Raw genomic sequence first — 45,428 nt, 5'->3', positions numbered from 1 at the left:
AAGACCCCAAGCCGTTCGTCTGGACGAAGACCGCGGACCAAATCCTCGAATCACTGGCCTCATACTGCCGACGAATTACCGACTCAGAACACTAGAGCGGGGCCCGCCAGATCACCGCCGTACCCCCGCCGCCCTCGCCCAGCCCCGGCCCGACCTCGCTCGACCCGCCCAGCGACTCGGCGCGCCGCCGCAGATTGCGCAGGCCGCTGCGCCGGCCGCCCTCCGGGATGCCCACGCCGTCGTCGGCGACCGTCAGCCGTACGGCGCGGGTGCCGTCGGGCAGTTCGGCGTCGGCGTCGACTGTGACCTCGATACGTGAGGCCCGTGCGTGCCGGAAAGTGTTGGAGAGGGCTTCGCGGAGGGCCGCGATGAGGTTCTTGCCGGTGAGTTCGCCGACGGCCGAGTCGATCGCGCCGACGAAGCGGTGGGTGGGCCTGAAGCCGAGGGGCACGGCGGCCATGTTGATCTCGCGCAGTACGCGGGTGCGCAGCCCGGACGGCTCCTCGGCCGGGCCCTGTTGCAGCGCGAAGATGGCCGTACGGATCTCCTGGATGGTGACGTCCAGTTCGTCGACCGCCTTGCCGACCCCCGTACGAACCTCGGGCACGTCCGACCGCCGCTGCGCGGTCTCCAGCATCATCCCGGCGGCGAACAGGCGCTGGATGACCAGGTCGTGGAGATCGCGGGCGATCCGGTCGCGGTCCTCGAAGACGGCGATACGTTCCCGGTCGCGCTGCGCCTCGGCCATCATCAGCGCGAGGGCCGCCTGCGAGGCGAACCGGGTGGCCAGCGAGCGCTCCGACTCGGTGAAGGGGCGGGCGCCGATGTCGCGCGGCAACGCGAGTACGCCGAGTACCCGGCCGTCGCTGTGCAGGGGCAGCAGCATGCTCGGGCCGTACTTGGCGGAGAGCGGGGAGATCAGGCGCGGGTCGGTGCTGGAGTCCTCCACGTGGATGGCGTCGCCGGCCAGGAGTCTGGCGATGACGGGGCTCTTGGCCGGGAGCCGGGTGCCGATGGGCGCGACCGGGGTGTCGGACGAGACGGCGACGATCTCCAGTCCTCCGTCGGACGTCGGGAGCAGGACGACTCCGGCCGCCGAGCCGGCGAGCCTGCGGGCCTGTTCGGCGACGACGGTGAGGGCGTGGTCGGGGTGATCCGTGTGGTCGGGGTGATCCGTGTGGTCGGGGTGGGTGGCGTCCTCGCCGGAGAGCAGCGCGGTCGTGACCGCGACCGACCCGTCGATCCAGCGCTCGCGCTGCCGGGCCGCCTCGTACAGCCGCGCGTTGCCGATGGCGAGGCCCGCCTCGGTCGCGAGCACCCGCACCATGTGCTGGTCGTGGTCGGTGAATTCGGCGCCGTCGTGCTTCTCGGCGAGATAGAGGTTCCCGAGGATCTCGCTCTGGACGCGGATGGGTACGCCGAGGAACGTCCGCATCGGCGGGTGGTGCGGCGGAAACCCGACCGAGCGCGGATCGGCGGTGAGGTCCGCGAGCCGGATGGGGTCGGGGTGCCGCATCAGCTCACCGAGCAGTCCGCTGTGGCCGTCCGGGCGGCGGCCGATCCGCCGCGCGACGTCCGGTTCCACGCCGTAGGTGACGAAGTCGGCGAGTCCGCCGCCCGCCTCGTCGGCGACGCCGAGCGCGGCGTAGCGGGCGCCGACGAGACGGGCCGCCGTCTCGCAGATCCGGTCGAGGGTGGCGTGCAGTTCGAGGCCGGTGCCGACGGAGCGCATGGCTTCGAGCAGTTGCGGGACGCGGGCGGTCAGCTCGGTGGACAGGCCCTGGAGACGGCGGGCCGCATCGGCGTCGTCCGCTGCGAAGTTCTGAGGCTCGGGCACTGTCATACCCTTGACCCTAGTTAGTCCTATTTAGAGAGGAAAGTCGGCTGACCGATCAGGCCGACCGGTCCCCTCTCCCGCTCCAACATCCTCCTCAGCGGCCCTTCCACCGCGGCCAGCTCGGCGTACGGCCCCCGCTGAACGGCACGCCCGTCGTCGAGCACGATCACCTCGTCGACCGCGTCGAGCCCCTGAAGTCGATGGGTGATGAGCAGCGTCGTACGCCCCTCCGTCGCCGTCAGCAGGTCCGCCGTCAGCGCGTCGGCGGTCGGCAGGTCGAGGTGTTCGGCGGGCTCGTCCAGCACGAGAACGGGGAAGTCGGCGAGGAGCGCGCGGGCCAGCGCGAGACGCTGCCGCTGGCCCCCGGAGAGCTGAGCGCCGTGCTCGCCGACGAGCGTGTCGAGGCCCGAGGGCAGCCCGTCGACCCAGTCCAGCAGGCGGGCGCGGCGCAGGGCGTCGCGGAGGTCGTCCTCGGTCGCGTCCCGGCGGGCGAGGGCGAGGTTCTCGCGTACGGAGCTGTCGAAGAGGTGCGCGTCCTGCGCGCACAGCCCGACGAAGCGCCGCACGGTGTCACCGTCCAGCGCCGCCGCGTCCGTGCCGCCGAGCCGTACGCCGCCCTCGCGCACATCCAGGAAGCGCAGCAGCACCTGCGCGAGCGTCGTCTTGCCCGCGCCGGACGGCCCCACGACGGCCACCCGCTTCCCGGCGGTCAGGGTCAGATCGACGCCGGTGAGCGCGTCGCGCTCCTGCCCCGCGTACCGGGCCGAGAGCCCCCGTACCTCCAGCGGGAACGGCGTCGCGGGAGCGGCGGCAGGACGCTCGGGCTCCCGTACGGGAACGGGCGCGTCCAGCACCTCGCACACCCGCTCGGCGCTGCGCGCGGCCCGCTGCCGGTACTGCACGGCGAGCGGCAGACCGGCGACCGCCTCGAACGCGGCGAGCGGCGTCAGTACGACGACGGCCAGCGCGACCCCCGGAAGCCGCCCATCGTGAACGGCGCCCACCCCGGCGTACGCGGCGCCCGCCACCGTCAGCCCGCAGATCAGCGCGGACAGTCCGCCGCCGAGCGCGGTGGCGGTCGCGCCACGCGAGGCGATGGCCGTCAGCGTCGCGTCGGCGTCACGGGCGGCGCGGATACGGCTCCCGAGGGCGCCCGCGACGGCCAGTTCGGCGCAGCCGTCGAGGAGTTCGGCGACTCGGGTCGCCAGCAGGCCGCGCGCGGGGGCGAGTCGCCGCTCGGCGCGGCGCGCGCGGGCGCCGCTCACCAGCGGCACGCCGACGCCCGCGGCGAGCAGCCCGACGGCCAGTACGGCGCCCGCCTCGGGCAGCAGCCAGCCGGTGAACCCGACGGCGCCCGCGCCGACGAGCACGGCGGAGCCGACCGGCAGCAGCCAGCGGAGCCAGTAGTCCTGGAGTTCGTCGACGTCGGCGACGAGACGGGAGAGCAGATCACCGCGCCGGGTCTCGCGCAGGCCGGCGGGGGCGAGGCGTTCGAGCCGCCGGTAGACGGAGACCCGGAGGTCGGCGAGCATCCGCAGCACGGCGTCGTGGGAGACGAGCCGCTCGGCGTACCGGAAGACGGCCCGCCCGATCCCGAAGGCGCGGGTCGCGGTCACGGCGACCATCAGATACAGCACGGGCGGCTGCTCGAACGCCCGCGAAATGAGCCACCCGGACACGGCCATGAGCCCGACGGCGGACCCGAGAGCCAGACTCCCGAGCACCAACGCCAGCACGAACCGCCCCCGCAGGGCCCCGACGGCGGCGCGCATACGGGAGAGGGGGTGGGCCCCTGACCGGGCACCGGGGAAGTGAGCCCCGGCCTCGACGCCGCCGCCGTCGGCGGCCGTAGTCCGGGTGGGCACATGCCCGGAGGGCGTCTCGGCTCCGGTGCCCGGCCCAGCCGCCGAGGTTGCCGACGGCGGAGTCCGACCAGCGCCCAACGGCCAGGTGCGTGCCACGCCCGATCCGTCGGTCGCACCGTCCGCACCCGCCGTCCGATCCACGGGGAACGGCCCGAGGGGCCGTCCGTCAGCGCCGGCACCCGACCGCGACGCACCCGCGCTGTCGGAACCGCCGGCCGCGTCGCCTCCGGCCGACGCGATGGCGCCGCCAGGCACCACGCCATCCGCCCCGCCAGGAGCCGTCGTGCCGCCCCCCAGTTCGATCACCCGGTCCGCCACCGGCAGCAGGGCCGGGCGGTGGATGACCAGGATGACCGTGCGGCCCACCGCCAGTCGGCCGATCGCGTCGGCGAGGCCCGACTCCGTCTCGCCGTCCAGCGCCGCCGTGGGCTCGTCCAGCAGGAGCAGTGGGCGGTCCGCGAGGAACGCCCGTGCCAGGGCGAGGCGTTGGCGTTGGCCGGCCGACAGGCCCGTGCCGTCCTCGCCCAGCAGGGTGTCCGGGCCCTGGGGGAGTGCGGTCACGAAGTCGTACGCCCCCGCGTCGCGCAGCGCGTTCCGTACGGCGTCCGCATCCGCGTCCGGGCGGGCCAGGGTCACGTTCTCGGTGATCGTCCCCGCGAAGAGGTAAGGGTGCTGCGGCACCCAGGCGATCTGTTCGCGCCAGCGGTCCAGGTCCAGGGCCGACAGGTCGGTGCCGCCCACCCGTACGCGGCCCTCCGTCGGCGCCGTGAAACCGAGCAGCACGTTGAGCAGCGTCGTCTTCCCGGCCCCGCTCGGCCCGACCAGGGCGACCGTCTCCCCCGGCTCGACCACCAGCGTGGTCGCGGCCAACGACGGTTCCGTACGGCCTTCGTGGCGGACCGTCACCCCCTCCAGCTCCAGCCGCGGCGAGCCCGGCACATCCGCACCGCCGCCCGAACCCGAGCCCGAGCCCGCACCCGTACCAGAGGTCCCCGTCTCCAGCACCGCGAAGATCTCCTCCGCCGCCGCCAGCCCCTCCGCCGCCGCGTGGTACTGCGCCCCCACCTGCCGCAGCGGCAGATACGCCTCCGGCGCCAGGATCAGCACCACCAGGCCCGTGTAGAGGTCCAGGTCCCCGTGCACCAGCCGCATCCCGATCCCCACGGCCACCAGCGCCACCGACAGCGTCGACAGCAGCTCCAGCGCGAAGGACGACAGGAAGGCGATCCGCAGCGTGCGGAGCGTGGCCCGCCGGTACTCCGAGGTGATCCGCCGCACCGACTCCGCCTGCGCCTTCGCCCGCCCGAAGACCTTCAGCGTCGGCAGCCCGGCCACCACGTCGAGGAAGTGCCCCGACAGCCGTGACAGCAACTGCCACTGACGGTCCATCCGGGACTGGGTGGCCCACCCGATGAGCACCATGAACAGCGGAATCAGCGGCAGGGTCAGCACGATGACACCGGCCGACACCCAGTCGTCGGTGACGATCCGCGCCAGTACGGCGACCGGCACCACCACCGCGAGACCGAGCTGCGGCAGATAGCGCGCGAAGTAGTCGTCGAGCGCGTCCACGCCACGGGTCGCCAGCGCCACGAGCGAGCCGGTGCGCTGCCCGCTCAGCCACCCCGGCCCCAGCTCGGCGGCCCGCTCCAGCAGCCGCCGCCGCAGCTCGGACTTGACCGCCGCGCTCGCCCGGTGCGCCGCCAGCTCCGTCAGCCACGCGACCAGTGCGCGCCCGACGGCGACCGCGCCCAGCAGGAGCAGCGGCGTACGGAGCCCCGCGGCATCCAGTCCGCCCTCGAACGCCCCCACCACCACCTCGGCGATGATCACCGCCTGGGCCACGACCAGCCCGGCACCGGCCAGTCCCAGGACCACAACCGCCACCAGGAAGCGCCGGGTGGCCCGTGCGTACCGCAGCAGACGCGGATCGATCGGTTTCACGTGAAACACCCGTCCAGCAGTTCGAGGCACATGGTTCTAGTGCGCGTCCGCGATGTGATGCGTACCGATGCGCTTACGGAAGACCCAGTACGTCCACCCCTGGTACAGCAGCACCACCGGCGTCGCGATCCCCGCGCACCAGGTCATGATCTTCAGGGTGTACGGCGTCGAGGACGCGTTCGTCACCGTCAGGCTCCACTGCTCGTTGAGCGAGGACGGCATGACGTCCGGGAAAAGCGTCAGGAAGAGCATCGCGACGACGGCCACGATCGTGATCCCGGACAGCGCGAACGACCACCCCTCGCGGCCTGCCCTGATCGCCACGACCGCACCGGCCAGCGCCACCACGGCGACGGCCATCGCGCCCAGGCTCGCCCCGTCCCCGCCGTCGGCCTGGGTCCAGCTCAGGAACCCGAGCGCCAGCACGGCCGTGAGCAGCCCCAGGCTGAACGCCAGCTTCCGTGCCCGCATCCGGATGTCCCCCACCGTCTTGAGCGCGGCGAACACCGCGCCGTGGAAGGTGAAGAGGGTCAGCGTCACCAGCCCCCCGAGGAGCGCGTAGGGGTTGAGCAGGTCGGCCAGGTTGCCCACGTACTCCATGTCCGCGTCGATCTTCACGCCGCGCACGATGTTCCCGAACGCCACACCCCACAGCACCGCCGGCAGCAGCGAGGTCCAGAAGATCGCGTGCTCCCAGTTGCGCTGCCAGCGCTCCTCGGGCCGCTTGGCGCGGTACTCGAAGGCGACACCGCGCACGATCAGACAGACCAGGATGATCAGCAGCGGCAGATAGAAGCCGGAGAAGAGGGTGGCGTACCACTCGGGGAACGCCGCGAAGGTCGCGCCGCCCGCCGACAGCAGCCACACCTCGTTGCCGTCCCAGACGGGCCCGATGGTGTTGATGAGGACCCTGCGTTCCTTGCGGTTCCGGGCGAGCAACTTCGTCAGGACACCGATCCCGAAGTCGAAGCCCTCAAGGAAGAAGTAGCCGGTCCACAGGACGGCGATCAGCACGAACCAGACGTCGTGGAGTTCCATGACTCAGATCAACTCCTCAAGTCCTCAGTACGAGAAGGCCATCGGGCGGTCGGCGTCCTCGGAGTCGTGGCCGCCGATCTTCTTGGGTGGGTTGAGGTCGTCGTCCGTGAGGTCCGGCGGTCCCGCCTTGACGTATTTCACGAGCAGCTTGACCTCGATGACGGCGAGCACCGCGTAGAGCAGGGTGAAGACGATCATCGAGGTCAGCACCTCGCCCTGGGACGTGCCGGGGGAGACGGCGTCGGCGGTGCGCAGCACCCCGTACACCACCCAGGGCTGCCGCCCGGTCTCGGTGAAGATCCAGCCCCAGGAGTTGGCGATCAGCGGGAAGAGCATCGTCCACAGGGCGACGAGCCAGTACATGTGGGCGAAGCGCGGGCTGAGCGCCTTGTTGCGCAGGAGTACGAGATTCGGCACCTCGTCCTCGCCGGTCCGCAGCGCCTTCGGCAGCAGGAACTTCCGGCGGGTCAGCCAGAGTCCGAGGAGGCCGATGCCCAGCGACGCCATACCGAAGCCGATCATCCAGCGGAAGCCCCAGTACGCGACGGGGATGTTGGGCCGGTAGTCGCCGGGCCCGTACTTCTCCTGCTCGGCCTTCTGGACGTCGTTGATGCCGGGGACGAAGGAGTCGAAGTCGCTGTGGGCGAGGAAGGACAGCAGGCCGGGGACCTCCAGGGCGACCTTGTTGTGGCCCTTTTCCACGTCCCCGTAGGCGAAGAGGGAGAACGGCGCGGGCGCCTCGCCGTCCCACAGTGCCTCGGCGGCTGCCATCTTCATCGGCTGCTGCTCGTACATGATCTTGCCGAGGGTGTCGCCGCTGACAGCGGTGAGCAGGCCTGCCGTCACCAGGGTGACCAGCCCGAGCCGCAGCGAGGTCCGCATCACCGGGATGTTCTCGCGGTGCCCCTTGCGCCCCCGGCGCGCGAGGTGGAAGGCGGAGATGCCGACCATGAACGCGCCGCCGACCATGAAGGCCGCCGTCATGGTGTGGAAGAACTGGGCGAGCGCGGTGTTCTGGCTCAGCACGGCCCAGAAGTCGGTCAGCTCGGCCCGGCCGCGCTCCTCGTTGATCCGGTAGCCGACCGGGTGCTGCATCCAGGAGTTGGCCGCCAGGATGAAGTAGGCGGAGAGGATCGTGCCGATCGAGACCATCCACATACAGGCCAGATGGATCTTCTTGGGCAGCTTGTCCCAGCCGAAGATCCACAGGCCGATGAAGGTGGATTCGAAGAAGAAGGCGATCAGCGCCTCGAAGGCGAGCGGGGCGCCGAAGACGTCGCCCACGAAGCGGGAGTAGTCCGACCAGTTCATGCCGAACTGAAACTCCTGCACGATGCCGGTGACGACCCCCATCGCGATGTTGATCAGGAAGAGCTTGCCCCAGAACTTCGTCGCCTTGAGGTACTTCGGGTTCGACGTCCGCACCCAGGCGGTCTCCAGGCCGGCGGTCAGCGCGGCGAGCGAGATCGTCAGGGGGACGAAGAGGAAGTGGTAGACGGTGGTGATGCCGAACTGCCATCGCGCGAGAGTCTCGGGGGCCAGTGCGATGTCCACGTCATCTCTCTCCTTCTCCTTACGGGCCCCTTGCCGGGGGCAGCAGCTTGCCCTGAAGCTCCCGGTAGGAATGGGAGGAACCAGTAGAACCAGGGAACAAAAGCCGCGCTTGTGAACGCGTTCACATTCACAAGCAAAAGTATGGCGCACGGCCCGACCGGATCTTCAAGGGGGGTCCCCTTCGAACATCCCGCCGTGACCGCGCGCCGGAAACGGCCCGCCGAGCGCCCGCTCAGATCTCCTTGCGGAACGACTCCGCCGTGTGCAGGAACAGGTCGTTCGCCTCGTACTCGCCGATCGTGACCCGTACCCCCTCGCCCGCGAACGGCCGGATCGTCACACCGGCCCGCTCGCACGCCGCCGCGAAGTCGGTCGTACGGTCCCCCAGCCGCAGCCACACGAAGTTGGCCTGCGTCTCGGGCACGGTCCAGCCCTGCTCGCGCAGCGCGTCGTACACCCGCGTGCGCTCACCGACCAGCGACCCCACCCGCCCCAGCAGCTCGTCCTCGGCGCGCAGCGAGGCGACCGCCGCGTCCTGCGCGATCTGGCTCACACCGAAGGGCACCGCGGTCTTGCGCAGCGCGGCGGCCACCGGCTCGTGGGCGATGGCGAAGCCGACCCGCAGACCGGCGAGGCCGTACGCCTTGGAGAAGGTCCGCAGCACGGCCACGTTGGGCCGCTCCCGGTAGATCTCGACGCCGTCGGGGACACCCCCTCCTCCACCTGCGGCGGCACGGATGAACTCGCGGTACGCCTCGTCCAGCACCACCAGCACATCGCCGGGCACCCGGTCGAGGAACCGCTCCAGCGCGGCCCGGCGCACCACGGTGCCGGTGGGGTTGTTGGGGTTGCAGACGAAGATCATCCGAGTCCGCTCGGTGATCGCGTCCGCCATCGCGTCCAGGTCGTGCGTCTCGTCCGCGTCCAGCGGGACCTTCACCGACGTGGCACCGGAGATCTGCGTGATGATCGGGTACGCCTCGAAGGAGCGCCACGCGTAGATCACCTCGTCGCCGGGGCCCGAGGTGGCCTGAAGCAGTTGCTGGGCGACACCCACGGAGCCGGTACCCGTCGCGAGATGCGAGACGGGCACCCCGAAGCGGTCGGCCAGCTCGCTCATCAGCCCGGTGCACGCCATGTCGGGGTAGCGGTTGAACGCACCGGCCGAGGCCAGAACGGTCTCCATCACGCCCGGCAGTGGCGGGTAGGGGTTCTCGTTGGACGACAGCTTGTACGCGACGGGCCCGCCGGCCGCCGCCGGCCTGCCCGGCTTGTACGTGGGAATGCCGTCCAGCTCGGCGCGCAGCTTGGGGCTGGTCTCGCTCACCGCGGGTCCTCCTCGGGCGTCTGGGCGTTCTGGGGCGTTCTGGGGGCCGTACGCATGACCGGCTCACCTCATACGGATGCACCAATACTGCTCACCTTAAGAGGATTGCCGGGCCCTGCGAACAGCGGTCGCCGAACCGGCCTCCGCGACAGCGTCCGGAGGAGCCTCCGAGGGCGCCGTCGAGGCGCCGAAAAGCGGGCCATGACAGGGGGAGCGCCAGCGAACCTGGCGCGCGCCGGTGGCTCGCTCCGTGGCGCGCATCCCCCGTGGGGGTGAGTTGAGACCTCTTCGAGACATCGGACACTCGCCAGGCCTATCCAGCTCAACGCTTGACAGACAACAACCGAATCGCTCAACGACCTGCATTTCCATGCCTATTGAGCGTTGTTGATCATGCAGAAACGTGACTCTTGGGAGGTGAATCTGCGACCGGCTTTACCACCTTGATGAGCCCTACTATCGGCTCGCCATGACACCAGCAGGGAAACACCAGGTGAGCCGGACGGACACATCCCGCCGGGGCAGCCGGCAAGGTCGGGCGGGCATCCGGGACGTGGCCGCCGCAGCCGGTGTCTCCATCACGACCGTCTCCGACGCGCTCAACGGCAAGGGACGGTTACCCGACGCCACACGCCGCCATGTCCGAGAGGTCGCCGAGCGGTTGGGCTACCGCCCGTCCGCCGCGGCCCGAACCCTCCGTACCGGCAAGTCGGGACTGATCGGCCTGACCGTCACCACGTACGGGGATGAACCTTTCACCTTCACCGAATTTGCCTACTTCGCCGAGATGGCACGGGCCGCGACCTCCGCGGCACTCGCCCGCGGCTACGCCCTCGTCATCCTCCCCGCCACCTCCCGACACGACGTCTGGTCGAACGTCGCACTCGACGGCACCGTCGTCGTCGACCCCTCCGACCACGACCCGGTCGTCACCGAACTCGTCCGCCAGGGCCTGCCCGTCGTCTCCGACGGCCGCCCGGCCGGCACCCTCCCCGTCACCGCCTGGGTCGACAACGACCACGAGGCCGCCGTACTCGATCTGCTCGACCATCTCGCCGCGGCCGGCGCCCGCCGGATCGGGCTGCTCACCGGGACCACCACCGACACCTACACGCGCCTCTCCACCACCGCGTATCTGCGCTGGTGCGAGCGCGTCGGACAGGACCCGGTCTACGAGTCCTACCCCGCGCACGACCCCTGCGCCGGGGCCGTCGCCGCCGACCGGCTGCTCGCCCGGCCCGACCGCCCCGACGCCGTGTACGGCCTCTTCGACCCCAACGGCACCGACCTGCTCGCCGCCGCCCGGCGGTACGGCCTGCGGGTGCCCGAGGACCTGCTGCTGGTCTGCTGCAGCGAGTCCACCGTGTACGCGACCACCGAACCGCCCATCACGACGCTCTCGCTCAAGCCGCGCCGTATCGGCACCGCCGTCGTACAACTCCTCATCGACGCCATCGAGGGAATCGACACCGGGCGCCCCGTCGAGCAGGTGATACCGACGGAGCTGATCGTCCGGACCTCGTCCCAACGGCGCCCGCCCCGCACCACGGTCAGCGCTCCAAGGTCTCCCGCGAGAGACTGACACGGGCGGGATCCGGAACACGCAATTCGGGCGATCCGCGTGAAAACAGCCGGTGAAACGTGGGTGGAATCGGATTGACCACCCCTGGTGCGTCACACAGGGGTGGCCGCATTCCTATGATGGGCGCACGACACCGCGGACCTTCCCCTACCTCCGGTGGGGATGTCCCGCCCGATCAGGCGGGCCCGAGAGGTGTACGCCAGGCGCGACGGTGGTGGAGGGGTCGATGACGCAGGGGGCCGGGACCGGTCAGGGACCCGTGGTGCGGACGGCGACGTTGCGCGATTTCCGGGTGCCGCCGTACACGCAGGTTCCCGTGCAGGAGGAGCGGCCCGCGCCGCCCGAACAGCCGGTGCGGAGCGGTGAGATGACCGACGGGGAGCCGATGGCCGTCACGCCCGTGGCGCCTGTGGCGCCCGTGACCGTGGCGTTCGAGACGCCCGGCGCGGTGGGCGAGCCGGGCAGCGGGCCCCGGACCAATCCGCAGAGGGTCACGAACGCCCCTGACGCCTCGTCACGCCCCGATCCGCGCAGCCTGGTCGGTACGCTTCCGGGCGTCCCGGCCACGGCCGTGACACCGCCGGCGCCGCCCGCCGCACCCGCCGCCGCGCCTACCGCCGAAACCGCCCCTTCCGGCCACCCCGGCAACGCCGTCCCGCACGACGAGGTCCCCGAGGGCTACACCCCCACCGAGCGCGACCTCCCCGTCATCAACCGCGGCGACACCGTGCGCGTACTGCGCCCCGAGACAACGGCCGAGAGCCCCGCCGACCCGGACACCCTCGGCCCCCTCTTCGTCGTCGGCGACGTTCACGGCTATCTCGACGAACTCGTCGCCGCCCTCGCCGAACAGGGCCTCATCGACGACGAGGGCAGCTGGGCCGCCGGCAACACCCGCCTCTGGTTCCTCGGCGACTTCACCGACCGGGGACCCGACGGCGTCGGCGTCATCGACCTCGTCATGCGGCTCTCCGCCGAGGCCGCCGCCGCCGGCGGCTACTGCAAGGCCCTGATGGGCAATCACGAACTGCTGCTGCTCGGCGCCCGGCGGTTCGGCGACACCCCCGTCAACTCCGGTGCCGGCACCGCCACCTTCCAGGCCGCCTGGTTGCTGAACGGCGGTCAGAAGACGGACATGGAGCGCCTCCAGGACGTCCATCTCCAGTGGATGTCCCGGCTCGACGCCCTGGTCGAGGAGGACGGGCATCTGCTGATGCACTCCGACACGACCGCGTATCTCGACTACGGCACCACCATCGAGGACGTCAACGACAACGTCCGCGCCATCCTCACCCGCAACGACGCGGACGAGTGCTGGGACATCTTCCGCAAGCTCACCAAGCGCTTCGCGTTCCGCGACAGCGGTGGCCCGGAGGCGGCCAGGGAGCTGATGGCGGCGTACGGCGGACGGCGAATCGTCCACGGCCACAGCCCGATTCCTTATCTGCTCGGCGAAGTCGGCACCGAGGACGCGTCGGACGGCGAGGACAGCTCCGGGCCCGTGGTCGACGGACCGCATGTGTACGCGGACGGGCTCGCCATCGCCATGGACGGCGGCGTGACCATGGCCGGAAAGCTTCTGGTCGTACGGCTCCCGTTGCATAACTGAACAGAGTGGGGGCAGGTGTTTTCGGTGAACCCCCTGTCACCCCGTGCCTTAACCGCTCTACCATCGGCTCATCCGTAGCAGGCTCTCCTCCGTTTTCGCCAATTGGCCGTTCACAGCGGGCAATCCGGCCCTACGGAGCATCGGGGGATGCACATGAACAGCGCTCCGCATCTGCTGACCGAGGATCGCGCCGATTTCGAGCGGATTCTCGACGAGACGCTGCGCCATGCGCACGACCGTCCGGATCTGGCCGATGTCGGACAGCGGCTCAATACCGAACAACTGCGCACCATGGCTCTCAACGCGACGTCTCTGATAACCGCCACCGCGGCGACGGAGTACGAGCACTACGCGAAGGTCCGCGAGGAATTCCGTGCCCCGGCCGCCACACCGGCGGGCAACTCGGTTCTCAGTCCGGCGATGCACGGGACCGCCGAGACCGGCGCGGGTCTCGCCGCCGTCGTCGCCGTCCTGGTGCCGGTCCTGGCGGGCGCCGCGGCCCTCGTCTTCCTGCTCGTCGGCTACAGCCTGAGAATGCTCAGCCCGGTGCCCGCCTTCTCCGGCACGCTGCTGACCGTCGGCTGGTTCTTCGGCGCCGTCGCGGCCCTCGGCCTGGCCGTCGCCGGGGCCGGGCTGCTGATCACGGCCCTGCGCAACGCCGCGACGCAGGTCCCGGCCGGTGAGACGGAAGGCGACTGGCCCGACGAGGTGTCACGGGCCCGCGAGGCATGGCGCGTCGCCGTACTGGAACGGGGCATTCTGCCGTTCCTGCGGGAGGCGCTGGCCGCGCCCGACGTCGAGCCGGCGCCGAAGGCCCGCCCGGCGCAGCATCTGCCGAAGATGGGCTACAGCCGCCCGGACTTCTCCAGCCCCGGCGACGGCGCGACGGCGGGCCAGCGCCCGACGTTCTCCAGCCCGGACTTCTCCAGTCCCGACTACGGCGGGCCCGAGCACCAGCCGGAGTGAGCCCGCGGTGCGAAGGCCCCCGACCGGTCACGTCGGGGGCCTCCCACCGTCACTGCCGAAGGTCAGTCCGCAAGGGGCAGATAGACCCGGTTGCCGTTCGCCGCGAACTCCTTCGACTTGGCCGCCATGCCCGCCTCGATCTCGTCCTGCGAACCGCCGTGATCACGCCGGATATCGTGGGAAATCTTCATCGAACAGAATTTCGGTCCGCACATCGAGCAGAAATGCGCGGTCTTCGCCGGCTCGGCGGGCAGCGTCTCGTCGTGGAACTCCCGTGCCGTGTCCGGGTCGAGCGCCAGATTGAACTGGTCCTCCCAGCGGAATTCGAACCGCGCGTCCGACAGCGCGTCGTCCCACTCCTGCGCCCCCGGATGCCCCTTGGCCAGATCCGCCGCGTGCGCCGCGATCTTGTACGTGATGACTCCGGTCTTCACGTCGTCGCGGTTCGGCAGGCCCAGATGCTCCTTGGGCGTCACGTAGCAGAGCATCGCCGTACCCCACCAGGCGATCATCGCGGCGCCGATGCCGGAGGTGATGTGGTCGTACGCCGGGGCGACATCCGTCGTCAGCGGGCCGAGCGTGTAGAACGGCGCCTCCTCGCAGATCTCCTGCTGAAGGTCAATGTTCTCCTTGATCTTGTGCATCGGGACATGGCCCGGACCCTCGATCATGGTCTGTACGTGGTGCCGCTTGGCGATGGTGTTCAGCTCGCCCAGCGTCCGCAGCTCAGCGAACTGCGCCTCGTCGTTGGCGTCGGCGATCGAGCCGGGGCGAAGACCGTCACCGAGGGAGTACGTCACGTCGTACGTCGCGAGGATGTCGCACAGCTCCTCGAAGTTCTCGTACAGGAACGACTCCTGGTGGTGCGCCAGGCACCACGCCGCCATGATCGAGCCGCCGCGCGAGACGATGCCGGTCTTGCGGCGGGCCGTCAGCGGTACGTACCGCAGCAGCACGCCCGCGTGGACGGTCATGTAGTCGACGCCCTGCTCGGCCTGTTCGATCACCGTGTCCTTGTAGATCTCCCAGGTCAGCTCCTCGGCCTTGCCGTCGACCTTCTCCAGCGCCTGGTAGAGCGGCACGGTGCCGATGGGGACGGGGGAGTTGCGCAGCACCCACTCACGGGTGGTGTGGATGTTACGGCCGGTGGAGAGGTCCATGACCGTGTCGGCGCCCCACTTGGTCGCCCAGGTCATCTTGTCCACCTCCTCCTCGATGGAGGAAGTGACCGCGGAGTTGCCGATGTTGGCGTTGACCTTCACCAGGAACCGCTTGCCGATGATCATCGGCTCGATCTCCGGGTGGTTGACGTTGGCCGGCAGTACGGCGCGGCCCGCGGCGATCTCGTCGCGTACGACCTCGGGCGGGACGTTCTCCCGGATGGCGACGTACTCCATCTCCGGGGTGATGTCGCCCCGCCGGGCGTACGCGAGTTGGGTCACCGCCTGCCCCTCGCGGCCCCGGCGCGGCTGGCGCGGGCGGCCGGGGAAGACCGCGTCGAGATTGCGTAGCCCGCCGCGTGGCGAGGTGTGTTTGAGGCCGTCGTCCTCGGGGCGGACGGGGCGGCCCGCGTACTCCTCGGTGTCGCCGCGGCCGATGATCCAGTTCTCCCGGAGCGGTGCGAGCCCGCGCCGTACGTCGGTGTCAACGGTGGGATCGGTGTACGGCCCCGACGTGTCGTACAGCGTCACGTCGTCGCCGGTGGTGAGGTGCACCTGACGGACGGGCACCCGGAGGTCGGGGCGTGAACCCTCCACATATCCCTTGTGCCAGCCGATGGACGTGCGTGTGTCCTGAACGGTCATATGAGACCTACTCCCTACGCCGGCATTACCCGGTAACAGGTTCGGCGGTCGACGCAGCTCAGGGATCCGGGGAGACCCCGGAACTCCACAGTCAGCGTCCTCTCAGCCCGGTGCTCCGAGCTCCCGCGTGTGTAAAGGCACCACCACGCTAACGCGATGTCGGGCGTGCTGAACAGAGGGCCCCCGTCGTTCTTGCGATGATCGGTCGGTGACCTCATCCCAGCAGACACCCGATACGCACGGCCACGGGCACGGCCACTCGCACAGCCATGGTCCGGCCGCGCCGGTCTCCAAGCACCTGCGCAAGGTCATCGCCGCGGTGCTGATTCCCTTCGCGACGGCCGTCGTTGTCGGGCTCGTCGTGCTCTGGCCCGGCGGTGCCCCTGCGCACGAACGCACCGGTGTCGGCTTCGACCGGCAGACCGAGCAGGGCGAGGTGGTGAAAATCGAGAAGATCGACTGCAAGGACGTCAACGCCGGCCAGGTCCCGTCGACGGGCGACACGTCGACGCCGGAGGGCCGGGAGGCGGAGCAGCGCCAGTCCGGGGACTGTGTCAAGGCGACGGTCGAGGTGACGACCGGGAAGAACAAGGGGCGTACGTTCGTCGAGATCGTCCAGCCGGACGCACCGCGGCAGTTTCACGTGAAACAGGGCGTTGTGGTGGCTTACGCCCCCGACGCTCCGCGTGATCTCCAGTACTCGGTCACGGACGTGAACCGTACGACGCCGATGGCGCTGCTGGCCGGGCTCTTCGCGCTCGCGGTGGTCGTGGTGGGGCGGCTGCGCGGGCTGATGGCACTGGTCGCGCTCGTCATCTCGTTCGCCGTACTGACCCTGTTCATCCTGCCTGCGATTCTCCAGGGCTCGAATCCGCTGATCGTGGCGGTGGTCGGGTCGAGCGCGATCATGCTGATCGCGCTGTATCTGTGCCACGGTCTGACGGCCCGTACGTCGGTGGCCGTGCTCGGCACGCTGATCTCACTGCTGCTGATCGGGCTGCTGGGCTCGCTGTTCATCGGCTGGGCGAGCCTGACGGGCAACACGGACGACAACACCGGGCTGATCCACGGGCTGTATCCGGAGATCGACATGAGCGGTCTGCTGCTGGCGGGCGTCATCATCGGATCGCTCGGTGTGCTGGACGATGTGACGGTCACCCAGACGTCGGCGGTGTGGGAGTTGCGGCAGGCGGACCCGGACATGGGCCCCCGCGCTCTGTACCGGGCGGGGCTCCGGATCGGCCGCGACCACATCGCGTCGGTGGTCAACACGCTCGTACTGGCCTACGCGGGTGCGGCGTTGCCGCTGCTGCTGCTCTTCTCGATCGCGGAGTCGAGTGTGGCGACGGTGGCCACCAGTGAGCTGGTGGCCCAGGAGATCGTACGGACTCTGGTGGGCTCGATCGGGCTGGTCGCCTCGGTGCCGGTGACCACGGCGCTGGCCGCGCTGGTGGTGTCGGCGGACCGTCCGGGGGCGTCGGGACCGTCCATGGAAGCGGGGTCGACGAGGGCGCCGGGGGCGTCTGGGCCGGGCGGACTGGCTGGCTTGGCCGGGTTGCGCGGTGGCGGCGGGCGGCGCCGTAAGGCATAACTCTCGTTCAGGGAGCCTCAGCCCGCGTTCTCCTCGGCGAGGATGCGGCCGAGGGTCTCCTCCAGGTCCCTCTCGAAGTCCCCGAGCGTCATCTCATGGCCGAGCGGGACCAGCCGGTCCGTCCGGTCGAGGAAGGCGACCAGCGGCGGCGCGCTGACCCGGAACAGGGCGTGCTCGGTGCCGACCTGGAGTCTGATGTGGACGTCGGAGAGTTCATCGGGCTGGGTCGGCGAGATGTACACATCGCCGTCGCCGCTGGGCTCGTTGATGCCGTCGACCAGCAGTTCGCGGCCGAAGGCCCAGGTGACCGGGGCGTCGCCGGGCAGATGGAACGTCATCCGTACCGCGTAGGGGTCAGCCGTCTCGTAACGGAGTTCCACGGGAATGCGGAATGACAGCTCTTCGGAGACGAGGAAACTCATCTGGACTTCGGCCTGGACCGACTCGCGCATCAGGTGCCCCGCAGTGGATGACGGAAAGTTACGGAGAGTAAGAAATAAGAGGGATTTCGGAGGTTTAAGGTGTGAAACGTCCGATACTGATGCCCCTTGATCCTCTTCTTTATCGTCCAGCACGCGGTAACAGATCACAAGGAGTGATATTTCAGATACTGATAGAGAATTCCAGCGAGCCGATCAGGTTTCCGCCCGCTGCGGGGCGGGGCTGTTGACCAGCCGGTCCACCGCGTCCCCGAGCAGGAACAGCCCCTTCTCCCGGCGGAGATAGCCCTCGTGGGTCAGGGTGCGCAACAGGTGATAGGTGGTGGCGAGGGGGATACCGGCCTCGCGCGCGAGTTGTTTCGCCGTGGCGCCGTTCGGATGGGCGCCGGCCGACTCCAGCAGGCGCAGCGCACGCCGCACCGAACCGATCAAGGTAGGAGCAGCTGAGGTGGTCGCTGTGGCCAAAGGTCACCCCCAGGCGTACTGACGGGCGTGCGCCCGCTCGCGGGGGCCGCCCCCGCGCCCGCCGCACCCTGGGGGCCTCGGACAGAGTCTGAGGCCCGGCGCCGAGAACTCGTACAAAGCGTTGGCCAGAGTGACCTTCGACGCTCTTTTCGCAGGATGCGGAAGAGGCTTGCCACTCTAATGGCAGCTTCTGAGGAGGGAGCGGTTTCGTCTACGCCGTTCCCCCGCGCGGGCTAACGGCGCGGGCGCGGGGGCCGCCCCGGCGGGGGCGGCGAGGGCGGGGGCGGCGGCGCGGCCTACCAGCCGCCGCGCGAGGACGACGACGTGAACTTCCGCACGGCGAAGACGAGCCCGCCGACCAGGGCCACCAGGATCAGCACCTTGAAGAGCAGCCCGATTACAAACCCGACCACGCTCGCGATCAGCCCGCCGAACACGACGAGAACGACCACGGGCAGCGCGATCCACTTCACCCACCAGGGCATTCCCGAAACAATCTCCCGTACCGCCATCGTCCCTACCTCGTTCCGTGAGTGCCTGAAGCATGAAGGAGCGTGAATACGTGAGCTACGTTCCCGCTGCCTTCGATGCTAGAGCGGCGCGGGCCGGAGCGGAGGTCCCGGAGCCCTGGAACTCCCCTGATCCGACCCTGACGAAAGTGATGAGGGTCCCCGGTCGCCACTCACACCCTGAGCCGCACCCGGCCTCATCCCTCCGGCGGCGAGAAGACGACCATGACCCGCAGGTCCTCGCTGATGTGGTGGAACTTGTGCGGCTGACCGGCCGGGACATAGACGACGCTGCCGCGCCCGACCTGCGTCGTCTCCATGCCCACGGTGATCGACGCCCGCCCGCTCACGACGAAGTAGACCTCGTCCTGGCGGTGCGGCTGCTGCGGGTCCGTGGCGCCGGCATCCAGTGCGTACAGGCCGACGGACATGGACCGTTCCCGCACAAACTGCAGATATGCCCCATCGTTGGCGGCACGTTCCGCCTCCAGCTCGTCAAGTCGGAATGCCTTCATGCCACGATCTCATCATGAAGAATTTCGTAGTCAAGACGATCGCCAACGCCGGTGCCCTGGCCGTGGCGATCTGGCTGATCAATGACATCACGCTGACCGGTGACAGCACCGGCAAGAAGGCTCTCGCGCTGGTCGTCGTCGCGCTGATCTTCGGTTTGGTGAATTTCGTCGTCAAACCGATAGTCCAGCTCCTCACGCTGCCGCTGTTCATCGTCACCCTGGGCCTGTTCACCCTGGTCGTGAACGCGCTGATGCTCATGCTCACCTCCTGGCTCGCCGACAAGCTCGACCTGAGCTTCCATGTCGAGGGCTTCTGGACGGCCGTGCTCGGCGGCCTCATCATCTCGATCGTGTCGTGGGCGCTGAACGTCGTGCTCCCCGACGACAAGGACTGACCCCCATGGCAAGCGGGACAGCCGCCCCCGGTCCGGACCACGCGGTGGGGGACGGCACACGCGTCGTACGGGCCGGGCTGCCCGAACCGGTGAAGTACGAACCGACCATGCCGGGACCGGTGTTCGCCGCCCACTTCCATCTGCCGGGCGAGCCGACCGGCCCGTACACCTACGGCCGCGACACCAACCCCACCTGGACCCATCTGGAACGGGCCATCGGCGAGCTGGAGGCCCCCGGCCGGGCCGTCGAGACGGTCGCCTTCGCCTCCGGGATGGCCGCGATCTCGGCGGTCCTCTTCTCCCAGCTGCGCACCGGCGACGCGGTCGTGCTGCCGGACGACGGCTATCAGGCGCTGCCGCTGCTGCGGGAGCAGCTCACGGCGTACGGCATCGAGGTACGGACCGCGCCCACCGGCGGTGACGCGCAGCTCGACGTGCTGGCCGGTGCCCGGCTGCTGTGGATCGAGACCCCGTCCAACCCCGGACTCGACGTCTGCGACATCCGCCGCCTCGTCCGGGCGGCGCACGAACAGGGCGCCCTCGTCGCCGTCGACAACACCCTCGCCACCCCGCTCGGCCAGCGCCCCCTGGAACTCGGCGCGGACTTCTCCGTGGCCAGCGACACCAAGGGCATGACAGGCCACGGCGACATCCTCCTGGGGCATGTGACCTGCGAGAATCCCGAACTGGCCGCCGGTGTACGGCGCTGGCGCAAGATCGCCGGTGCCATCCCCGGACCGATGGAGGCCTGGCTCGCCCACCGCTCACTGGCCACTCTCCAACTGCGCCTCGACCGGCAGTGCGCGAGCGCGCTGCTGCTCGCGCGGGCGCTGGGCGGGCACGCCGACGTGAGCGGGCTGCGCTACCCCGGACTGACCGACGATCCCTCGCACGCCGTCGCGTCCACGCAGATGCGCCGCTTCGGGTGCGTGGTGTCGTTCGTCCTGCCCGACCGTGAGCACGCCGATCGCTTCCTGGACGGGCTGCGGCTGGTGGACGACGCGACGAGCTTCGGCGGACTGCGGTCGACCGCGGAACGGCGGGGACGGTGGGGCGGCGACGCCGTACCGGAGGGCTTCATCCGGTTCTCCGTGGGCGCCGAGGACCCCGACGACCTCATCGCGGACGTGCTGCGCGCGCTGACCGAAGCCGCACCCTGAGGACCTGCCGGACCCTCGAAGCGGAACGGGCGGTCCGAGCCTCCCCCCTCGTGGCTCGGGCCGCCCCCGGGTTCCACGCGCGAAGAACCACGTTCACAAGGCTAATTGACTCTGCGTCAGTGTCCAATCACCGTAGCGACAGCGGCCTATCGACTTATTTATAGTTGGACGCTCCGGCGACGGGCCCCCGGGGCGGGTTCGCATGAGGCCGGAAGTTGAGGAGGGCTGTCATGGATCTGGCCCTGCTGCGTACCTTCGTGACCGTCCACCGAGCCGGCTCCTTCACCCGCGCCGCCGCCCTGCTCGGGCTCTCGCAGCCCGCGGTCACCGGCCAGATACGCACCCTGGAGCGGCAGTTGGGCCGGCCGCTGTTCCTGCGCCAGGCCCGTGGCGTCACGCCCACCACCATGGGTGACGAACTCGCCCACCGCGCCGCGCCCCACCTCGACGCCCTGGTCGAGATCACCGAGACCGGGCTCGACGACGAGTCGGGCGTCCGGACACTGCATCTCGCGGGGCCGCCGGAGTTCACCTCCGTACGCGCCCTGCCCGCGCTCACCTCGCTGACCGGCCAGGGCCTCGCGCTCCGCGCCTCCTTCTTCGCCAACGCCGAGGAGACCCTGGACGGCCTCGCCGCCGGACACCACGACCTCGCCATCGCCACTGCCCGGCCGCGCGGCGGACTGCTCACCGCGACCCCGCTCTGCGACGAGGAGCACGTCCTGGTCGCCTCTCCGCGCTGGGCGGCGCGGCTGGGCCACAACGTGCTGCGCAAGGGCCATGTCGTACTGGAACAGCTGCCCGTGGTGGAGGTCCACGAGTCCCTGCCGCTCGTCTCCCGCTACTGGGCGTCGGTCTTCGACTCCCGGCCGGCCGCCGCCGGCGCCGTCATCGCACCCGACCTGCGCGCCGTCCTGGAGAGCACGGCGGCGGGCGCCGGACTGGCCGTACTGCCCCGCTATCTCTGCGAAGCCGCGCTGGAACGCGGCGAGATAGTCGCCCTCTACGATCCGCCGGTGCCCCCGCTGCGCACGTACTTCCTCGTCGTACGCACCGGCACGCTCGCCCTGCCGCATATCGCGCGGGCGCACGAATGGCTGCTGCGCGCTTCGGTCGACTGGTGACCGGGCGCCGCGTGGGAGTTTCGACGCGGCCGTATCGGGCCACGCTCTTCCCATGACCGAACGGCCCGTGGTCAAGCGCACCGCACGCGCCATCCTGCTCGACGGCGACCATCTCGTCCTCATCAAGCGCACGAAGCCCGGCGTGGATCCGTACTGGCTGACTCCGGGCGGCGGGGTCGAGCCGGACGACGCGACCGTCGTGGACGCGCTCCACCGCGAGGTGGACGAGGAGCTGGGCGCCAAGATCACCGATGTCGTGCCGTGCTTCGTCGACACCGTCGAGCACATCACGGACGGTGGCACCGCCGGTGTGAAGGTGCAGCACTTCTTCGTCTGCCGGCTCGAATCGATGGACCCGTCGCTGCGGCACGGGCCGGAGATCGACGCGCCATGCGGGGAGTACGAGATCGTACGGGTGCCGTTCAGCCGGGTCGGGATCGCCGCCGTCCATCTCGTACCGCTGTCGCTGCGGCACTATCTGGACGGCAACATCGAGGGAGTACGGGCGATGCACGCGCCCGACCTGGGCTGACAGCGGCGGGAGTGCCCTCCGGCTCACGGCAGGGACTGTCCGCGTACGCCGAGGTCGGTACGGACGGTTACTCCCTGCGTCAGACGCCCTTCGAGGCTGATCACGGCACCGTGTTTCACGTGAAACCACTCAAGCGGCCCGCCCGCCGGGCACTCCTCGTCGTCCATGTCGCCGTCTCCGTGAGCTGGCTGGGCCTCACCCTCGGCCTGCTCACGCTTGGTATCACCGCCTACACCACCGGCGACTCCACCCTCACCGAAGCCTCCTACCGCGCGATGAAGGTCTTCTCCGACTGGCTGCTCGCACCCATCGTCGTGGTCACGCTCGTCAGCGGGCTGGTGCTCTCCCTCGGTACGCCCTGGGGTCTGGCCCGGTACCACTGGGTCTGGATCAAGTTCTGGATCACGTTGGTCACCGGCGCCGCGACGGTCTTCGCACTGCGGCCGGGGATCGTGCAGGCCGCCGGCAGCGGCGGTGTGGCCGACAGCAGCCTGGTCGCCGCGCCGGCGGTGGCGACCGGCGCGTACCTCTTCATGACCGTGATCTCGGTGCTGAAGCCATGGGGGCTGACGCGCCGGGGACGACGGCACCGGGCCGGACGCCAGGGCCGTAAGCCGTCGGCGAAGCGCCTCAGCCCAGCCGCGTGAGGGGCCGGGGCGAGGCGGTGACCTTGTCGCCGCCACGGGCGGCGCGCCGTTCCAGGGTGTGCGAGAGCACGGCGAGGAACAGCGCCGACGCGGCGAGTGCGGCACCGACCCAGTTGGGCGCGGTGTAGCCGAGTCCGGCGCCGATGACCAGTCCGCCGAGCCAGGCGGCGAGGGCGTTGCCCAGGTTGAACGCGCCGATGTTGACGGCGGAGGCGAGCGTCGGGGCGCCGGACGCCTGGTCGAGGACGCGCTTCTGGAGCGGCGGCACGGTCGCGAAGCCGAGCGCGCCGATCAGGGTGAGGGTGACGGCCGCGGTGATCTTGTTGTGCGCGGTGAGGGTGAACAGCGCCAGGACCACGGACAGGGCGCCGAGCGCCACGTACAGCATGGGCATGAGGCGGCGGTCGGCGTACCTGCCTCCGACGAGGTTGCCGCCGACCATGCCGACGCCGAGGAGCACCAGGAGCCAGGTGACGGAGGAGTCGGCGAAGCCGGCGGTCTTCGTCATCATCGGCGTGATGTACGTGATCGCGGCGAAGACCCCGCCGAAGCCGAGGACGGTCATCCCCATGGCGAGCAGGACCTGGACGTTGCGGAACGCGGCCACCTCGTGGCGGAGCCGTACGCCCTCCAGGCGCGGCTGCTCCGGTACGAGCTTGGCGACACCGGCGAGACCGACGACTCCCAGACCCGCGACGAGCAGGAAGGTCGCGCGCCAGCCGGCGGTCTGGCCGACGTACGTACCCAGGGGGACACCCACAACATTGGCGAGGGTGAGACCGGTGAACATCATCGCGATGGCGCCGGCGCGCTTGTGCGGGGCGACCAGCCCCGCGGCGACGACTGAGCCGATGCCGAAGAACGCGCCGTGGGCGAGCGAGGCGACGACACGGCCGGTGAGCATGAGACCGAAGGTGGGGGCGAGGGCGGACAGGACGTTGCCCGCGATGAACAGGCCCATCAGCAGCATCAGCATGCGCTTGCGGCTGACGCGGGTGCCCAGGATGGTCATGATCGGCGCGCCGAGTACGACTCCGAGGGCATAGCCGCTGACCAGATGGCCCGCGGTGGGGATGGTGACGCCGTACTCGGTGGCGACCTCGGGGAGCAGCCCCATGATCACGAATTCGGTGGTCCCGATCCCGAACGCCCCGATGGCCAGGGCGAGGAGCGCGAGTGGCATGGGTGTGGCCTTCCAGGGAGAAGTGCGTCTGCGCGGCGATGCCCGCCTCTGCGGGCAGGCGCTACTTGTTGTGCGTGCGCTTTACAAGCGTGGACAATACTTGCAGACGCGGTTTAATTGCAAGCGCGCTATATTGCAGACGTGCCCTATCCTGGTCTCAGCAAGCTCCGGTCGATGGAGACCACGGAGACGACGGAGGAAGACGCCCATGGCTGCCACGGATCCCGCGCTCACCGCCCTCGCCCAGGGCTGGGTGGCGCTCTCCCTGCTGCACAGCAGGATCGAGTCGCACATCGAGCGGGAGTTGCAGCGCGGGCACGATCTCAGCGTCCGCGAGTACTCACTGCTCGACGTCCTCAGCCGCCAGCACGACGGCGAGGGCGGCCACCTTCAGATGAAGCAGGTCGCCGACGCCGTCGTCCTCAGCCAGAGCGCGACCACCCGCCTGGTCACCCGTCTTGAGGACCGCGGACTGCTCACCCGCTATCTGTGCCCGACAGACCGGCGCGGGATCTACACCGACGTCAGCGAGTCGGGCCTCCGGCTCCTGGCCGACGCGCGGCCGACGAACGACACCGCGCTGCGCGAGGCGCTGGACGCGGCGGCGACCAACCCTGAGCTGGCACCGCTGGTCAGGGCCGTGGAGGAACTGCGTGTGCCCGCACGGCCGGCCCCGGCGTAATCTGCGAGCCATGAACGATCTGCGCATACGGCCGGCCGACGCCGGTGACCTCCCGGAGATCGTGGCGATGCTCGCCGACGATCCGCTGGGCGCCGCACGCGAGTCGCCGGACGACCTCACCCCGTACCTCAAGGCCTTCGGGCGGCTCGCCGACGACCCGAATCAGTACCAGGTCGTCGCCGAGCGCGGCGGACGGATCGTCGGGACGCTGCAACTGACGATCATCGCGGGCATCTCCCGCCGGGGCGCGACGCGTTCGATCATCGAGGGCGTACGTGTCCACGCCGACGAGCGGGGCTCCGGCCTCGGCACCCGGTTGATCCAGTGGGCCGTCGACGAATCCGGGCGCCAGGGCTGCCAGTTGGTGCAGCTGACGTCCGACGCGTCGCGGACGGACGCCCAGCGCTTCTACGAGCGGCTCGGTTTCACCGCGTCGCACGTCGGATTCAAGATGAGCCTGGAGGGACGGGCGTAACGTGCAGAACCGGCGTGGCGTCCGGGGCCGCCGGGGTGCGGCCCTGGATTCCTTCGTCCGGTTTCACGTGAAACATCACAGACCGCGCCAGCCCTGCGCGTCCACCCCGCCCGGCACCGCGTCCCCCGGCTCGTACGGCTCACGCGTGTAGACAAAGGAGCCCAGGTCGAGATGGCTGACCCGGCCGTCCGGGCGCCGTACCACCTTCAGCGTCTCCCCCGCGTAGTAACCGTCGAGCCCCTTCCACGTACCGTCCGGCTGCGCCACGAACCGGGAGCGGCGGCCCGCCGCGCGCAACGGCTTGAAGTCCAGGCCGCGGTCCGCCGTCAGGCGCAGCACGAACGGAGTCGCGCCCCAGTACCAGGCGCCGGTCAGCGCCAGCAGCGACTGGTCGACCTCGGGCAGTGGCCGCCACGGCTCCGGGATCCGGGGCTCCGCGTCCGCCACGATGCCGATCAGTTCGGCGGCGACCAGGCCCGTGAGCGGTCCCGAGGTGACGTTGGCCAGCGTGACGGCGACCAGTCCGTCCTCGACACTCACCCAGAGCGCGGCGATGAAGCCCGGCAGCGAGCCCGTGTGCCCGGCGAGCGTGCGACCGCCCCGGTGAACGAGCTGTACGCCGAGCCCGTAACCGCCCTCCCACTCCCCGTCCTCGGGAGGCGTGGCGGGCGTGCGGGCCTCCCGTACGGACGCGGCGCTCAGGACCCGGTCGTCGCCCTCTGCGAGGAACGCCCCGAAGCGGCACAGGTCGTCGGCCGTCGACCAGAGCTGGCCCGCCGGGGCCATCAGGCCCAGATCCTCGGCCGGTTCGGGCAGGATCGCGTCGGCCCAGGGATGCACGGCGAAACCGCCGGCCGCCGGGGCGACCGGCTGGGTGCTCGTACGGTGCATCGACAGCGGCTCCAGAATCTCCCGCCGCAGCACCTCCTCCCAGGACGCGCCCCGAAGCGCCTCGATGAGCGAACCGAGCAGCGTGTAGCCGGGGTTGGAGTAGTGGTGCAGCCGGCCGGCGGGGTGCAGTACGGGGTGCTCGCCGAGGACGTCGGCCAGCTCGGGGCGCGTCGTGCCCGGTGTCCGCTCCCACCAAGGGGCCGGCGCCTCGGCCGCCAGACCGGCTCCATGGCCGAGGAGCTGGGCGATGGTGACGTCGCCGACCCCGGTGCCGGGAAGGTGCTTCTCCAGCGGGTCCGCCAGATCGAGCAGGCCCTCGTCGCGCAGCCGCAGCACCAGAACGGCGGTGAAGCACTTGGTGATCGAGCCGATCCGGTACTGGGTGTCCGCGTCCGGCTCATGACCGTCCACACAGCTGCGCCCGGCCGCCCAGACGGTGCGCCCGCCACGGGCGACCGCACCGACGACCGAGGGGGCGCGGCCCTCGGACTGCGCGGTGGCGATGCGGTGGAGGAGAGCGCGCCGGGTACCGGGGAGAAGGTCTTCGAAGGATGACGTCATGGTCCAGATCTATCGGTAGGCCCCTGCCCCGTCGACCGCATTTCCGCCCGGTACCCGCTCCGCGCGTCGTCGGGCAGGCTGGGGGGCGGCGCTCAGAGCGCCAGGCCGTCGAGGATGCCGGCCACCTTCGGGGCCTGGAGCAGGAAGCCGGTGTGGCTGCTGTCCAGACTGTGCACCTCGTAACGGTTACCCGGCGTCAGCTCGTCCGCCTCGGCGATCAGCCGGTCCTGCATGGCCACCGGGAGCGACCGGTCATTGGTGAGTCGGATGTAGGAGCGGGCGATCGTGCCCCACGTATCGGCGTGCCCGCGCCCGTCGCCGCCGATCACCGCCAGCGACTCGTCTGGCTGGAGGATGTTGATGAAGGCCATGAACTGCGCGTCGGTGGCTTCCGCCATCGTCGCCGCCTTGAGGCGGGCGAGCAGGTCCGGATCGGCGGTCCGGTAGTTGGCCCGGCCGGCTCCGACGACGGACGGGTCACCCACGTTGAAGCCGCCGAGGCCGGGGAGCAGGCTGTCGGCGAACTCGGGCTCCGCCATGTACTCCATCGGGTTGGCGCGCCCTACGCACGACCACGCGGAGATGTATACGAGCCGGTCGATCAGACCCGGAATCTCGTTGCCGACGGCGGTGGTCGTCAGCCCGCCGAGGCTGGCGCCCACGAGCACCACCGGCCCGTGCTCGGCCACGCGCCGGACGACGTCGGCCACCATGTCGACGTTGTCCCGGAGGGTGACGCCCGCCAGCGTCGACGGCTCGGCCGCCCACGCGCCGAGATCCTGCGGTGCCTGATAGGCGACGGGATACTGCGCGTCGAGCCCGTGCCCCGGCAGGTCGACGGCGAAGCTGCGATGCCCGAGCAGCGCCAGCTCACGCTGGACCGGGGCCCACATGAACGAGCTGGCGCACGAGCCGTGGACCAGCACGAAGGTGGGGCGGTCCAGGGGTGACGTGGTGGAGGCGGAGGCCATAAGGATCAGTCCCATTCAACGGATCACGGGAGCGCGGATGCGTTCCCGTTACGACTTTCGTCGACCGGCGTCGGCGGAGCGTCATACCTTGGACCGATACGGGTGGCCGGAAGGCGGATGTTCATCGTGCTGTCGCCGGCAGCGCCGCCGGACTCGGCTACGTCGCCGCCGTCGCGCCATTCGCCCGCTGGTGGACCCGCGGGCAGGACCACCGCCGGGGCGCACGGGCCGTCGAGGCGGTGTCCGCCGTCGGCAAAGGCTCCCTGTCCAGCTACCTGACCCACTCGCTCATCTTCGCCCCGCTGCTGGCGGCGTGGGGCCTCGGGCTCGGCGAGCATCTGACGAGCGCCACGATGGCGCTGGGGGCGTTCGGAGTCTGGCTGGTCACGGTGGCGGGGGCGTACGCCCTGGAACGCACCGGTCGCCGCGGCCCGGCCGAGGCCCTGCTACGAGGATGATGTACCGATCCTGAGCGGCCCACGCCCGCGGTGTCCCCTACCTCAAGTCTTCCTCTGAACCGCCGTCGCCCCAGGCCCAGTTCCGGGCATCGCCGCCATACTGACGAAAGGCGACATCAGGGACAGGGGGCTCCTGTGCGGACCACGATCTGGCGGCGCGTCTCGGCAGCCGAACGACGACTCGAAACCTACGAGGTGGCCTATCTTGCCGGTGGCCCCCAACGCGTCCTGGAAACGGCGCTCTTCGCACTGCGCGACCGGGAGGCCATCACGATGGCAGGCCGCCGGGTGCGCGCGGTCGGAGAGGACGACAGCCTCGCGGAGCACCCGGTCGAACGGGCGGTCCTCGTGAGTTGCCCGCGGGGAAGGAGCCTGGCGGTCGTCGCGACGGCCTTACGCGACGGACCGGAGGTCGCGGAAATCAAACGCGAACTGATCGCCCTCGGCCTGCTCACCCGCCTCCGTCACCGGCTCACGCGGGCGGGCGCGAGCCGGCTGGAGGCGGCGCGACGGGAGGCCGCCCTCCCCGCGTACGTCTTCGACGGCCCGCCCGCCCACCAGAACCGCAGACTGCGCCGCATCGTCGCGGCCACGTCGATCCCTTCGGGCCTGGGGCGTTCGCTGATCCGCATGGGCAAGTCGACCGACCCGGACCACGACGACAACCACGCCCCGGACGCGACAACGGACTCCGGCGGCTTCAGCTGCGGAAGCGGTGGGGGTGGCGGCGGGGGCGGCGACTGACGCCCGTCGTGGCCACGCCCGCCGGCGGCTCGGCGCCGCGCCGGTGATTCGTGCCCCTCAGTCGAGACAGAACTCATTGCCCTCGATGTCCCGCATCCCGATGCAGGACTCGTTGACGCCGTCGGCGCGCAGCAGTCGCTCGCGTACCGCGCCGAGAGCGACCAGTCGTGCGCACTCGGCCTCAAGCGTCGCCAGGCGCTCGTCACCGACCAGCCCGGTGCCGACCCGCACGTCAAGGTGCACCCGGTTCTTGACGACCTTGCCTTCCGGGACTCGCTGGAAGAACAGTCGCGGGCCCACACCTGAGGGATCGACGCAGGCGAACGCCGGACCCTGTTCCTCGGGCGGCAGCGAGCTGTTGAAATCGTCCCAGGTGGCAAACCCCTTCGGCGGCGGAGGTACGACGTACCCCAACACCTCGCACCAGAAACGAGCAACACGCTCAGGTTCCGCGCAGTCGAACGTGACTTGGAACTGCTTGATCGACGCCATCGACCCACCATAGTGGCGCGTGCCGATCCGGAAGGTGTGGTCGGCGTCCAGGTGGGCGGCATCGCGCACCACCGTGGCCAGCGCGGGGAATCGGCCGGTGGCGAAGGTTCGCTCCAGATAGGGCCCGAGCGCGGCCTGCCAACGCTTCTCGTCCATCCCGGTGGCCCGCTCGGCACGCCGCTCGGCAAGCGCAACCTGCTGCTGGATTCCCTCCCCGAAAACGCGGTGCGCTGGGGGCACGCGTGCACATCCGCCGGCAACGGCCTGCTCCACTTCGCCGACGGCAGCAGTACGCCGTATGACCTGCTGGTCGGCGCCGACGGCGCGCAGTCACGGGTCCGCGCGCTGCTCACCGACGCCCGCCCGGCGCACATCGGCCAGAACGTCGTCGAGGTCGGCATCCCCGACATCGACCGCACGCACCCCGACCTCGCCGCGATGGTCGGGCGCGGCAACTACTGGGTGCTCGGCAACGGACTGTCCCTGGCGGCACAGCGCAACGGCGACGGCCGCGTCCGCATCGGCCTCAGCTTCTACAACACCCCCGAGGACTGGTTCGCCACCAGCAACATCCCCTTCGACGACCCTGCCGCCGCGCGGGCACGGCTGATCGACCTGTGCCCCGGCTGGGACTCACGCTTCACCGCGCTGATCGCGGCCTGCGACGACACGGTCGTGCCGCGGTCGATCACCACTCTCCCGGTCGGCCTGACCTGGCCGTCGACGCCAGACGTCACCCTGCTCGGTGATGCCGCGCACCTGATGCCGCCGGTCGGAGAGGGCGCCAACATGGCACTGCTCGACGGCGCCCTGCTCGGTCTCGCGCTGGCCGCACACCCGGACGACTTCCCCGCCGCCGTCAAGGAGTACGAACACGAGATGTTCGAACGCACCGGCGCTGCCGCCCGGATGTCCGCGGACATACAGCAATTGCTGATGTCGCCGGACGCCGCCCAGAAGATGCTCGCGTTCTTCCAACCCGGCTGAAGGGAGCATCCCGAGACCCCGCACCGCTGCTGTAGGGTCTCGACGCTCGTGACATGTCGATCTTGCGTGACCTGGGCGTTCCTGGCTGTCTCACGGCCTTGTCACCCATGCCTCGCGAGGGCGAGGGCGAGGTCGAGATCAGGCGGCTTGCCCGTGTCGGCCGAGTACACCACGCTGAGCCACCGAGCACGAGGACCACCGGCGAGCCCAGATCGCGCACCGATGAGTTTTCCGAGCCGCGCTGGTCTACACGCCGGACACCCACGGACGGAAGGCTGAACCATGCGGAAACTGATCTACGGCATGAACCTGACCCTGGACGGCTACATCGCCGCGCCCGGCGACGACATCGGCTGGGGCGTGCCGAGCGACGAGCTGTTCCAGTTCTGGTCCGACCAGTTGCAGGCGACCGACCTGACGCTGTACGGGCGCAAGCTGTGGCAGACGATGAGCTCCCACTGGCCGACCGGCGACCAGCAGCCGGGCGCCACCCCGGCGGAGATCGAGTTCGCGCGCCGCTGGCGGGACATGTCGAAGGTGGTGTTCTCCTCGACGATCGACAAGGTCGACTGGAACACCCGCCTGGTCCCCGGCGACGCGATCGCCGAGATCACCCGGCTCAAGGCCGAGGACGGCGGCCCGATGGACATCGGCGGCGCGACGCTCGCCGGGGCGGCCATGCGGGCCGGGCTGATCGACGAGTACGTGCTGGCCACCACGCCGGTCCTGGTGGGCGGCGGCACGCCGTTCTTCACCGCGCTGGACAGCTGGGTGAACCTGAACCTGGTGGAGACGCGGACGCTTCCCGGCGGCGTGATCCTGACCAGGTACGAGACGAGGCGCTGAGCAGCTTCCCACCAGCATCAGAGCCCAACCACCCATACGAGTGGGCGGCTTGACCTGCCAGTCTCAGATTCGTGTCAGATATGCCATCGCTTGGCCATCGCTCGTGAGAGGTGGCCACGAAACCTGAGACCTGCAACAGCTGTAGGATCTCGCAGCTCGTGTCATAGAGCACTGCTCTGACCAGCGGGCCTCTGATCTGTCTCAACTCCTGTCCGCGTGCCGGAGTCTCAGTTCCGTGGCATTTCCTCAGGACTCATACGCTCTGACCACTCGCGCTGGGTCACGGCTTGCCCAATGCGGGTGACGATGTCCTTCTTGGACGCAGCGTCCAAGGTCTCCGGGATCTTGTCGAAGGTGTCGGGGAGGATGTCGAGCAGACCCCAGATCTGTTCACCTGTCCTGACGGTCAGCAGTTGCTGGCACCGCCACTGCTGCGGCATGTCGGGTCGGTGCCTGAGGTGTTGCACGATCGTAGGGAACAGGTAGTGCGTCGCCTCTGCGGCGAGGTGCTCTTGGAGCCAGTCGACCGGGAGCCGCTGGCTGAAGCCGTGCATGGCCGCCTCCTGGGCCAGGTCCAGGAGCTGAGCGGTGTCAACGGCTCGGACGGTGCGGGGAAGGGTCGGGGTCATGTCGCGATGATGCCAAGAAGTTCCCGCAGGTCCGAGAGGTCAGCGGAGGCGGGATGCGATCTGCCGCCGGGCAGGGCCCCAGACTCTTTCGAACTGCTCGGAGGTCAGCGTCTCAGGGTCGTGGCCTTCCCACTCCGAGACGGGCAGTTCAGCGGTGATCCCGAACCGGTGGTCGTACTCGTCAAGGCGGCCAGCGTCTTGGGCCTGCTGCCATTCGTCGAGGGAGGCCGCTGCAATGGGGTCCAGTTCAGGGCCCTGAAGCTCGACCTGCCGGGTCACCCAGCCTTCCGCGTCGACCTCGAAGTAGAACCAGATGTCTTCCTCGTCCCAGTGGCAGCGCATCCAAGTCGTCACCGGACCATGATGGCGGAGATTCCATGCCGGGCAGATCTCAGTTGTGACAGGCCCGACCTGCTGGGATGCTCCCGAAGTGGCAGAAAGAGAAGACAACGCCCCGCTCAGTGCCAGTTGGGACGGTGCTTATTACCGGGTTCGCGCCGGAGCTCTGGAGATGTTCTTCCTTCCAGGTCCGGACAAGGCACTGGACGAAGTGTGCAATGTCGATGCGGAGGTCCTTCTGCCGGACGGTTCACGCTGGAGCGCAACGATCTTCACGGTCGCTGAGGTCGAACGGCTGATGACCCGATGGACCGACACTGGTGAGGCATTGAACGGCCGGTATTTCTGGTGTTCGGACGGCTTGATCGTCAAAGAGCCCGGAGTCCTGCCGATGGCCAAGGTCATCATGGGCTTGCTCGACAACGGCGAGTTTCACCAGGTCCTTCAGCGGCTCGACGACTCCGAGTGACCCGTCCTTCGGCATACGGTGAGTTTTCAGTTGCTCGGCCTCGAAGGGCTTCTCGCAGCTGTTCGCAGGCTCATGGCATGGGGAGGAAGCCCGCTGATTGGTCGAGCATGAAGGGGGCCCAGGGCTCGTCGGGTTCCAGCCCCGCGCTCGCGCCTCGCGGATACTCGCGGCGACGTGAGCCGGCCGGATGGGCTCGGCCTTGATGTCCAACCAGTTGCTGGGATGCGGCTGACCACTGGTGACGACCAAAGTCGTGCCGGGCTGGTCGGCATCGGCGATCTCCACCGCGAAAGTCAGCGGTTTCCAGCACAGTCCTTGCATGTAGGAGGGCTTCCTGCGGATTCGCCAGCGGTACTCAGTCTCGTCGACGGTGATCCCTCGGGACCCCTTCTTGTTCAGCGCCATCACGCCCCCTCTCCCGTCTCGGACTGTAGCGTCCCGTTCTTGCCCCACACCCCGAGATTCCTGGCAGCAGCCACGACCTCTTCCCCGAAGACGGTCAGCTTCATGGCCCGGCCCCGCTCGGCCCGCTCGAAAAGGGACTGTCCGAGGTCCGCTTCGAGGCGGTTGATCTGGACCACCAGGGCCGACCGGTGGATACCGAGGTCTCGGGCTGCTTCGGTGAGGGTGGGATAGGACCGGGCTGCCAGGAAGCGCGAGAGCCGCTGCCGCGCGGACGGGCCAGTGAGAGCTTTTCGGAGGATGGCGGGAAGAGCCTCGGCTTCATCGGCGGTGCGGAGGACGGCGTGGTGGCTGGCTCCGCCGCGGGGGCGGAGAGGGACCTTGTGGGTGTGGGCCCAGCGGGCCATGTTCGCGGGGCTCATGCCGGTTTCGCGGGCAAGATCGGGCAGGGTTCGCCGACGGACGACGTACTGCTCGATGAGCCATGCTCGTTCGATGGTTCCGCGTCGCTTGTAGTCCTGGGGTCCGTCGCGGACCGGGATGTCGTATTCGCGAGCGAGAGCTGCCAGCAGTTGTCTGGAGAATCCGGTGTGTTCGGCGATCTGCTGAAGCGAGCGGTGTTCGTCCAGGTAGAGGCGGGCGAAGGTCTCTTTCGGCACTTCCTGACGAGCTTTGAGGCGGATGAGGCCGGTCGCCTTGGCGGTGGTCTTGGTCGGTGGGAGAGCAGGGGCGGGCTTTTCATCCAGAACGAAGCGGATGGCCTCAATGCTGGTGCCGAAGATCTCGGCCGCGTACTGGACCGGGTTCTTGCGCTGCTGGACGAGCTGGTGCAACTGGGCAACATCGATGCGGTCCGGATCAGGTCCGGGCAGGGCGAGTCCGGGCAGCAGGGTGACGGTCGGTTGCCAGGTCACCGGCTCGTCGTGGATGCGGTGGACGGCGAGGAAGGTGCGGGCTTCCTCGGCCAGCGCGTGGGCCAGCTCCGGGGTTTGGATGGTGGCGAAGCGGACGGCCACGGCCCGGAACCGCGCTTCGTTGATGCTGGAGTGGCCCGGGGCGGCTTCGGCGGGAAGACCGCTGATGCGCTGGAACAGCTGGCAGCGGACGACACGCTCGCGGAGCCCATTGCCGGGCATGGCGCCGGTGCGGCGGCAGATGTCCCGCCAGCGCTCGTGCGGCAGCAGCTGGGTGTAGTCCAGGCGGCGGCGCCGCTGGTAGTCGATGGGGACCTCAGCCGTGTCGAGGTGATCGGAGAGCCGGACCAGTGCAGTGACGGTGTCCGCCCAGTGAGGCTGGTCGTCCAGTATCTGCAAGATGCGGGAGATCCCGATGCCGTCAGTGACTGCTCCGAGGTGTTCAGCAGCGTCCTCAAGGCGGACCTTGCTGCCGATGACCAGCAGGGACGCGGCCAGGACCGGGGCGAGAGTGCGGGGATAGACGCCGTCGGCAGGAGTGAGCCGGACTGCCCAAGCCGGCCAGAACATGCTGGGGATCTTCCGTGCCCGACGGGTGATCTCCCGGAGGGTTCTTTTCGGGAGCCGGGGCATGTCGGTGGGAGTGCGATAACGGAGGTGTTCGCTGGGCCGGAGCGAGGGGGCGAGGGCTGCCAGATTCACCGCGCTCAGCACGGAACTCTGTCCGCGTCCCCAGCTGTCGATGCTGGTGGCGCTGATCTGCCAGAGCTCCTCACGCATCGCTTCCAGCAGGCCACGCAACTCGGTCCCCGCCCGGTGAACATCGGGCTGTCCGAGAACGTGCAGGGCGATACTCACCGCGACGGCCGTACTCACGGATCTAGGTGGGGCCATAAAGCCGGGCCGTTCCACTGCTCGCAGGGCAAGGAGGGAGCCGGGATCGACCGTGAAGTGATCTTCGGCGATGTCCGCCGGCACCAGGTTCCGGATGTCGTGTTCGGGCAGGTCTGCCAACACCCGCCCGCCGATGGCCCGGAGATCAGCCAGTGCCGCCCGGGACGGCTGCGGGCTGAGCGCGTAGGGGCCGAAGTCTGCGACGTCCGTCTCGATGACGTTCATCAGCAGCTCCTGGTCCCTGAGCGCGGGATGCGCATCGGGCAGCCGGAGCGTACGGGTCTGTGAAAGATCGAAGCCGCAGCCGCCGGAGAGCGGACCGCCCTCGTAGGCGGCCGGATTGCCGCAGTGCCCCGGGCGGGGAACGACTCGCCCGGAGCGAGGCCGCTGACGGGGAATGCGCCCGCACTCAGGGCAGCAGTCCGCCAGCAGCCGGGTATGGCGAGGACAGGCGAAAGCCCAGCCCAGGCGCCAGAACAACTGCCACCGTCCGCCGGTTTCCCGCAGGCAGTCCGGGCAGAACCGCGAGCCCCGGCCGCGCCCCCAGAGGACACGCCGGTTCACATACCGCCGCTCGAAATTGATGTCCACGGCCCGTGAGTCGAAACGGGCGAGCGTCATGCCCGTCACTGCCTGCTGGTCCAGCCCGCTCGCATGCGTGATGGCCGCGATCTGCTGCTCGTTGAGCAGAATCGTCCAGTCCGAGGGGATGCCCCGAAGGTGGTTCCCGGACCGGCCCCTGACCGGGAGTCCCAGATGCCCCAGCACCTCGCCGAGCTGGGTATCCAGCTGCTGGGCCAGCGCCTCCAGCCAGGAATCCAGCGCCTCTCCGTCAAGCGGTGCGAACCGGATGGGCCAGGTCCGAACGGCCGCGTTCATGCTGTCTTTCGGCGCCGCGGCCGGCTCGTCAACTTTCTTTGCTCCAGGGCTGCTTCTAGTTCTCGGCGGGCAGCTTCGGACGCCTCGTCGTTCCTCACCCCGTCGAGGAGGTCGCGGTCCAAACGCTCGCTGCCAGTGCGGACCGCCCGCTGGCAGCCGCGGTTGATCAGTGTCATCAGTGAGCCGATGTGGCCGGTGCTGCGGGCGAAGAGGTAGTCGGGCAGGTCCTCTGCGAGCATCCCGGGATGTGCGTCGGCCAGCACGACGCGCTGTTCGAGAGCCAGCAGCATCTGCCGCCATTCCCGTCGGCCGACCTCGGACTCGATCGTGAAGGGCCGCATGCCCAGCCGGGTGGTGCGGCGCCCGGTCTGGGCGAAAGCGGCATCCCGTCGGGCATCGCCTTCGCTGAAGAGCCCCTTGTCGGCGAGGCCGACGCCGATCAGCAGCAAGGTCACGGGGAACTCGTTCGCGATCCATTTGAGGTGGTTGCTGACCTCGATGCCGTTCGTCTGGTTCCACTTGAGGAAGTGCACGTCGTCCAGAGCCAGGAGCCGGACCTCACAGGACAACACGCAGTCCAGGGCTCGCTGCCCGAACTGGGCAGTAGTGCCGCGAGCCCGGCCCGGGTGGCCGAAAAACTCCAGCAGAGCCCGATTGAGGTCCTTCATCCCGGTGTTCCCCGTCAGCCCGACCCGGCAGACCGGCCACCGCTCATTGCCCTTATCGGTGAACTCGCCCCGCTCAGCGATCTCCCGGCGGTGGAACTTGCGGGCGAACGCGAGGACCGAAGTCGTCTTCCCCAGGCCGGGGAACGCGTCGATGGCCACCGCGCCTTTGGCCTTGTCACCGTCTTGCAGATTGCTGTCGACGATGTCCCACAAATCCTCATGCAGAGAGGCCAGTTGAGGAGTCTTCAGCGGGCCGATGTTCGCATGCCACTCCCGCCGCAGCAGGTCGTACTCGGCTCTCGGCCCCTCACCGAGTGCATTCAGCCGACGGCGGGTCAGCGTCACGGGCTTGGTGCGAAGGGGAGTCTCGGCGAATGCCTTGAAGTCCTCCTTCCGCGACAGCGCCAGATTGCCCAGCCCCGGCGGACTTGCCGTACTCACACGTCCTCCAGAGCGTCCGCGTAGAAGTCCTCCTCGGCGGCGAGGTCCTCCAGATCGGCCTCGTCGTCATCGCCCATCTCGGCGATCTCCGCCAGCGGTTCTTCCGCAGGCTCCTCCAGGTCCTCGGCCTGGCCCAGGGCTTTGCGTACTGAGGGAAGCGAGACAATGACCTCCTCCTCGGTCTGGGGCAGTTCGATGCCGGCCTGCTCGCGCGAGAGCCGCAGGACCATGCGCCGTTCCACCAGGGTGGTGCCCAGCCCGAGGTTCCAGCGCTCCAGCAGATCAGCGACGGCGAGCCGGTCGTCGGGGTAGCGGTACTTCTCCGCAGCCAGCTGACGGGCGAACTTGAGCGCGTCCTCACTCAGCGGCATACGCGCCGACGGCGCGTGTTCCCAGGTCAGGGCATGCCACTCGCGGGTCGTAGGGTTGCGGAAGTAGATCCGGGTGATGTCGTCCGGGTCCACCTGGAACGGCCAGCCGTTCTTCACCGGGCCACCGTAGGGACTACGGATACCCGTCTCCGGCAGGCCCGGCCCGCTGTAGCGGCGGCGGCCGATCTCCACGCCGTAGTGCTGGACCGTTCGCCACTTCGTGGGCAGGAACTCGAAGGCGAGGTCACGATCGCGAGGCACCTCGATGTAGCCGGCTCGGGCCATGCCGTGTTCGAACATCTGGGCCGGGGACATCCGCAGCCCCGGCAGACCGGGATCGACCAGGCTGGAGTGCGGACGACAGTGGTACTTCGTCGCGGTCCACTCCCGGATGATCTCCTCCAGCTCATCGAGGAAGAAGAACGCCTCTCCTTCCGGGTTCTCGCCGCGAGAATGGATGTCCGGACCCTTGTAACCGGGCAGGGCTTGCAACAGGTCCTCCCGCAGGGTGCGGAAGAACCGCTCGACCGGCCCTTTGTCCCGGCCGGTCCGCAACCGGGCAGGCTGGATCGAGATCCCCATCCGCCGGCAGACGCTGCTGAGATGGTCCGAGACGTAGACCTTGCCGTGGTCAACTACCAAGGTCTCCGGCACGATCGGCGGCGAGGCCAGACCGATCCCCTCGACTGCGACGTCGACCAGCGCGGTGCGCGGGATTCCGTGCTCGGGCCAGACCGCCCCTTGCGGCCAGTCGCGGCCGAACGGCCGGGGCCGGAAGGACTCGAAGAGCACCGCGGCAACGTCCACGGCCTTCGTGGACACCGGTGTCACCCGAATCCCGGTGATGCAGCGGGTGTACCAGTCCATCCCGACGCTCAACTCAGCCTGCACCCACCGCAGTGTGAACGGATCGAACGCGAACACGTCCAGCCGAGTGGAGTCCATCAGCAGGTACTCACCCGGCCTGGTCGGCCGCAGCTTCCCGTACGGACCCTCCGGGCGCCCCGCGATATCCCGGTTGCGCTTCGTACTCAGCCGGAACAGCGGATGCCGCCGCTCCAACTCCTCCAACAGCCGAAACGCCGTCGCCCGGCTCGGCTGCGGCACTACCCCCGCCCCGAACCGCGCGATCACCCTCGCCCGGGTCCGCTCAATCACCATCGTCCGCGACGGCTTCGACTGGTCGGCGTGCTCGACCATCACCTCCACCGCGGTCTCCACCCACCGGTCATCGGCCTTCGTCTCAGGGCGCCGGACCCCCTGTTCCAACGAGGCCAACCCGGCCTCGCCGTGGCGCCGGTAGTCCTTCACCCAGCGCTGAACCGTACGCGTGTTGACGCCAAGCTCGGCCGCTTTGGCTGCGTAACGGTCGTAGAGCGGCTGGTCAGACGCATATTCCTGCCTCGGCTCGCCCTCCGAAGCCAGCTCAGCAGACCCGGACCGAAAGCCCGTGAGGACTTCACGGATATGCGCCGCGCGTTTCAACACCCGGCTCCGCGCAGCCTCGGATAACTGGCTCAGGATCACGTCGGCCGCATCCTCGCCGTCATCCGCAGACGGTCCAGGCCCCTCCGGAATGACAATGGCCCGGTCGGACACCAACAGTTCCTTGACAGCCAACCGCAGAAGCCGTCCGCGACCGTCCTTCAGGACCACCTCGTTGCCCGCCGCGGTGATGGCCAATTCGACGACCTCAACGGATTCACCGTCGTAACGAAAGCGAGTACCGACTCCCACCCGTGTCGCCGCCTGGCTCATGCAGGCCTCCTCAATCGGTGCCGATCACCCAGCGGAGCGGTCAAGTCAGTGGCCAATTCGCCCCGCCAGAGCAGGTGCAGGACAGACGACCGGACCGCAGCGGGTTCCTGAGAAGACAGAATCTCGACGACCTCGGCCAGGGCCTGCCCGTTCACTTCGACGGACCGCACCTGATCCAGCAGCCTGTCGTCGAAGAGCCAGTCCCGGCGGTAGCCCGCCAGGAATCGAATGTTCTCCAATTCCACGGCCGGAGGCTCGCTCCAGACCTCGTACTTCCATCCGCGCGACTCGACCACCCGGCGGGTCCAAGCGAAGGTGAACGCTACCTCCGGCATGGATAACCGGTGCAGCGGCTTGACGTCGACAACCATCGGCACTTGCTCGGTGATCAGGAGATAGTCCGGGATGTGCCGGCGGACCTTTCCCTCCAGCACTGCCTTCAGCAGGAAGGGCTGAGCCACGATGCCGCGTACAGACCGGTCGAAGTCAGCAAAGAGCAACCGTGACAGCTCCAGGCGCGATTCGTAGATCACGTGATCGCGCATAGTCGAGGAACCAGTAGGTGCCCGAATAGTGCTTCTGGCCCTTGTACCAGCGGAACGTCCGCCACGGCACCGCTCCGGAAAGGACCGCGCTGCCCACACTCGTCCACGGCTCGTCCTCAACGACACACCCTGATGTACGGAAGCTCACGGCTGCCAGATCAGATGCCATCGTGCCTCGCCCCCAGCGTCGGTCCGCGCTGTTTCCAAGCAGTCGATAACAGCGTGGATCCAACAGCGGTACCGTCGCTAGAGGCGAGCACATCGCCCACACGATTGAGCGAATCCGGGCTGTACCCCTTGGCAGTCTCACGACGATGTCGTAAACGACATCCGTACGGCATCGGCCGTGAGATTACGACACGGGGCGCGAGACCCTACAGCTGCGGCTCAGGTCTGCGCCATGTCCACGAAGCGTGAGTAGTGGCCCTGGAACGCCACCGTGATCGTCGCCGTCGGGCCGTTACGGTGCTTCGCCACGATCAGATCCGCCTCCCCCGCGCGCGGTGACTCCTTCTCGTACGCGTCCTCCCGGTGCAGCAGCACCACCATGTCCGCGTCCTGCTCGATGCTGTTGTGAATGTTGATCCCGTCCGCGATGAAGTTGTGCGTCCCCAACACCGTCGCGTCGTAGACCTCTTGCCTACCTCGGCTCTCCACCGAAACGACCTCGTCCCAGAAGACGTCACTCGTGGCCAGCATGTCCAAGTCGGCGCTCTGGAGAACCTCGGCCACCATCGACAGACGCGCACGACCCGGAGACGCCTTGTACAGCGCAGACCCGCAGTAATTCGTACCCATCGCCGACTGGAAGGCGCGGGTCGTCACCGCCTGTCCGCGCATCAACTCGCGCACGGTGTCCCATACCTCCTCGGGCACCGTGTCCAGGTTCGTGTTCGGCTTGACGTCCCGCAGCCGCTCGGAGGCCGTGATCACATGCTTGGCGCGGGCCCCATGAACCCCGACGTCCCGCAGGAATCGCCGTTGGTCGTCCGCACCTGAGATGTCCACCGCCCATCCCGGCCGCCCCCGAGTACTGCCCACGGCGCGCAGCCGACCACGGATGTCCAGACGCAGCAGCAGCAACTGGAGGTCGCGGGCCAGCCGCTCGCTCGTCGTCGCGTAGTAGATCCGCACCGCGCCGGACTTGGAGACCGTCACCGAGCCGTCCGTCGCCCACAGATGGCGCAGGAACAGTCGAACCTGTTCGTCCGGGAGCCCGAAAAGCCCGGGCGGCAGAAACCTCTCGTGCGCGCGCTTGCCGTAGAGCCCGAAGTGTGCCGCCGCTTCCTCGACGGTGCGGAGGTTCGCCTCGTCGTTGCTTGTGTAGTGAACCGACTGACGCGGCGCCACACAGCCGTCTCCGAGGAGATGGGCAAGCATGACCAGCTCCGGCTCCGCCCACGCCGTCGTACGCGCGGGAGCATCGATCCGGCGGGGAGTCGCGATCCGCGAGCCGGCACTGAGCTCGCCGAGAGGCCGCCAGCCGTCGTATGTCAGGAACGGATGATTCGCCGTCGCCTCGATCTCCTTGCCCGAGGCCAACCTCAGCCGAAAGACCTCCTTCACGCCGCTCGGGAAGACATGTGTCATCGTGCGGGGTACGAGCCGGAGGCTCTCGTCCAGCGACCAGACAGGGATGTCCCGCTCACCACTGGCGAGCAGCTCGCCCATGGTGACCTCCGCGCCCGTGTCGGCACGGAGCACGCGGGTGCCCGCCGTGACGCAGCCCGACTCACGCAGGTCGGAGACCATCGGCTTCTTGTCCGTACGCTGCTCGGGGCCACGGTTCAGCTGGGAGAGCGCGATCACCGGCAGCTCCAGCTCCTTCGCCAGCAGCTTGAGGTTTCGCGACATGTCCGAGACTTCCTGCTGGCGGCTCTCCGCGCGCTTGGAGCCGCCCGACTGCATCAGCTGGAGGTAGTCGATGACCACCAGCTTCAGTCCGTTGCGCTGCTTGAGGCGGCGGCACTTCGCGCGGATCTCCATCATCGACAGGTTCGGCGAGTCGTCGATGTACAGCGGCGCCTGCGAGACATCCGGCATCCGGCGGGCCAGCCGCGTCCAGTCCTCGTCCGTCATCGTGCCGGAACGCATATGGTGCAGCGCCACCCGCGCCTCGGCCGACAGCAGGCGCATCGCGATCTCGTTGCGCCCCATCTCCAGCGAGAAGATGACGCTCGGCAGGTTGTTCTTGATGGAGGCCGCACGCGCGAAGTCCAGTGCGAGCGTGCTGTTGTGAGTGGGGATCATGGAACGGGTCGCGAGGTACAGGTGCGCAGGGTTGTCCACCTGGACGCAGCGGACCGGGACGCTGTCGACCTCTTGGACATCCGTGATGAAACGCTGCTTCAGCTTCGGTGTCGCAGGACGGCTTCGGTCCCGCTGCGTCTGCTGCTTCCGGCTCAGCCGGAACACCTCGTCGGCGGTCGTGAAACTGATCTTGTAGCACGTGGAGGACTCCTCCGACCGTCCCTTGACGCGCTTGGTCGACACTCCGCACCGGTAGCCGAGGCTCAGCACCAACTCACGGAAGCCCTCGGCGAGGGCCCGATTCGTGACGGCGAACTGCACCGCCCCAGTGCCCGTCACGGTGCCGTCGGTGTCGAGAAGGCCGGCAAGCAGCTCCCGACGCTGCGAGAGGGAGGCCCGTAGGTACTCCTGCGGGATGTGCTTGTCCCCCAGAACTCCCATGTCGCGCAGGGCGACGAGCAGGTTGCCGCCCAACAGCTCGGGGTCCACCCCTGCCAGCCAGGCGCCCAGCGTGTACGGAGGGACCGGGAGATCGAGCTTGGGCAGGTCAAGCGGGGCGGTTGTCCGTACGGAGTGGTTCAGGCGCCGATCGGACGCGACGCACCGGACCGTTTCGGCGATCTCCTTGGTTGTCTTGACCGAGGCGAACATCCGCTGATTCCGCTGGCGGTTGGGCTCGGTGGCCGCTTCCTGGGCTGATCGGCGGGAAGCGCGAGTGTCCGTGAGCCACTGGTGTTCGGCATCGGCGACGACGCTCGACCCGTCATCAAAAGTGATCTTGTAGCAGGGGCGATCATGCAGGACGCCGGTCGCGGCCACCACACGTGTGGGTCGGCCCGTCGCGTCGAGGAGGAAGTCCCCCGGCTGCGCCTCTCTCATGGTGGTCCAGCCGGTGGGGGTGGGCAGCGGGGTGTCCAGAGCAAGTGCCTTGCCCATGGCCGGACGAGCCGCGATGACGATCATCTGGCCCGGGTGCAGCCCGTTCGTGAGTGAGTCGAAGTCCGTGAAGCCCGTCGGCACACCCGTCATCTCACCGCTGCGTGAACCGATCGCCTCGATCTCGTCGAGCGCGCCCTCCATGATGTCGCCGAGGGGCAGATAGTCCTCACTGGTGCGCTGCTCGGTGACCGCGTAGATCTCGGCCTGGGCGGAGTTGACGATCTCGTCGACGTCGCCGTCCGCCGCGTATCCCATCTGCGTGATCTTCGTGCCGGCCTCGACCAGACGGCGCAGCACCGCGCGCTCGTGCACGATCTCCGCGTAGTACGACGCATTCGCCGCCGTCGGCACCGACTGGACCAGCGTGTGCAGATACGACGCTCCGCCGACGCGGGTGATCTCCCCGCGCTTGGTCAGCTCGGCGGCCACCGTGATGGGGTCGGCCGGCTCGCCCTTCGCGTACAGGTCGAGGATCGCCTGGAAGACCGTCTCGTGCGCGGGACGGTAGAAGTCGTGGCCCTTGATGATCTCCACGACGTCGGCGATGGCGTCCTTGGAGAGCAACATGCCGCCGAGCACGGACTGTTCGGCGTCGAGATCCTGTGGGGGCACCCGCTCGAAACCGGGTGATCCGCCGTCCCACGCGGTGTTGTCCCTGCCGCGCTCGTGCTGCTCCTCGCGGCCCCTTCCCTCACCTCGGCGCTGGCGGGAGACCGGCAGACGATCGCTCGGACCGGCTTCGGTCCAGGGGTCGTCCAAGGGCTCGGGAATGGTCATCCGGCCACCTCCTCCCGTCCGCCAAGCGGACCTCGCCGTGCCCTTCTTTCTACGGCACGACACTGACAAATCGAGTGGCCTGACTCCGGCTTCCGGCGCGTCGGACGCCGGTCCACGGTAGGCCTGCGGGGGCCGTCCGCCAATCTGGTTATCCACAGGCCATGTGGACGAAGGACCATATGCTGTGGAGAACTCCGGTGAACCTGTGCACGGACCGGGGGACAGCACTGTGGACAACCTCGCGCCCCTTCCGCCGCACCTACCCTGACCTGGCCTTTCTCCATCCACCGGCTGTGGGGGAGAAAAACTTTCCAAGCTGGTCCAAGATCCGAGCAAACGGCGCACAACAGTGCCCGAATCCAGCGAAAGAGTAAGGATCGCCGTCGCATTGCGTCTCTTACCTGTGGAAGATTAGATTGAGCCCATGACACAGGTCCCCACGGCACCCGGCAGCCGGTCCAAGGCCGGCCGCCGACGGCACGATCGCGAGATAGTCGCACTCGCCGTACCCGCCTTCGGCGCCCTCGTCGCCGAGCCCCTCTTCCTGATGGTCGACAGCGCGATCGTCGGCCATCTCGGCACTCCGCAGCTCGCCGGTCTCGCGATCGCGGCGGCCCTGCTGGCCACGGCCGTGAGCATCTTCGTCTTCCTCGCCTACGCCACCACGGCGGCCGTCGCACGCCGCGTCGGCGCGGGTGATCTTCAGGCGGCCATCCGGCAGGGCATGGACGGGATCTGGCTCGCCCTGCTGCTGGGCGCCGTCGTCATCGCCGTCACCCTGCCCCTGGCGCCCTGGCTCGTCGGTGTCTTCGGCGCCTCGGACACCGCCGCCCCGTACGCGATCACCTATCTGCGGATCTCCAGCCTCGGCATACCCGCCATGCTGATCGTCCTGGCGGCGACCGGCGTCCTGCGCGGTCTCCAGGACACCCGGACCCCGCTGTACGTCGCCATCGGCGGCTTCGCCGCCAACGCGGTCCTCAACGTGGCGCTCGTCTACGGCGCCGGGCTCGGCATCGCCGGTTCCGCCTGGGGCACCGTCATCGCCCAGTTCGGTATGGCCGCCGCCTATCTGGTGGTGGTCGTACGAGGCGCCCGCCGCCACGGCGCCTCCCTGCGGCCCGACTCCGCGGGCATACGGGCGAGCGCCCAGGCGGGCGTCCCCCTTCTGGTCCGTACGCTCTCCCTGCGCGCGGTCCTGATGATCGCCACCGCCGTCGCCGCCCGCCTCGGCGACGCCGACGTCGCCGCACACCAGATCATCCTGTCGCTGTGGAGCCTGATGGCCTTCGCGCTGGACGCCATCGCCATAGCCGGGCAGGCGATCATCGGCCGCTATCTGGGGGCGAACGATCCACGCGGCGCCCAGGACGTCTGCCGTCGCATGGTGCAGTGGGGCGTGGTCTCCGGCGTGGGGCTGGGGGTGCTCATCGTGCTGGCGCGCCCGTTGTTCATCCCGCTCTTCACCGGCGACCAACTGGTCCAGGACACCTTGCTGCCCGCGCTTCTGGTGGTGGCGGTCACCCAGCCGGTCGCGGGCATCGTCTTCGTCCTGGACGGTGTGCTGATGGGCGCGGGCGACGGCCCTTATCTGGCGAAGGCGATGGTCGTCACGCTGGCCGTCTTCGCCCCGGTGGCCCTGCTGGTGCCGGTGGTCGGAGGTGGGCTCACCGCCGTGTGGTGGGCCATGACGCTGATGATGGTGGTCCGCCTGGCGACGCTCTGGCTGCGCACGCGGTCGGGCCAGTGGCTGGTCACGGGCGCCACCCGCTGAGCGCGGCCCTGACGGGCGCCGGGCGAGCCCGGCCTCCGTCTCGTTTCACGTGAAACGACAGACGAAGGGCCGCACCCCGGCTGGGGATGGCTTGTGCCCCGTCGAGCGTTAGCTCGGCGGGGCACAGCGCTGCGAAGTGGCTGGTGCGGGTGCGGGCTCGGGGTGTGCCGGCGAGGTGGGCGTC

The 45,428-nt window shown here is 69.2% G+C and carries 36 protein-coding genes, 2 pseudogenes and 1 riboswitch; of the genes and pseudogenes, 17 read left to right on the top strand and 21 right to left on the bottom strand.

Features of this window, described 5'->3' with window-relative positions:
• Positions 1-91 precede the first annotated feature (91 nt).
• The 5 genes from ACIBLA_RS35485 to hisC all read right to left on the bottom strand — a co-directional run bounded on the left by ACIBLA_RS35485 (position 92) and on the right by hisC (position 9,565).
• A complete protein-coding gene (locus ACIBLA_RS35485) occupies positions 92-1,843 on the bottom strand; it encodes a GAF domain-containing protein (RefSeq protein WP_363240057.1) in 1,752 nt (583 codons plus the stop codon).
• 20 nt (positions 1,844-1,863) lie between these two features.
• Positions 1,864-5,646, bottom strand: coding sequence for a thiol reductant ABC exporter subunit CydD (cydD, locus tag ACIBLA_RS35480; RefSeq protein ID WP_363240058.1), 3,783 nt, complete (start codon positions 5,644-5,646; stop codon positions 1,864-1,866).
• Positions 5,647-5,682: 36 nt separating this feature from the next.
• Positions 5,683-6,684 carry a cytochrome d ubiquinol oxidase subunit II gene (gene cydB / locus ACIBLA_RS35475; RefSeq protein ID WP_363240059.1) on the bottom strand — a complete coding sequence of 334 codons (1,002 nt, stop codon included), beginning with the start codon at positions 6,682-6,684 and terminating at the stop codon, positions 5,683-5,685.
• A gap of 24 nt (positions 6,685-6,708) precedes the next feature.
• Positions 6,709-8,238: a cytochrome ubiquinol oxidase subunit I gene (locus ACIBLA_RS35470; RefSeq protein WP_363240060.1), complete on the bottom strand. Its 1,530-nt coding sequence runs from the start codon at positions 8,236-8,238 to the stop codon at positions 6,709-6,711.
• Positions 8,239-8,470: 232 nt separating this feature from the next.
• Positions 8,471-9,565 (bottom strand): histidinol-phosphate transaminase, encoded by a 1,095-nt coding sequence (hisC, locus tag ACIBLA_RS35465; RefSeq protein ID WP_363240061.1) that lies wholly within the window; start codon positions 9,563-9,565, stop codon positions 8,471-8,473.
• Between the two features lie 469 nt (positions 9,566-10,034).
• Here hisC and ACIBLA_RS35460 point away from each other — a divergent pair, with 469 nt between their 5' ends.
• The 3 genes from ACIBLA_RS35460 to ACIBLA_RS35450 all read left to right on the top strand — a co-directional run bounded on the left by ACIBLA_RS35460 (position 10,035) and on the right by ACIBLA_RS35450 (position 13,722).
• Positions 10,035-11,147, top strand: a complete 1,113-nt coding sequence (locus ACIBLA_RS35460) for a LacI family DNA-binding transcriptional regulator (protein WP_363240062.1) — start codon at positions 10,035-10,037, stop codon at positions 11,145-11,147.
• A 226-nt stretch (positions 11,148-11,373) separates the two neighbouring features.
• Complete coding sequence (locus tag ACIBLA_RS35455) at positions 11,374-12,756, top strand: metallophosphoesterase (protein WP_399200941.1); 1,383 nt, start codon at positions 11,374-11,376, stop codon at positions 12,754-12,756.
• 147 nt (positions 12,757-12,903) lie between these two features.
• Positions 12,904-13,722, top strand: a complete 819-nt coding sequence (locus ACIBLA_RS35450; protein ID WP_363240064.1) for a hypothetical protein — start codon at positions 12,904-12,906, stop codon at positions 13,720-13,722.
• A 62-nt stretch (positions 13,723-13,784) separates the two neighbouring features.
• Here ACIBLA_RS35450 and thiC read toward each other — a convergent pair whose 3' ends face one another.
• Positions 13,785-15,527, bottom strand: a complete 1,743-nt coding sequence (thiC, locus tag ACIBLA_RS35445; RefSeq protein ID WP_363240065.1) for a phosphomethylpyrimidine synthase ThiC — start codon at positions 15,525-15,527, stop codon at positions 13,785-13,787.
• A riboswitch (TPP riboswitch) is annotated at positions 15,522-15,664 on the bottom strand. Its footprint overlaps the gene before it by 6 nt.
• 71 nt (positions 15,665-15,735) lie before the next feature.
• Here thiC and ACIBLA_RS35440 point away from each other — a divergent pair.
• Positions 15,736-17,118: a YibE/F family protein gene (locus tag ACIBLA_RS35440; protein ID WP_363240066.1), complete on the top strand. Its 1,383-nt coding sequence runs from the start codon at positions 15,736-15,738 to the stop codon at positions 17,116-17,118.
• A 17-nt stretch (positions 17,119-17,135) separates the two neighbouring features.
• On the opposite strand, the gene ACIBLA_RS35435 is transcribed toward ACIBLA_RS35440, so the two are convergent.
• The 4 genes and pseudogenes from ACIBLA_RS35435 to ACIBLA_RS35420 form a co-directional block, all read right to left on the bottom strand.
• Positions 17,136-17,570 (bottom strand): SsgA family sporulation/cell division regulator, encoded by a 435-nt coding sequence (locus ACIBLA_RS35435; RefSeq protein ID WP_363240067.1) that lies wholly within the window; start codon positions 17,568-17,570, stop codon positions 17,136-17,138.
• 204 nt (positions 17,571-17,774) lie between these two features.
• Positions 17,775-18,023: pseudogene (locus ACIBLA_RS35430) on the bottom strand (helix-turn-helix domain-containing protein); the annotation flags it as partial.
• A 296-nt stretch (positions 18,024-18,319) separates the two neighbouring features.
• Positions 18,320-18,535: a DUF5326 family protein gene (locus tag ACIBLA_RS35425; protein ID WP_363240068.1), complete on the bottom strand. Its 216-nt coding sequence runs from the start codon at positions 18,533-18,535 to the stop codon at positions 18,320-18,322.
• Between the two features lie 194 nt (positions 18,536-18,729).
• Entirely contained in the window at positions 18,730-19,047 is a 318-nt protein-coding gene (locus ACIBLA_RS35420; RefSeq protein ID WP_363240069.1) for a cupin domain-containing protein, read from the bottom strand.
• Positions 19,048-19,061: 14 nt separating this feature from the next.
• Here ACIBLA_RS35420 and ACIBLA_RS35415 point away from each other — a divergent pair, with 14 nt between their 5' ends.
• The 5 genes from ACIBLA_RS35415 to ACIBLA_RS35395 all read left to right on the top strand — a co-directional run bounded on the left by ACIBLA_RS35415 (position 19,062) and on the right by ACIBLA_RS35395 (position 22,905).
• Positions 19,062-19,442 (top strand): phage holin family protein, encoded by a 381-nt coding sequence (locus tag ACIBLA_RS35415; protein WP_363240070.1) that lies wholly within the window; start codon positions 19,062-19,064, stop codon positions 19,440-19,442.
• A gap of 5 nt (positions 19,443-19,447) precedes the next feature.
• A complete protein-coding gene (locus ACIBLA_RS35410; RefSeq protein ID WP_363240071.1) occupies positions 19,448-20,602 on the top strand; it encodes a cystathionine gamma-lyase in 1,155 nt (384 codons plus the stop codon).
• Positions 20,603-20,832: 230 nt separating this feature from the next.
• Positions 20,833-21,726: a LysR family transcriptional regulator gene (locus ACIBLA_RS35405; protein WP_363240072.1), complete on the top strand. Its 894-nt coding sequence runs from the start codon at positions 20,833-20,835 to the stop codon at positions 21,724-21,726.
• Positions 21,727-21,778: 52 nt separating this feature from the next.
• Positions 21,779-22,258 carry an NUDIX hydrolase gene (locus ACIBLA_RS35400; RefSeq protein ID WP_363240073.1) on the top strand — a complete coding sequence of 160 codons (480 nt, stop codon included), beginning with the start codon at positions 21,779-21,781 and terminating at the stop codon, positions 22,256-22,258.
• A gap of 119 nt (positions 22,259-22,377) precedes the next feature.
• A complete protein-coding gene (locus ACIBLA_RS35395; RefSeq protein WP_363240074.1) occupies positions 22,378-22,905 on the top strand; it encodes a DUF2269 domain-containing protein in 528 nt (175 codons plus the stop codon).
• Here the strand turns inward: ACIBLA_RS35395 and ACIBLA_RS35390 are convergent.
• Positions 22,889-24,088, bottom strand: coding sequence for an MFS transporter (locus ACIBLA_RS35390; RefSeq protein WP_363240075.1), 1,200 nt, complete (start codon positions 24,086-24,088; stop codon positions 22,889-22,891). The genes ACIBLA_RS35395 and ACIBLA_RS35390 overlap by 17 nt on opposite strands.
• Before the next feature lie 208 nt (positions 24,089-24,296).
• On the opposite strand from ACIBLA_RS35390, the gene ACIBLA_RS35385 reads away from it, so the two are divergent.
• Both ACIBLA_RS35385 and ACIBLA_RS35380 read left to right on the top strand, forming a co-directional pair.
• Positions 24,297-24,770 (top strand): MarR family transcriptional regulator, encoded by a 474-nt coding sequence (locus ACIBLA_RS35385; protein WP_363240076.1) that lies wholly within the window; start codon positions 24,297-24,299, stop codon positions 24,768-24,770.
• A gap of 10 nt (positions 24,771-24,780) precedes the next feature.
• The gene (locus tag ACIBLA_RS35380; RefSeq protein ID WP_363240077.1) at positions 24,781-25,245 is read left to right on the top strand and encodes a GNAT family N-acetyltransferase; all 465 of its coding nucleotides are present in this window, start codon (positions 24,781-24,783) and stop codon (positions 25,243-25,245) included.
• Between the two features lie 75 nt (positions 25,246-25,320).
• Here the strand turns inward: ACIBLA_RS35380 and ACIBLA_RS35375 are convergent, their stop codons facing one another.
• Entirely contained in the window at positions 25,321-26,697 is a 1,377-nt protein-coding gene (locus ACIBLA_RS35375; RefSeq protein WP_363240078.1) for a serine hydrolase domain-containing protein, read from the bottom strand.
• A 92-nt stretch (positions 26,698-26,789) separates the two neighbouring features.
• On the bottom strand, positions 26,790-27,683 hold the full coding sequence (locus ACIBLA_RS35370) for an alpha/beta fold hydrolase (protein WP_363240079.1): 894 nt from the start codon (positions 27,681-27,683) through the stop codon (positions 26,790-26,792).
• Between the two features lie 68 nt (positions 27,684-27,751).
• On the opposite strand from ACIBLA_RS35370, the gene ACIBLA_RS35365 reads away from it, so the two are divergent.
• Both ACIBLA_RS35365 and ACIBLA_RS35360 read left to right on the top strand, forming a co-directional pair.
• Positions 27,752-28,126 carry a DUF418 domain-containing protein gene (locus ACIBLA_RS35365; RefSeq protein ID WP_363240104.1) on the top strand — a complete coding sequence of 125 codons (375 nt, stop codon included), beginning with the start codon at positions 27,752-27,754 and terminating at the stop codon, positions 28,124-28,126.
• 135 nt (positions 28,127-28,261) lie between these two features.
• The gene (locus ACIBLA_RS35360) at positions 28,262-28,870 is read left to right on the top strand and encodes a TIGR04222 domain-containing membrane protein (RefSeq protein ID WP_363240080.1); all 609 of its coding nucleotides are present in this window, start codon (positions 28,262-28,264) and stop codon (positions 28,868-28,870) included.
• A 57-nt stretch (positions 28,871-28,927) separates the two neighbouring features.
• On the opposite strand, the gene ACIBLA_RS35355 is transcribed toward ACIBLA_RS35360, so the two are convergent.
• Positions 28,928-29,362 carry a VOC family protein gene (locus ACIBLA_RS35355; protein WP_363240081.1) on the bottom strand — a complete coding sequence of 145 codons (435 nt, stop codon included), beginning with the start codon at positions 29,360-29,362 and terminating at the stop codon, positions 28,928-28,930.
• A gap of 141 nt (positions 29,363-29,503) precedes the next feature.
• On the opposite strand from ACIBLA_RS35355, the pseudogene ACIBLA_RS35350 reads away from it, so the two are divergent.
• Both ACIBLA_RS35350 and ACIBLA_RS35345 read left to right on the top strand, forming a co-directional pair.
• Positions 29,504-30,349 (top strand): annotated as a pseudogene (locus ACIBLA_RS35350) (FAD-dependent oxidoreductase); the annotation flags it as partial.
• 282 nt (positions 30,350-30,631) lie between these two features.
• Complete coding sequence (locus ACIBLA_RS35345) at positions 30,632-31,195, top strand: dihydrofolate reductase family protein (RefSeq protein ID WP_363240082.1); 564 nt, start codon at positions 30,632-30,634, stop codon at positions 31,193-31,195.
• Positions 31,196-31,422: 227 nt separating this feature from the next.
• On the opposite strand, the gene ACIBLA_RS35340 is transcribed toward ACIBLA_RS35345, so the two are convergent.
• Entirely contained in the window at positions 31,423-31,824 is a 402-nt protein-coding gene (locus ACIBLA_RS35340) for a hypothetical protein (protein ID WP_363240083.1), read from the bottom strand.
• 39 nt (positions 31,825-31,863) lie between these two features.
• A complete protein-coding gene (locus ACIBLA_RS35335; protein WP_363240105.1) occupies positions 31,864-32,166 on the bottom strand; it encodes a hypothetical protein in 303 nt (100 codons plus the stop codon).
• Between the two features lie 88 nt (positions 32,167-32,254).
• On the opposite strand from ACIBLA_RS35335, the gene ACIBLA_RS35330 reads away from it, so the two are divergent.
• A complete protein-coding gene (locus ACIBLA_RS35330; protein ID WP_363240084.1) occupies positions 32,255-32,632 on the top strand; it encodes a hypothetical protein in 378 nt (125 codons plus the stop codon).
• A gap of 404 nt (positions 32,633-33,036) precedes the next feature.
• Here ACIBLA_RS35330 and ACIBLA_RS35325 read toward each other — a convergent pair whose 3' ends face one another.
• The 5 genes from ACIBLA_RS35325 to dnaB form a co-directional block, all read right to left on the bottom strand.
• Entirely contained in the window at positions 33,037-35,721 is a 2,685-nt protein-coding gene (locus ACIBLA_RS35325; RefSeq protein ID WP_363240085.1) for a TniQ family protein, read from the bottom strand.
• On the bottom strand, positions 35,718-36,734 hold the full coding sequence (locus tag ACIBLA_RS35320; protein WP_363240087.1) for an ATP-binding protein: 1,017 nt from the start codon (positions 36,732-36,734) through the stop codon (positions 35,718-35,720). The genes ACIBLA_RS35325 and ACIBLA_RS35320 overlap by 4 nt, the downstream gene beginning before the upstream one ends.
• A 92-nt stretch (positions 36,735-36,826) precedes the next feature.
• Positions 36,827-38,959: a helix-turn-helix domain-containing protein gene (locus ACIBLA_RS35315; protein ID WP_363240088.1), complete on the bottom strand. Its 2,133-nt coding sequence runs from the start codon at positions 38,957-38,959 to the stop codon at positions 36,827-36,829.
• Positions 38,956-39,492, bottom strand: coding sequence for a TnsA-like heteromeric transposase endonuclease subunit (locus ACIBLA_RS35310; protein WP_363240089.1), 537 nt, complete (start codon positions 39,490-39,492; stop codon positions 38,956-38,958). Before ACIBLA_RS35310 ends, ACIBLA_RS35315 begins: the two co-directional genes overlap by 4 nt.
• A 399-nt stretch (positions 39,493-39,891) precedes the next feature.
• On the bottom strand, positions 39,892-43,470 hold the full coding sequence (gene dnaB, locus ACIBLA_RS35305; RefSeq protein ID WP_363240090.1) for a replicative DNA helicase: 3,579 nt from the start codon (positions 43,468-43,470) through the stop codon (positions 39,892-39,894).
• A 424-nt stretch (positions 43,471-43,894) separates the two neighbouring features.
• Between dnaB and ACIBLA_RS35300 the strand changes: the two genes are divergently transcribed.
• Positions 43,895-45,244, top strand: a complete 1,350-nt coding sequence (locus ACIBLA_RS35300; RefSeq protein ID WP_363240091.1) for an MATE family efflux transporter — start codon at positions 43,895-43,897, stop codon at positions 45,242-45,244.
• The last annotated feature ends 184 nt before the right edge of the window (positions 45,245-45,428 follow it).

Origin of the sequence: Streptomyces sp. NPDC050433 (assembly GCF_044458565.1) — a bacterium.
In the GTDB taxonomy this organism is placed as follows: domain Bacteria; phylum Actinomycetota; class Actinomycetes; order Streptomycetales; family Streptomycetaceae; genus Streptomyces.
The sequence above is the reverse complement of the archived record's forward strand: the minus strand, read 5'-3'. Positions and strand labels throughout refer to the sequence as shown.

Bases quoted from the DNA above. Each gene is read 5' to 3' on its own strand.
- ACIBLA_RS35485 (WP_363240057.1), bottom strand. From the start codon at position 1,843: ATGACAGTGCCCGAGCCTCAGAACTTCGCAGCGGACGACGCCGATGCG.
- cydB (WP_363240059.1), bottom strand. From the start codon at position 6,684: ATGGAACTCCACGACGTCTGGTTCGTGCTGATCGCCGTCCTGTGGACC.
- ACIBLA_RS35460 (WP_363240062.1), top strand. From the start codon at position 10,035: ATGACACCAGCAGGGAAACACCAGGTGAGCCGGACGGACACATCCCGC.
- ACIBLA_RS35455 (WP_399200941.1), top strand. From the start codon at position 11,374: ATGACGCAGGGGGCCGGGACCGGTCAGGGACCCGTGGTGCGGACGGCG.
- ACIBLA_RS35450 (WP_363240064.1), top strand. From the start codon at position 12,904: ATGCACATGAACAGCGCTCCGCATCTGCTGACCGAGGATCGCGCCGAT.
- thiC (WP_363240065.1), bottom strand. From the start codon at position 15,527: ATGACCGTTCAGGACACACGCACGTCCATCGGCTGGCACAAGGGATAT.
- ACIBLA_RS35435 (WP_363240067.1), bottom strand. From the start codon at position 17,570: ATGCGCGAGTCGGTCCAGGCCGAAGTCCAGATGAGTTTCCTCGTCTCC.
- ACIBLA_RS35425 (WP_363240068.1), bottom strand. From the start codon at position 18,535: ATGGCGGTACGGGAGATTGTTTCGGGAATGCCCTGGTGGGTGAAGTGG.
- ACIBLA_RS35420 (WP_363240069.1), bottom strand. From the start codon at position 19,047: ATGAAGGCATTCCGACTTGACGAGCTGGAGGCGGAACGTGCCGCCAAC.
- ACIBLA_RS35415 (WP_363240070.1), top strand. From the start codon at position 19,062: ATGAAGAATTTCGTAGTCAAGACGATCGCCAACGCCGGTGCCCTGGCC.
- ACIBLA_RS35410 (WP_363240071.1), top strand. From the start codon at position 19,448: ATGGCAAGCGGGACAGCCGCCCCCGGTCCGGACCACGCGGTGGGGGAC.
- ACIBLA_RS35405 (WP_363240072.1), top strand. From the start codon at position 20,833: ATGGATCTGGCCCTGCTGCGTACCTTCGTGACCGTCCACCGAGCCGGC.
- ACIBLA_RS35400 (WP_363240073.1), top strand. From the start codon at position 21,779: ATGACCGAACGGCCCGTGGTCAAGCGCACCGCACGCGCCATCCTGCTC.
- ACIBLA_RS35390 (WP_363240075.1), bottom strand. From the start codon at position 24,088: ATGCCACTCGCGCTCCTCGCCCTGGCCATCGGGGCGTTCGGGATCGGG.
- ACIBLA_RS35385 (WP_363240076.1), top strand. From the start codon at position 24,297: ATGGCTGCCACGGATCCCGCGCTCACCGCCCTCGCCCAGGGCTGGGTG.
- ACIBLA_RS35380 (WP_363240077.1), top strand. From the start codon at position 24,781: ATGAACGATCTGCGCATACGGCCGGCCGACGCCGGTGACCTCCCGGAG.
- ACIBLA_RS35375 (WP_363240078.1), bottom strand. From the start codon at position 26,697: ATGACGTCATCCTTCGAAGACCTTCTCCCCGGTACCCGGCGCGCTCTC.
- ACIBLA_RS35370 (WP_363240079.1), bottom strand. From the start codon at position 27,683: ATGGGACTGATCCTTATGGCCTCCGCCTCCACCACGTCACCCCTGGAC.
- ACIBLA_RS35355 (WP_363240081.1), bottom strand. From the start codon at position 29,362: ATGGCGTCGATCAAGCAGTTCCAAGTCACGTTCGACTGCGCGGAACCT.
- ACIBLA_RS35345 (WP_363240082.1), top strand. From the start codon at position 30,632: ATGCGGAAACTGATCTACGGCATGAACCTGACCCTGGACGGCTACATC.
- ACIBLA_RS35340 (WP_363240083.1), bottom strand. From the start codon at position 31,824: ATGACCCCGACCCTTCCCCGCACCGTCCGAGCCGTTGACACCGCTCAG.
- ACIBLA_RS35335 (WP_363240105.1), bottom strand. From the start codon at position 32,166: ATGCGCTGCCACTGGGACGAGGAAGACATCTGGTTCTACTTCGAGGTC.
- ACIBLA_RS35325 (WP_363240085.1), bottom strand. From the start codon at position 35,721: ATGAACGCGGCCGTTCGGACCTGGCCCATCCGGTTCGCACCGCTTGAC.
- ACIBLA_RS35315 (WP_363240088.1), bottom strand. From the start codon at position 38,959: ATGAGCCAGGCGGCGACACGGGTGGGAGTCGGTACTCGCTTTCGTTAC.
- dnaB (WP_363240090.1), bottom strand. From the start codon at position 43,470: ATGACCATTCCCGAGCCCTTGGACGACCCCTGGACCGAAGCCGGTCCG.
- ACIBLA_RS35300 (WP_363240091.1), top strand. From the start codon at position 43,895: ATGACACAGGTCCCCACGGCACCCGGCAGCCGGTCCAAGGCCGGCCGC.